We start from the raw sequence: 56,630 nt of genomic DNA, 5'->3' as shown, positions 1-56,630 counted from the left end.
TCGCTCGGTACCGACGCGGTCCCGGCAGCCGGCGTCACCCCAGCAGCCGGGCGTCTGGAGCAGCCAGCCGCCGGGATCGTCCGCCCCGGCGTCGAGCCGGTTGCCGGCCGTCCGCTCCCACACATGCCCTTCGAGGCCGGGCGAGACCTCACGCAACGTGCGCTCCACGGCGTCGAGATGAGGAGTCGCCGCGTCGGCGGCGGTGGCGGGCGAGGCGGGCAGCACGGTCAGGGCGAGAGCGGTGATGAGGGCGGCCCGAGCCGGACGGGATAAGCGAGACGAAATGATCATCTACCGAAATTACCAGGTGAGAAGCCATGTCTCCGGCCACGGCGACACCTCATCGGGAAGGCGTGGACCGGTACGGCACCTGATGTGCCGACCATGCGCACGGTCATCAACGCATCCGACGAACCTCGCCGCCCGGGGGAGCCGTCGTACGCGAAATCGCCGGCCACGGTTCCCTGACAACCGCTCAGCGCCACCTGCACCCGGACACCACGAGACCACGGCCGCCGGTGCGGCACTCTCACGCACACCTCGGCGCGCCGCGCGCCCCTGCCCCAGAAATGGTCAGGGCCGGTTTCGGATGCCTCCGAAACCGGCCCTGACCTGCGACTGTCTCCAGTCGGGACGACAGGATTTGAACCTGCGACCCCTTGACCCCCAGTCAAGTGCGCTACCAAGCTGCGCCACGTCCCGATGCGCTGACTCGCGGTGAACCGCGTGATCGCGCGAAGAGAACTTTACCGCACGTGCGGGGGTGCGCCGAAAGGGGCTCGGGGTCGGGCAGGGGGAGAATCGGCGGCATGACGAATGCGGGTGGCACCGAGGGGCGGGATCGGGACGCGGAGGGGCGGGCCCGCAGTGCGCGGCCGCGGGACGGGCTCGGGCGGCCGTTGCCGTACGGCGTGGAGGGGGTGCCGCGGCAGCCGGAGGGTGTCGTCAGGGCGCCGCGCGAGACGGTCGCCGAGGCTCAGGCGCTGCTCGACGCGGGCAGGCCGTTCCACGCGCACGAGGTGTTCGAGGACGCCTGGAAGTCGGGGCCCGAGGACGAGCGGGCACTGTGGCGGGGGCTGGCCCAGCTGGCCGTGGGGCTCACCCACGCGGCCCGGGGCAACGCGGTCGGCGGGGCCCGGCTGCTGCGGCGCGGCGCGGGCGCGGTCGAGGAGTGGGAGCGCGGCAGGGGCGAGGACCGGCCGTACGGGATGGATCTCGCCGGGGTCGTCCGGTGGGCGCGGGAACTGGCCGGGCGGGTGGAGGCGACGGGTGGCCCCGTGGACGCCCTGGTGGAGGCGCCCCGGCTCGGCCCCTGAGCGCCGCGCGCTGGCGGCCCGCGCGGGACGGTGGGCGCGTTGTCGGTGGCGTGCGGCAGACTCGGTGGCGTGCGAGAGATTCATGTCATCGGTATCGGCGCGGGCGACCCAGGGCAGCTGACCCTCCAGGCGGTGGGGGCGCTGCGCGACACGGACGTGTTCTTCCTGCTCGACAAGGGCGAGGAGAAGAGCGATCTCACCCGGCTGCGCCTGGACATGCTGGGCGCGCACCTGCCCGAGGGGTCCTACCGGGTGGTCGAGGCCCGGGACCCGGAGCGGGACCGCGAGGCGGGCGGGTCCGCGTACCCGTCGGCCGTCGGGGACTGGCGCGGCGCCCGCGCCGGTGTCTACGAGCGGATGATCGCCGAGGAGCTGGGCGACGACGAGACCGGCGCGTTCCTGGTGTGGGGGGACCCCGCGCTGTACGACAGCACGATCGGGATCCTGGACGAGGTGCTGGCGCGGGGCGCGGTCGCGTTCGAGTACGACGTGGTGCCCGGTGTCAACAGCGTCTCCGCGCTGGTCGCCCGACACCGCACCGGCCTGAACCGGGTCGCCCGGCCCGTGCAGATCACCACCGGGCGGCGGCTCGCCGAGGGCTTCCCGGAAGGGGTGGACGACGTGGTGGTGATGCTCGACGCCCAGCAGGCGTTCCGGCGCTACGCGGACGAGGACATCGACATCTACTGGGGCGCCTACATCGGCACCCCGGACGAGATCCTCCTCTCCGGGCCCCTCGCCGAGACGGCCCCCGAGATCGAGCGGGTGCGGGCCCAGGCCCGGGAACGCAAGGGGTGGATCATGGACACGTATCTGCTGCGACGGAACCCCGGGGCGCGGTGACCCGGTTCGGACACCCGGTTCGGACATCTTGGGCGCGGTGACAGGTCCGGGCGGTCACCCCGTCGGACTTCGACGCGGTGCGCCCGCGGCGGTCCCCCTTCGTCGGCGCCGTGAACGGGCCGCGCGCGAGGACGTCTTCGGAGTGCGGGGCGGCGGAGAGCCGCGTCCCGAGCGGCGGCCTCTCGGTACGGTCAACGGCTGGGCGGCCGGGGATGGTTCCCGTGCCGGATGTGACCTTTCGCCCGGCCGATCGCCCTGTCGCGGCGCACCGCGGACCCTCCATACTCCAGATACCTGATCGATCCACGGCCCGAGGAGCACGGTGAACACAGCGGCGGCGGCAGGCACTTGGAAGCTCGGGGACCTGGAGGTGAGCCGGGTCGGCTACGGCGCGATGCGGCTGACGGGCAACGGAATGATGGGGAACTCCGACGGCGCGCCGATCGACCGCGCCGCGGCCGTCGCCCTGCTGCACCGCGCGTTCGAGCTGGGGGTCGACCACATCGACACGGCCGCCTTCTACTTCTCGCCGCTGCGCTCCGCGAACGAGCTGATCAACCGCGCCCTCGCCGGCCGGCACGGGGATGTGGTCGTGGCGACCAAGGTCGGACCGGGACGGGACGCCGGTGGTGCGTGGCTCCCCATGGCGCGTCCCGACCAGTTGCGCGGCCAGGTCGAGGAGAATCTTCGCCAGCTCGGCCGGGACCACCTGGACGTGGTGAACCTGCGCCGCAACGGCCCCGGCATGGACTCGATCGCCGAACACTTCGGCGCCCTGGCCGAGTTGCGCCGGGCGGGCCTGATCCGGCACCTCGGGCTCTCGAACGTCCGCCCGGAGCATGTGACCGAGGCCCTGGCGATCGCGCCCGTGGTCTGTGTGCAGAACTCCTACGGACTCGACTGGCGCCGCGCCGACGAGACCGGACTGGTGGACCTCTGCGGGGAGATGGGAATCGCCTTCGTGCCCTACTTCGCCATCTCCGGTCTGCGGCGCGAGGCGCCCGCGCAGCAGCGGCACGACGCGCGCGTCCGTTCCGTCGCCCGCGCGCACGGGGCGACGGATGCCCAGGTCCGGCTCGCCTGGACCCTCCATCGCGGGCCGCACGTGCTCGCCATCCCCGGCACCACCGACCCGGCCCACCTCGCGGAGAACGTCGGGGCTGCGGCCCTGCGGCTGAGCGGGGAGGAACTGGCCCTGCTCGACGCGCCGGCTGCTCGTACGTCCAGCGGAACGGGCGAGATGTGAGTGATGTCACCCGGGTGCCGCCCAACCGGCGCGATACCGAAGGGGACATGAAGCGCTACCCTGCGATCGGCGACGTGGCCGAAGGGACCAGGGGATCCGGTCGGCCGCGAGCAGGGCACAGCGCAACAGCGTTCGGGGGGATCGTGAGCAACGAAATCTACTTCAACAGCAATCACAGAGACCTGTGCGTCGAGCAGGGCACGGGGGCGGGTTTCCAGTTCGAGTTCTCGTGCGCACGCTGCTACGACACCTGGCGCTCGCCTTTCGAACCCTTCCGCGCCGGCCAGGTCGCGGGCTGGGTCTCCAAGGGTGTCAACGCGGTCTGGTCGATGATCGGCGGCACTGCCACGCGCGGGGTGTCCGACGCCGCCGACGGACTCGCCGGCGCCAGCTACGGCAATCAGAGGGACGCCGCCTTCAGCCGTGCCATCGGCAACGCCGAGCACCACTTCAACCGCTGCCCGCGGTGTACCGGCTATGTCTGCGCCCGCTGCTGGAACGCCGGTCAGGGCTTGTGCCTGAACTGCTCCCCCGACACCGCCGCCGAGGCCCAGGCGGCTCAGCAGCGCGGTCTGAACGACATGGTCAGCCAGCGTGCCTACGACGCGGGCCAGCAGCGTGGCAACGCCTACGACATCTCCACACCCCGTCAGCTGGTCTGCCCCCAGTGCCGCGCGGAGACCCGCGGCGGTGCCTTCTGCCCCGGCTGCGGCCATCACCTCGCGCAGAGTCCCGCCTGCGCCTCGTGCCGTACCGAGTTGCCCTCCGGCGCGGCGTTCTGCCCCTCCTGCGGTACGCGCACCTGACCCTGTCCACCCGTGGGAGCGGTGACCGCGCCGGATCGTCCGTCGCACTCCGACTCGTCGACGTCTTCGTCCGATCCGGACGCGGCCCGCTGCCCGGGGGACGGGGGACGGAACCCCAGCCCACCAGGAGCTGTGCTCCCGCCCACCACGCCGACCGCGACGGCCGCAACGGCCGCCCCAGGATGGGCCAGCGGGCGTGCCGCCGGCAGGTGAGGCGGAGACGACCGACGCCGCGCACGAGCACCGGTCCCGCGTCCAGGCACCCCGGGACGTCAGCCCGTGTACCGCGTCCGCAGCTCCCGCTTGAGCACCTTCATGCTCGGGCCGAGCGGCAGTTCCTCGGCGAACTCCACGCGCCGCGGGTACTTGTGGCGGCCCAGGTGCTCCTTGGACCACTCGATGACGCCGGCGGCGTCGGGAGCGCCGGTCCGCGCCGGGACGACGATCGCGCAGACCTCCTCGCCGTGCAGCTCGTCGGGCAGGCCGATGACGGCGACCTGGGCGATGCCGGGGTGCCGTACCAGGACCTCCTCGACCTCGCGCGGGTAGACGTTGTAGCCGCCGCGGATGATGACGTCCTTCTTGCGGTCCACGATCGTGAGGAAGCCCTGCTCGTCCTTGGTGCCGAGGTCGCCGGTGCGGAACCAGCCGTCGACCAGGGCCTCGGCGGTGGCCTCCGGGCGGCCGAGGTAGCCGGAGAAGACGTTGTGGCCGCGGATGACGACCTCGCCCAGCTCGCCGGACGGCAGCAGTTCGATCCGGCCCTCCACCTCGGCGCGCGCGATCTCCACGTCGACGCCCCACAGCGGGTGGCCGATGGTGCCGGCCCTGGTGCCGAAGTCCGGCTGGTTGACGGTGGCCGTCGGCGAGGTCTCCGACAGCCCGTACCCCTCGTAGATCCGCGCGCCGAACGCGGCCTCGAACCGTTCGAGGACGGCGACGGGCAGCGAGGCGCCGCCGGAGATGCACACCCGCAGCTCGGGCAGTACGTCGGCGTCCGCCGCGGCCGCCGCGAGCGCGACGAACATGGTGGGCACGCCGTGGAAGGTGTTGATGCCCTCCTTGACCATCAGCTCTATCGCGCGGGCCGCGTCGAACCTGGGCAGCAGCACGAGCGTGGCGCCCGCCCGCCAGGTGGAGTTGAGCGAGACGGTCTGCCCGAACGCGTGGAAGAGGGGCAGCGCGCCGAGGGCGATGTCGTCGGGCCGGACGTCGTTGGCGTCGAAGGCGCAGACGGTCGCGTTCATCACCAGGTTGAAGTGGCTGAGCACGGCGCCCTTGGGGACGCCGGTGGTACCGCTGGTGTAGAGGATCACGGCCGGGTCGTCGGCGGCCCGGGTGGCGTACGTCGTCGGCGGCTCGGCCGCGGCGGCGAGCGCGTCGAACTCCGCGCCCAGGGTGACCGCCCGGACGCCGAGGGCGTCGGCCGCGGCCCGGCCGGCGACGGCCTGCGCCGGGTGGACCAGGAGCAGTGTGGCGCCGCTGTCCCTGAGGACGTGCTCGATCTCGCCCGCGGACAGCAGCAGATGGACGGGGACGACGACACCGCCGGCCGCGGCGACGGCGTAGTAGGCGAGCGGGAACTCCACGGTGTTCGGGGCCATGAGGGCGACCCGGTCGCCCGGCCGTACCCCGAGGCCGGTGAGCGCGCCCGCCTGGGCCAGCGCCGCCTGCCACGCGTCGCCGAAGCTCAGCCGCCGCTCCCCTTCCACGAGTGCGGTGCGGGCGGGACGGCGCCTGGCGTTCTCGGCCAGGATGGCGGCGACGGACAGGGTTGCCATGGAGTGCGGCTCCGTTTCCTTGCTGCGGTTCGGCGCGCCGAACCGGTCGTACGGTCGTTCCCGCGGCGGGAATCCCCCGTCGTCACAAGAGGGATTCCCGCGCCGGATGGTTGCTAGTGCCTCTCGACCAGCACCGCGCTGCCCTGGCCCACGCCCACGCACATGGTGGCGAGGCCGCGCTCGGCGCCGGTGCGGCGCATGCGGTGCAGCAGGGTGGTCAGGATGCGGGCGCCCGAGGAGCCGAGGGGGTGGCCCAGCGCGAGGGCGCCGCCGGTCGGGTTGACCAGGTCGGGGTCGATGCCGAGCTGGTCGACGCAGGCGAGGGCCTGGGCGGCGAACGCCTCGTTGAACTCGGCCTCCTGGAGGTCACCGATCTCCCAGCCGGCCCGTGCGAGCACCTTGCGGGTGGCGGGCACCGGTCCGATGCCCATGACGTCGGGGTGGACACCCGCGGAGGCACCGGCGACATAGCGGCCGAGCGACTCCAGCCCCAGTTCGCCGAGGGCCTCCTCACTGACCAGGAGCAGTCCGGCGGCGCCGTCGTTCATCGGCGAGGTGTTGCCCGCGGTGACCGTACCGCCCGCGCGGTAGACGGGCTTGAGGCGGGCCAGCTTCTCCAGGGAGGTGTCCTCGCGGATGCACTCGTCCTGCTCGACCACGATGCCGTCGGGGCGTTCGACGGGCAGGATCTCGTCCGCGAACAGGCCGTTCTTGCGTGCGGCGGCGGCGAGTCGGTGGCTGCGCAGCGCGAACTCGTCCTGCCGCTCACGGGAGATGCCGTACCGGGTGGCGACCTCCTCGGCGGTCTCGCCCATGGCGAGCACGCCGTGCAGGTCCTTCATGGCGGGGTTGGTCAGGCGCCAGCCGAGCCGGGTGTCGAAGGTCTCCATCCGGTGCGGCAGTGCCTCGTCGGGGCGGGGCAGCACGAAGGGGGCGCGGCTCATGGACTCGGAGCCGCCGGCGATCACGATGTCGGCCTCGCCCGCGGCGACGGCGCGGGCGGCCGTGGTGACGGCTTCGAGGCCGGAGGCGCACAGGCGGTTGACGGTGGCGCCGGGCACGGACTCGGGCAGGCCCGCGAGCAGGGCCGCCATCCGGGCGACGTTGCGGTTGTCCTCGCCGGCCTGGTTGGCGGCGCCCCAGTACACGTCGTCGATCCGGGCGGGGTCGAGCGTGGGCACCTCGGCGACCAGCCGGCGGATCACGGCCGCCGCGAGATCGTCGGGCCGGACGGACGAGAGGGCGCCGCGCAGCTTGCCGATGGGGGTACGGCGGGCTGCCGCGAAGTGGACGGGACGCACGGCTTCGACTCCTGACCTACGACGGTGTGGATCAGCGGACCGGAACAACTCTTAATTAGCACTGCTAGTTTTGGACTATAGACCCAGGAGCGGCTCCCTGGGAAGATCCCCCCGAACCGTACCGAGGCCGTTGGAGGAGAGATGCCCCACGTTCGCGCGCACGTCGTCGACGGCACCCACGGCGAGATCGCCGTCCGGGAATGGCGGCATCCCGCGCCCCGCTTCCTCGCCCTGCTGGTGCACGGGTACGGCGAGCACGCGGGCCGGTACGACGGGCTCGCCGCCGTCCTCACCGGACTCGGGGCCGCCGTGTACGCGCCCGACCACATGGGACACGGCCGGTCGGCCGGCGAGCGGGTGCTGATCGAGGACTTCGAGGACGTGGTCGCCGATGTGCGCTCCGTGGCCGATCTCGCCCGCGCCGCGCACCCGGGGCTGCCGCTGGTCCTGGCCGGACACTCCATGGGCGGGCTGATCGCGGCCCGCTACGCGCAGCTGCACCGTTCGGAACTGGCCGCGCTGATCCTTTCCGGGCCGGTGATCGGCGCCTGGGAGCTGCCGGGGCGGCTGCTGGCGCTGCCGGAGATCCCGGACACCCCGATCAGCCCGAGCGCGCTCTCCCGCGATCCGGCGGTGGGCGCCGCGTACGCCGCCGATCCGCTGGTCTGGCACGGGCCGATGAAGCGGCCCACCCTCCAGGCGTTCGCGCGGACCCTGGACGCCGTCGCGGAGGGCGGCGACGTGGACGGGCTGCCGGTGCTGTGGCTGCACGGGGACGACGACCGGCTGGTGCCGCTGCCCGGCAGCCGCCCCGGCGTCGAACGGCTCGCCGGCGGCGACCTCACCGAGCGGATCTTCCCCGGGGCGCGGCACGAGGTGTTCCACGAGACGGTGAAGGACGAGGCGTTCGCGGAGGTGACGCGGTTCCTGGACCGCGCGCTGGCTCAGCGGGGCCGGGCACCGGCCCGCTGAGCAGGGCTGTTTGCGTCCCCCGACGCGGGGCACCCGCCCTTGCGGACGAGATCGTACGACGCTCAGGCAAGTCGTACGACGCTGACGAAAGGGGACGTAAGCACCATGACCGTGGTGAAGAGCACGCTGTCCGAGAAGGCTCTCGGGGTCACCGCGCCCGCGCTCCAGGACACCCTGGTGGATCTGCTCGGTCTGTCGCTGATCGGGAAGCAGGCGCACTGGAACATCGTCGGTCCCCGGTTCCGCTCGATCCACCTCCAGCTGGACGAGGTCGTGGCGACGGCTCGTGCCCACTCCGACACGGTCGCCGAACGCGCCGCCGCCCTGGGCGTGTCGCCGGACGGCCGGCCCGAGACGATCGCGGCGACCCTCGCGCTGCCCGGGACCAAGGACGGCTGGCTGCGGGACACCGAGGTGGTCGAGCTGATGGTCTCGGCCCTGGAGGCGGCCGTCGGACGGCTGCGCGAGCGGATCACGGCCACCGAGGAGGCCGATCCGGTGACGCAGGACCTGCTGATCTCCATCACCGCCGATCTGGAGAAGGAACGCTGGATGTTCGCGGCGGAGAACCAGGCGCACTGAGCACCGGCCGCGCGGCGACGCGCGGCGGCCCGTCGACTCGCAGGGAAAGGGGAGCCCCATGGCCGACGCCCTGGAGACCGAGGCGCTGTGGGCGGATTTCCACCGCGTGGTGAACATGACCTCGGCGGAGCTCGCGGCCTGGCTCAGGGTCCGCGACGCCGAGGAGCGCACGGAGCCGCCGCCCGGCGAGCCGGGCGGCGCGACCGGCCGGCAGGTCCTCGCGATCCTCCACAAGCGCCGCGCCGATCTCACCGACGACGACGTCCGCGTGATGTACGAGGTCGTCGACACCGTCGGCGACCTGGTGGACACGGCGGACGAGCCGGAACCGGAGCGGGCACCGGAGGACGACACCCCGCGGCGGCACCGGCTGATGACGCTGGGCCACGATCCGCTCAAGCCGTAGCGGCCGCGAGGGAGTGACGCGATGGACCGGGACGAACGCGTCGTACGGGAGCTGGTGTCCGGGTACGGGCGCACCTACGCCGAGGAGGCGGGGATCCGACTGGCGGACACCCCGCAGCCGCTGTACCGGCTGCTGGTGCTGTCGCTGCTGCTGAGCGCCCGGATCCGGGCCTCGGTTGCGGTGGCCGCCGCCCGCGCCCTGCACGAGGACCGGCTGGACAGTCCGCGCCGGATGGCCGGCGCGGACCGGCAGCGGCGGGTCGACGCGCTGGGCCGGGGCGGCTACCGGCGCTACGACGAACGGACCGCGACCCAGCTCGGCGACGGCGCCCGGCTGTTGAGCGAGCGCTGGGGCGGGGACCTGCGCCGGCTGCGCGAGGAGGCGCACGGCGACACCGGGGAGCTTAAACGGCTGCTCCAGCAGGAACCGGGGATCGGTCCGGCCGGCGCCGACATCTTCCTGCGCGAGGCGCAGCGCGTCTGGCCGGAAGTCGGCCCCCGTCTGGACGGCAAGGCGCTGGACGGCGCGGGCCGGCTCGGCCTGCCGAGGGACCCGGAGAAGCTGACGGAGCTGGCCGGGGACACCGAACCCGCCGTGCTGGCCGCCGCGTTGGTGCGGGCGGCGCTCGACCGGCACGTGGCCGAGGACTGCCTCCAGCGCACCGCGTGATCGTGTCAGACTGCTCTGCGTTCGTTCCGAGCGAAGGGCAGCACATGACGGGGACCGAGCCGATCACGCCGTACATCGACACCGCACGACCGCATCCGGCACGGGTGTACGACTGGTTCCTCGGCGGTAAGGACAACTACCCCGTCGACGAGGAACTGGGCCGCAGGATCGCGGCCATCGACGACGGTGCCCCGCGCGGGGCACGCGCCAACCGGGCGTTCATGCGCCGGGCCACCCGGGTGCTGGCCGAGGACGGCATCCGCCAGTTCCTGGACATCGGCACCGGCATACCCACCGAGCCCAATCTGCACCAGATCGCCCAGTCGGTGGCGCCGGACGCGCGGGTGGTCTACGCCGACAACGATCCGATCGTGCTGGCCCACGCGGGGGCGCTGCTGCGCGGCACCCCGGAGGGGGTGACGGAGTACATCCAGGCCGACGCCCGCGAGCCCCGGTCGATCCTCGAACGGGCCGCCGGGATACTGGACCTCGACCGCCCGGTCGCCCTCTCGCTGATCGCCCTGCTGCACTTCGTCGCCGACGAGGACGGCCCCCAGGAGATGGTCGCGACGCTCATGGAGGCGCTGGCGCCGGGCAGTTGCCTGGTGCTGTCGATGATGACGGGCGACTTCGAACCCGAGAACGTACGGAAGGGCATCGCCGCCTACGCCGCGGGCGGGGTGACCCTGGTCGCCCGCTCCCGGGACGAGGTGGGCGCCTTCTTCGAGGGACTCGAACTGCTGGAGCCGGGGGTCGTACCGGTGGCCGAGTGGCGTCCCGACGAGCCCCCGGACGGCGACCGGCCCATCTCGCTGTACGGCGCGGTGGCCCGCAAACCGGTGAGCTGATCCGCCGGCCCGCGGCCCCGGCTACAGTCCGAGGACCCGGGAGATCGTTCGCAGCACACCGTTCTCGTCGTTGGACGGAGCCAGGTGGCGGGCGCGCGCCATGACGTCCGGGTGGGCGTTGGACATGGCGAAGGACCACCGCGCCGCGTCCATCATCTCCAGGTCGTTGAGGTAGTCGCCGAAGACCATGGTCTGTGCCGGGGTGATGCCCAGGGTCCGCTGGAGGGCGCGCAGCGCGGTGCCCTTGTTGGCGGTGCGGGCCATCACGTCGACCCAGTGTTCGCCGGAGACCACGACCTGGTGGGTGCCGGCGAACGGGGCGAGCGCGGGAGCGGCGGAGCGTTCGGCGGAGTGGAAGTCGAAGACCGCGACCTTGATGAAGTCGTCGTCCACCGCGGTGACGTCGTCGACGACGCGGTGTTCGACGTAGTAGCGGCGCACCTCCGCGAGGAAGGCCTCGTCGCTCCGCTCCACGTAGGCCGCCCGCTTGCCGCAGACCACGGCGCCCGCGTCGCCGCCCGCCGCGTTGAGCCGTCGTACCGCCCCGGCGATCCGCGCGGCGACCGTGGGCTCCAGCGGGTCGGAGCTGAGTTCGACGCCGTCGCGGACCACGTAGGTGCCGTTCTCCGCGATGAAGACCATGCCCTCGGCGACGTCCGCGAACTGCCGGGCCAGCGTGGCGTACTGGCGGCCGCTCGCGGGGCTGAACAGCACCCCGCGCCCGCGCAGTTCGGCGAGCATCGGCCACAGGCCGGCCGGGATCCGCTTGTCGCTGTCGAGCAGGGTGCCGTCCATGTCGGTGACGATCAGCCGGATGTCCGCGGGGCCCGCCGGCAGGCCGGGCGCGTCGAGGAGGGGCGTGGGTATGGCGGGCATGTCCTGCTTCCGGCCGGGGTCAGGGTACCCGTCCAGTGTCCCTCATGAGGGAGAACGTCCCCGGGCCGCCCCGAACCGCCGACGGTGCGTGGTTCCCGGGACAGCGCGATCACCCGGCGGCACAATGTCGGCGGGCACCCGCACGGAAGAGGGGCGATGGACGTGACCGACGGTGACGCCGTGACCACCGGAGCGCAGCCGGACACGCGCAGGGCGTACGACGGTTCCCGGACGTGGGCACCGGCCTGCCGACCGCGGCGAACACCCACGAGATCGCCCGGCGCCTCGTCCCCGGGTCCCGGGCCGGGTACGTCGGCGACGACCCGATCGTGCCGGTGCGCGCCCGCTCGCCGCTCACCGGTTCCCCCGAGGGCGTCACGGACCACGTGGACGCCGATGTGCACGGCCCCGGCACCGTCCTGCGGCGCGCCGCCGACCCGCTCGGCCCGGAGCGGCCGGTCGAGCCGGTGACGCCGGGCACCCTCCGCCTCGTCCTGGACACCGGTGCGGGCCGCGGCGCGGTGGAGCCGGGCCCGGTGCCCCGCTCGCGGTGGTGCGCCGGGGCCGGGTGCCGCGCCGGTCCCGCGGTCCGGCGCGGCCGCCGTGCGGCGCTGACGGCCACGGGGCGAGCGGCGGCGGGACACCGGCCCGCTCGCCCGCCCTCCCACCGGGCGCACCCGAAGACGAACCCCCACCCGAACCGAACGCCCCCACCGGGCCCCGCCCGCCAAGGAGACGTATGACCACTCTCGCCGACCCCGTGCCCGGCGGCCGTCCCGCCGATCTGCGTCGGGTCGCCGCCCTCACCGCCACGCTGGCCGCGCAGGAGGTGCGCGGCGTCGTCCTCGCGTACGTGGACACGGCGGGCGTCACCCGGGTGAAGACCGTCCCCACGGCCCGGCTGGAGGCCGCCGTCTCCTGGGGCGTCGGCATGTCCCCGGTGTTCGACACCTTCCTGGCCGACGACTCGATCGTCAGCACCGAGGTGCTCGGCTCCCCCGACGGCGACCTCAGGCTCTACCCCGACCTGGACCATCTGGTGGCCCTGGCCGGGCAGCCCGGCTGGGCGTGGGCGCCGGTGGACCGGATCACGCAGGAGGGCGAGCGGCACCCCGGCTGTGCCCGCACCTTCCTGCGCCGCACGGTCACCGAGGCGGCCGAGCGGCACGGGCTGGCCTTCAAGACCGCGTTCGAGATCGAGTGGGCCCTCGGGCTCGGCTCGGCGCCCGCCGGGGAGTTCGTGCCGGCGGTGTCCGGACCGGCGTACGGCGCGATCCGCCAGGTGGAACTGAGCGACTACCTCGCCGACCTGCTGGGCGCGCTCGAAGCCCAGGACGTGGACGTCGACCAGGTCCATCCCGAGTACGCGGCGGGGCAGTTCGAGCTGTCGGCGGGCGCCCTCGATCCGGTCGCGGCGGCCGACCGCAGCATGCTGGTGCGCCAGACGATCCGGGCGGTCGCCCAGCGGCACGGGCTGCGGGTGTCGTTCTCCCCGGCGGTCCTCGCCGGGAGCGTCGGCAACGGCGGCCATGTGCACCTGTCCTGCTGGCGCGACGGCGTCAACCTGCACGCGGGCGGCGAGCGCCGGTACGGCCTGACACCCGACGCGGAGTCCTTCGCGGCCGGGATCCTCGCGCACCTGCCCGCGCTGACCGCGATCACCGCGCCCAGCCCCGCCAGCTATCTGCGGCTGCGGCCCTCCCAGTGGGCCGGCGTCTTCACCGCGTGGGGCCGCGAGACCCGGGAGGCGGCGCTGCGGCTGGTCACCGGCAGCGCGGGCCGGCAGCGGCTGGAGGCCAACCTGGAGGTGAAACCCGTCGACCTGGCCGCCAACCCGTACCTGGTGCTCGGCTGCCTGATCGCCGCGGGCCTCGACGGACTGGCGGCCGGGCGCCCGCTGCCCGAGGAGATCACCGGCGACCCGGCACGCTACGACGCGGACGAGGAGGCGAAGCTCGGCGTACGGCGTCTGCCGGCCACGCTGCCGGAGGCGGTCGCGGAGTTCCGCGCGGACGAGGTGCTGCGGGCCGCGCTCGGGCCGGTCCTCGCGGACGCGGTGAGCGCCGTACGGCTCGGTGAGGCGGCCGCCGCCGAGGGACTGGACGACGCGCGGGTCGCGGCGGCCTACCGCTGGGCGTACTGACCATGGCGGCCGCGGGACCGGTCCACGAGGCGCTGGCCGCACTGGAACTGGTGGACCACCACTGCCATGGCGCGGTGACCGCGGACCTCTCCTTCGAGGAGTTCGAGTCGCTGCTCACCGAGGGCGAGGCCTGGCCCGGCGTCTCGCCGTTCGACAGCCCGGTGGGCATCGCCGTACGACGGCACTGCGCGCCCCTGCTGGACCTGCCGCGGCACGCTCCGCCGGACGCGTACGTGGCCCGGCGTGCGGAGCTGGGGTGGCGGGAGGTGAACCGGCGGTTCCTGACGGCGGCCGGGGTCGGCACGTTCTGCGTGGACACCGGCCACACCCCCCGGCCGCTCACCTCTCCGGCCGAGCTGGCCGAGGCGTCCGGCGCCGCCGCGTACGAGGTGGTGCGCCTTGAGCGGATCGCCGAGGAGGCGGCCGCGCGGGGTGTGGAGGCGGGCGAGTACGCGGCCGTGTTCCGCGCGGCGGCCGAGGAGGCGGTGCGGCGGCCGGGAGTGGTCGCGGTGAAGTCGGTGGCCGCCTACCGCACCGGGTTCGCCCTCGATCCTGAGCGGCCCTCGGACGCCGAGGTGAGCGTGGCGGCACAGCGCTGGCTCACCGCGGGCGGCCGGCTGGCGGACCCGGTCCTGGTACGGCACCTGCTGTGGACCGCGGTCGGCCTGGGCCTGCCGCTCCAGCTGCACACCGGTTTCGGGGACGCGGACCTGCGGCTGCACCGGGCCGATCCGGCGCTGCTCACCGACTGGCTGCACCGCGTCGCCGGCACCGTCCCCGTTCTGCTGCTGCACTGCTGGCCCTATCACCGCCAGGCCGCCCATCTGGCCGCGGTGTTCGAGCGGGTGTACCTGGACGTGGGGCTGGCCCTGCATCACACCGGCCCCACGCGGGCAAGGGTGGTGCTGGAGGAGGCCCTGGAGATCACCCCGTTCCGCAAACTGCTGTACAGCTCCGACGCCTACGGTGTGGCGGAGTTCCACCATCTGGGTGCCCTGTGCTTTCGTCAGGGCCTCGCCGAGCTGCTGCGACATCGTGTGGAGGCCGATGAGCTGTCCCTGTCCGACGCCCTGCGGATCGCGTCCTGGACGGGCCGCGACAACGCCCGCCGGCTCTATGGACCGCCCGTATCCGAACCGGCCCGCGACCTCCGCGGCCGCCCCACCCGGAAAGTATGATCAAGCAATGTCTGACATGACCGATACCACGCCCGGCTGGCTGACCTCGGACGAGCTGGAGATGGCCAGGGCCCGGATGCCGATCCTGTACGTCGAGGCCGTGCCCGTACGGGTCGACGACAGCGGCGAAGTCACCAGCATCGGACTGCTGTTGCGCATCGGCCCGGACGGTACGGTCAGCCGGAACCTGGTCTCCGGGCGGGTGCTGCACCACGAGCGGGTCCGCGACGCGCTGCTGCGCCACCTGGAGAAGGACCTCGGTCCGGTGGCGCTGCCCCGGGTCCCGGCCTCGCTCCAGCCCTTCACCGTGGCCGAGTACTTCCCGACGGTGGGCGTCACCCCGTACCACGACCCGCGCCAGCACGCGGTGTCCCTCGCCTACGTGGTCCCGGTCACCGGCGACTGCCGGCCCCGCCAGGACGCCCTGGACCTGGTCTGGTTCAGCCCCCAGGAGGCGGCGTCGGAGGCCCTCCAGAGCGAGATGCCGGGCGGCCACGGCGCGTTGCTGAAGCAGGCGCTGGCCCACGTGGGCCTGGTGTTCTGACCCCGGTCCGGTGCCGGGACGGGCCAACCGCGCCCGGCACCGGATCCCGTCCGCCCCCGCCCCTGCCAGGTTTCTGCAAGGCCGCGGCAAGGCTTTCGTCCGGTGGCCCCGGGCAGAGCCGGAGCAACGGCCCGCAGGGGCACTCGCGAGAGGCATCGGGGGTACATCGTGTCGGCATTGGGTTCACAGGCTGATCCGTCGGCCACCGGCAGGGAGTGGCGGACGCTGGTCGGCCGCAGGACGGTCCTGACCGTCGCGCACACGATCACCTATGCGAAACGCCTGGTCGACATCCTGTCGCTGGTGGACGACGACTTCCGGGTCCAGGTGGCGTTCACGGTGCCGCCACACGTCTTCGGCGACGAGGTGCCGCGCTTCCTGGAGCGGCTCGGCTGCGCGGTGCTGCCCTGGGAGGAGGCGGTCCGCCTGCCCTTCGACGTGGCGGTGGCGGCGGGTCCGAAGGAGGTCGAGCGGCTGTCGGCGCCGCTGATCACGCTGCCGCACGGCGCCGCGTACCTCAAGCTCGTCCCGTCGGCCACCGAGCCCGGGGTGGCCGGACTGCGCCGGCCCGACGTCGCGCCCGGCGGCAGGTTACCGGCGGCGCTGGTCATGCCGCACCACGCCGACCTGGCGGAACTGGCCCGCCACTGCCCGGAGGCGGTGCCGCTCGCCCATGTCGTCGGGGATCCGGTGTACGACCGGATGTCCGCCAGCCTGCCGTTGCGCCGGCGCTACCGCGAGGCCCTCGGGCTGCGCGGGTCGCAGAAGCTGGTGGTCGTCGCGTCCACCTGGGGGGCGCGCTCGTCGTTCGGCCGGTTCGAGGCGCTGCTGCCCCGGCTGCTGTCCGAACTGCCCGGCGACGAGTACCGCTGCGTCGTGCTGGCCCACCCGAACGTGTGGTCGGGGCACGGTGCCTGGCAGGTCAGGTCCTGGCTGAAGCGCTGCGCCCGGCTGGGGATCTCGCTGCTGCCGCCGGAGGCGGAGTGGCGCAGTGTGCTGATCGCCGCGGACTGGATCATCGGCGACCACGGCTCGGTCACCCTGTACGGGACGCTCACCCCGGCGCCGATCCTGCTCGCCTCGTCACCCGCGCAGGACATCAACCCCGCCTCCCCGGCCGCCACGCTCGCCCTGACGGCGCCCGCGCTGTCGCCGGTGCACCCGCTGGTCGGCCAACTCCATTACGCCGCCGGGGAGTACCGGCGGGAGGAGTACGCGGCGATCAGCGCGCGCATCACCTCCGAACCGGGGCGGTTCCACCGCAATATGCGGCGGCTGCTGTACCGGACCCTCGGGCTCGGACAGCCCGCCCACGCGCCGGTCGCGGCCCCGCTCCCGGCGCCCGCGCCGCTGAGCGCCTGGCCGGCGGCGGGGCAGGAGGTGCCGGCGTGAGCGGCCTGGTGGTCGTACGGCTGCTGTCCCCGGGCGGGGAGGCGTCCGGGGCCGCTCACCGGGTGGGGCCGGTGCTGCGGGTGCGCATGGGGACGACGGGCTCCGGCACGGAGGTGATCGCCGAGGCCGGTCCGGTCCGCTCCGGTGCGGGGGCGCTGCCGGAGGGCGACGAGCACTACGCCGTGAACGCCGAGGCGGCCGCCGAGAACCGCCGGCTGGCCTGTGCCGATGTGCTGTACGGGGTACGGCCGCTCCCCCCGGCTGCGGCGGCGCGCCGGCTGGCCCGGGTGGCGGCGCGCCATCCGGCGTGCGCGCTCGCCGCGGTGCCGCTGTCCGGCGGCGGCTGGCTGGCCCTGGCCGGTCCGGCCGTCCGCGAGCCCGGCGGCGGGCGCCGCGGCGGGCCGCGGGTCGTGGCGGAGGGGGTCGGTCCCGAGCCGCTGCTCGCGTCCTGTCTGCACGCCTGGCTGGTCGGGGGCCACTCGCTCGCCGAGTTGGCGTACGTACGGCCCCTGCGGCAGCTCGCCGCGGGCGGTCCCACGGCGGTGGGGGCGGATGCTCACTCCAGGCGGCGGGCGTCGGCGGGACTCGTGACCTCGTAGAGGGCGCGCGCCTCGGCCAGGTACCCGCCGGCCTCCGCTTCGGCGCCCCGCTCCTGTGCGCCGCGCCCCAGCATCTCCAGGGTGCGGGCCTGCCAGTGCAGGGCGCCCGAGGCGCGGAACGCCTCCAGCGCCTCGGTCAGCTCGCCCGTGCCCAGCGCGTGATCGCCGCCCTGGGCATGGGCACGGCCGAGGAAGGCCAGGGCCCGGGTCGCGTCGTGCGGGTCGGCCACCTCGATCAGGACCCGCCTGGCCCGCTCGAAGAGCGGGATCGCCGTCACCGGGTCGTCCCGGCGCAGGGCGGTCTCGCCGAGCAGGATGCCGGCGAGCGCGACGCCCCGGCGGTAGCCGCACTCCTGCCAGGCCCGCACGGCGAGGTCCAGTTGGCGCACGGCCTCGTCCAGCCGGCCGGCGGCCATGCGGCAGCTGCCGAGTCCGAGTCGGGCCTGCCCCTCGTCCCGCACGTCACCCGCGGCGCGGGCGGCCTCCAGGGACCGGGTGTACCAGTCGGCGGCTTCCTCGACGCGGCCCGCGGCGGAGAGGCCGATGGCGCCGGAGTTGAGCATCTGGCGTTCGGCCTCGGCGTGCCCGTCGGCACGCGCGGCCGCCAGGCCGATGGTGTGGGCCTCGACCCACAGGTCGTAGTAGCGCAGCCGGAGGAACAACGGCCACATGGCGTCCACCAGTTGCCAGGCGGTGGCGTGCCAGCCCCGACCGGCGGCCGTGCGCAGCAGCGCCATGAGGTGGTGGCGGTGGGCGTCGAGCCAGTCCAGCGCCCCCTTCTCGGTCTCGAACGGCGCGGGCAGCGGGGAGGGGTGGGAGTAGGTCCTCGGGAGGGTGAACTGGGCGGGGGTGATGAGCTGTTCGGCGGCCGTGGTCGTCCGCAGGCACCAGTCGGCGACGCGTCGCAGCGCCTCGGCCCGGTCGTCCTCGCCGTCGTGGGCCTCGGCGCAGGAGCGGGCGTGGACCCGGACGAGATCGTGGAAGCGGAAGGTGTCGGGGCCGATGTCCTCGACCAGGTTGGCCTCGATCAGTTCGTCGAGCCGGCGTTCCGCCCACTGCTCGCTCTCCGCGCACCCGGCGGCCGCGGTGCGGGTGTCGAAGGTGGGCACCGGGAGCGCCCCCAGTACGCGGTAGAGACGGGCGGCCCGCGGGTCCAGCACCGCGTACGACGCGTCCAGGGCCTTGCTCACCGTGATCTCCCCCTCCACTTCCAGTGCGGCCAGCCGGTCGGCGTCCGGCGCCAGGGAATCCGCCAGGGCCGCGATGGGCTGCCGGGGGCGGGCGGCGAGGCGGGCCGCCGCCAGGCACACCGCCAGGGGCACCCCGGCGCACAGTTCCACGACCTGCTCCACGGCGGTGCGTTCACCCGCGACGCGTGCCGCGCCGACGCCGCGGGTGAGCAGTTCCAGGCCGGCGGCGGGTCCGAGGGCGTCCAGCCGGAAGAACGCGGCTCCGTCCAGGCGCAGTCCGGTCAGCCGCTGCCGGCTGGTCACGACCACGAGGGTGCCGGAGCCGCCGGGCAGCAACGGCCGGATCTGTGCCGCGGTGAAGGCGCTGTCCAGCATGACGGCGACGCGCAGACCCGCCGTCACCGACCGCCAGAGCGATGCCTGTTCGGCCAGCCCGGCGGGCGGGTTGGCGACCCCGAGGGCGCGCAGGAACTGTCCGAGGACCTCGGCCGGGTCCGCGGGGCCCTCCGCCGCGTGGCCGTACAGGTCGGCGTACAACTGGCCGTCGGGGAAGGCGGCTTCTCGGGTGCGCAGCCAGCGGGAGACCAGGGCGGTCTTGCCGATCCCGGCCGGGCCGTTGACCACGACCAGCGAGGGACCGGCTCCCGGTTCACCGTCGCCGGTCAGCAGGCCGTCGAGCGCGACCAGTTCATCCGTCCTGTCAGTGAAGTGGTGTGGCACCGGCAGAAGTTGCCGGGGCACAGGCAAGGACTCCTTCGCCGGCATGTGGACATGGACGTCACGGGCCTGGACCACCGGCCCCGAGAAGGTGCCGCTGGAGATGCTGTTGCCGACTCCGCCGTCCCGACCGCCGTCTCCTGCCGCTCCCATCCGTTTCTCCCCCGCCCGTTGTCATATTCACCCCTCACCGGGCTCTACCCCCGAGACCGCGTGCCGTATGCGGCCGGGAGACATTCCCGGCCATCCGGCGGCAAGGTGACACTCTTGAAGGCGGCGCGTGCGCCCCGCACAGTGGAGGTGCCGGTAGGACGGGACGGGACGGGACGGGGGGATGTCGCGCATGGATCCGGTGTCGATGGGGCTGCTGACGGCTCTGGCGGGAGGGGCCGGCGGCGAGCTGGGCCGCCAGGCGTGGACCGCGCTCGGGGAGTTGGTGCGACGCCCGTTCCGGCGCGGCGACGCGGTGGCGCCGGAGGGATCGGCGCCCGGGGGATCGGGAGAGGCGGAGCTGGCCAGGCTGGCCGCCGACCCTGGCGACGCGGCGGCGGCGCGGGCGCTGAGCGCCGCACTGTCCCGACGAGCCGCCGCCGACGCGGAGTTCGAGCAGCGGCTGCGAGGCTGGGACGAGGCGGCCCGGCGGGTCGGCCTCACGAGCGGGGACGTCCACAACTCCATCTCGGGCGGCACGTTCTCGGCGCCGGTGATCCAGGGGCGCGACTTCACGGGCACGCACTTCGGGACGCCCTCGGCCGACGGCTGATCGCCGCCGGCAGTACACCGCGCTGACCAGGGATTCCGTCACACCTCACAGATCGCCCGCAGTTTCGGTAAGACGCGGACAACAGCTGTACAAGAAGCGACAAAAACAATGGCAAAGGGGGCTGGGAGGGGGTCCCGCACGCGTGCGAGGGTGCGGGGCATGAGCACAGAGCACGTCCTCGATCACCGGCCCGAAAGCCCCGTACGCGCGCGCCTGCGCGAGAGCGCGAGCAAGGTGCCGGAGGTCACCGTCTACTTCTGGATCGTCAAGGTCCTCACCACCGGGATGGGCGAGACCGCTTCCGACCTCCTCGCCAAGGTGCTGGGACCGATCCCCGCGGTCGGCCTCGGCGGTCTCGCGTTCGTCGCCGCGCTCGTGCTCCAGTTCGCCGTCCGCCGGTACGTGGCGTGGATCTACTGGACGGCCATCGTCATGGTCAGCGTGTTCGGCACCATGGCCGCGGACGTGCTCCACGTGGGTCTCGGCGTGCCGTACACCCTCTCCACCCCGCTCTTCCTCATCGCCCTCGCGGCCGTCTTCGCGCTCTGGTACGTCAGTGAGCGCACCCTGTCGATCCACACCGTGCGCACCCGCCGCCGCGAGGGCTTCTACTGGGCGGCCGTGCTCGCCACCTTCGCCCTGGGCACCGCGGCGGGCGACCTCACCGCGAGCATCGGCCTCGGATACCTGGGCTCGGTCGTCCTGTTCGCGGTGGCCATCGCGGTCCCGGCCCTCGCCCACCGCGGCGGCGTCCTCGGCGCGGTGGCCGCGTTCTGGGCTGCGTACGTCATCACGCGCCCGCTCGGCGCCTCCCTCGCGGACTGGATGGCCGTTCCGACCGGGCGGGGCGGCCTCGACTGGGGGCTGGGTCCGGTGACCCTGTCCTGGACCGTGGCGATCGTCGCGTTCGTGGCCTTCCTCGCGGTGTCGCGGCGGGACAGCCGGGTTGCCGTCTGACGGAGTCCTCCGCCGCTGACGGGAAGGCCCCGCGGGACGTGTCCCGCGGGGCCTTCCCGCTGTGCCGAGCGGTGCGGATCAGCGCGCGGCTCCCGCGCGGAAGCGCCGGTACAGGGCCGCTCCGCCGGCCAGCGAGGCGGCGCCCGCGAACGCGGCCGTGAGGGTGCCGTCGGCGCCCGTGTGGGCGAGGGCGCCCGTCGGCCGGTGCGCGGCCGCGGGCGGCTCGGGGGCCGTGCGCGCGGGCGGCACCTGCGGCTGCGGGTGGACCGGCGGCGCGGTGTGCACCGGCGGGGTGGCCCGCGGCGGCGTCACCGGCTGCGTGGCCTGGGTGCTCGACGTGTTCTCGGAGTGGTTGCCGAAGACGGGGTTGAGGAGCCCCACCACGTTGACGCTGTCGCCGCTGATGTTCACCGGCAGATCGATCGGCAGCTGCACGCCGTTGCCGGACACCGCCCCCGGCGAGCCCTGCTCGGCCGAGGCCGCCGTGGCCCCGCCCCCGTTGACCGCGCCGCCGGTGGTACCGCCGCCGCCCGTGTTGGCGCAGCTGTTGCCCATCGCGGGGTTGAGGAGCCCCACCACGTTCACCGTGTCCCCGCACACGTTCACCGGAACGTGCACCGGGAGCTGGATCCCGTTGCCGGAGATCAGCCCCGGTGAGCCGACCGCGGCGCCGTCCGCCGTGGAGTCGGCGTACACCGGCCCCGCCACAGCGATCGCACCCGAGGCGGCCACGAGGGCGATCACACCGTTTCGGGTAACCCGTTTCATAGGTTCCCTGCCTTCCAGACTTGAGCGCGGGCACTCGCCCGCACGGAGGTGAACGCCCGGAAAAACAGGTGAGTTATGGCTTGTCAATCATTCGGCCGGTATATGCCACGATCGCTGCTCCTCACGGCGGTCAACTATGCATGTCCGGTCGTACGAAGAACGTCGCCGCGGATCGCCCGCCGGCTCTCCGGCAGGCCCCGCCCGGCGGGCCGGCGCGACGCCGGGGCACGAAGATCTGACGCTCTTTCACACCCCATCGGGACGTCCGGCCCGATAGGATCGGCATGTGATCGAACTGGCGGAAATGATCAGGGAGTTGGGCCAGGAGCTGAACGCCGCCCTGGCCGAGGGTCCGTCCGGAATCGTGCGGTTCGAGCTCGGGACCGTCGAGGTCGAGGCGGACGTCGTGGTGAGCCGCAAGGGCGGGGTCGGCGCGAAGGTGCGGTTCTGGGTGGTGGAGGCCGGTGCCGAGGGGCAGTCGGAGTCCTCGCGCACCCATCGGATCCGCCTCGCCCTGCACCCGAGACTCGTCGCGCCGGACGGCACACACGTGAAGGTGCTCATCTCGGGGGAGGAAGAAGAGGGAGAACGCTGACCGGGGCGCCGAGGCGGTACGGCCGCCGCGCTGTCCCGACACGCTGACGTGGCGGGACGGCCGGCCGTACGCTGGTCGGCACCGTCAGTGGGAGAGAACCGGCGGCAGGTGACGATCGGAGGTCACGGGGGTGGAAGGACGGAACCCCGCGCGGGTTCGCAACGAATTGGTGGCCAAGGTCGTCGACGCGCTCCAGGAATCGGCCACCCTGCGGCACCCGGCCAGTGCCGACCTGCTGGTGACCATGCTGAGCCAGGAACTGGGCGCGCCCGTGGAGCCGTTGCGGAACAGAACGCTGCGCCCGTACCTGCTCCAGCTGGTGGAGACGTGCACACGGATCCCCGACGGACTGCCCTGCCTGGTGCGCTGCCTCGGCTATGTGGAGGAGCGGTCCGTCACCGTGCTGGCGTTGCTCCGCCTGGTGGACGAGTGGGAGGCGGTCGACTTCTTCGACGGCGCCGACCTGCACCCGCTGCGCCCCGACCTGATGGAACTGCGCTCCTCGGCGACGCTCGCGGCGATGGCGCGCCGGGCGAGCCGCTCCCGCACCCAGGAGCTGCCCGCCTGGTGCGACACGGGCTGGGCGGTGTTCTTACGCCTGGCCGGCGGCAACTCGGCGGCACGGGAACTGCCCGTGAGCATGGCGTTCCTGTCGCTGGCCGCGGACCAGCTGGTCGAGGACGGACTGCGGGAGGCCGCCGAGCGGCTGCGGCGCTGGAACCGCAGACAGGCCCGCGCCTGGGGCTTCGAGGACCAGATGGCCGAGTGGCAGCACGACAGCATCACCGATCAGCCGGTCTCACTCATGCCTGCTTATCTGATGATCCAATTCGAGCCGGACGGGGTCGACCCCGACCGGTACTACCTCTCCCACTGGCGCCAGTCGGACGCGGAGAGCTGGCACCCCGTGCCCGGCGAGACGCTGCACCTGCACCGCGACGACCTGCCGGCCGAGGTGGACACGCTCATCGAGCAGACCGAGGAACGCTGGTCGGACCTGCGGCAACCCGTCGTACTCGAATTCATCCTTCCGTGGGAGCTGTTGGGGGAACCGGTCGAGTGGTGGCACAAGGAGGCGGACTCCGCCTCGCCCACTCCCCTGGTGATGGACTACACGGTCCTCATCCGCAGTTTCGAACGGCTGCGCAAGGCCGCATGGCACCGGCCCTGGCACAACAAGTGGCGCCAGCTCAAGGAGCGTCCGGCGGAGACGCACTCGTACTGGAACCGCCCCGGCCACTCGCACTTCCACCTGGAGCGGGAGCTGAAGGAGGACGAGCGGGCCGTCTGCCTGGTCCTCAGCGAGCCGCCCGGCACGGACTCCGCCATCAGCCGCCAGGAGTATCTGGCGGGGCTGCGGGCGGGAGTTCCGGCCATGATCTGGCACCGCGGCGACTGCTCGGATCCCGCCTTCAAGGAGGCGGTGGCCGAGATCGTGCAGGACCGGGGGCTGGCCGGGCTGCTGGAGCGGACCGGACGTTGGCGCAAGGAGGCACTGGCCATGGGGCCGGAGGGGTGGGACAACCATGTGGGGCGCCATCTGGCGATCCTGCTCGACGATCCGGAGCGCAAGCCCGAGCCACCGGGGCCCGCGCACGCGCCGGTGAAGCCGTGAGCCGGCCGGCCGGGTCCGCGTGTCCACCGACCGTCCGCGCGTCGTGAGTGGGGGTGCCCGACATGCACCAGCGTGATTCCACCGGCGCGCGTCCGTCCCCCGTCCGCCGCCCTGCTCCCGCCATGCCGCGGCGTACACCGTCCGCGTGCTCCCGTGCGTCCTTGCTTCGGGGGTGCCCACGCTGCCAGGCTTGGAGCGTGGATGTCACGCATGCCTGGAGTCTGCGGGACTCCACAGCACTCTCACCGTCACTACGGCGCCTTGAGAGCACCCATGCACGATGACGACGAACAGCGGCCGGCCAAGGCCGCGCGGGCCCGCCGGGAGGCCGCCCGTGTGCTGAGCCGGCTCGGCCGGGAGGGCGGGACGCATCCGGTGGAGGCGGTGCTCGTCGTCGACGCGCATCCCACGATGCGGGTGTGGGACGGGGCCGTCCAGGGTGATCTGGTCGAGGAACTGGAGCGGGCGGGGCGGTTCACCCGGACGTGGGTGGTGCGGCTGCTGGGCACCGACGAGCCGGACCCGGCGCAGGTGCGCGCCGAGGAGCCGCTGGGCGCGCCGGGCGTGGGCGTGCGCCGGGTGGTACTGGTGCTGACCGACGGCATCGCGACCGGCTGGCGCCTGGGCACCGTGCATCCGCTGCTGCGCGAATGGGGACGCGCGCAACCGGTCGCCGTGGCCCATCTGCTGCCCCCGCACCTGTGGTTCCGCACCGGCCTCGACGTGTCCCGGGTACGCGTGCGCTCCCCGCGCCCGTGGGCGGCCAACAGCGCCTGGAGCTGGGCCGAGCGCGAGACCCCGGCCGGTTCGGGGGAGGACGGGGGACAGGACACGGAGGCGGAGGCGTCCGCCCCCGTCGCCGTACCGGTGCTGGCGCTGTCCGAGCGGTGGGCGGCCGTGCTGCTCCGGCTGGTCTCCGGCGCCGAATCCGAGTGGCTGGATCTGGCCGCCGTGCAGGCACGGGAGTGGAAGAGCAGGCCCGACGCGGCACGTGCCCTGCCCTGGGCGCAGGACGTGCCCGATCCGCACAGCCCGGTGCCCGCCGCCGAACGCGTCTCCGATTTCCGGGCCGCTGCCAGCCCGACGGCGTTCACCCTGGCGACCCGGCTGGCCGCCGCGCCGCTGAGCCTGCCCGTCATCCGGTCGCTCGTCGCCGCCACGCCGGACGCGGGCCCGGTGCACGTCTCCGAGCTGCTGATGAGCGGTCTGGTACGGCCTGTACCGGCGCGCGGTGACGGCCCGACGGACGTGGTGTTCGACTTCGCGCCCGATGTACGCGAGGAACTGCTGGCGCTGGGGCGCCGCAGCGCGACCGCCCGGGTGCTGTACGACGTCCGGGGGTTATTGGCCCGTGCCGAGGCGACCCGTTCCCTGCTGCCCGCCCCCGACGAACCGCTGGACACGCTGGCCATGCCCGGCGTCAACAGCCGCAACATCGTCTTCCTCCGGGTGGAGCTGACCGCGCTGCGCGCCCTGTCGGGGCGGTACGACCAGCGTGCCGCGATGCTGGCCAAGGTGCTGAGCTGGCACGATCGGCGCTACGCAGTCAGCCTGGAGAAGTTCACCCTGGACAAGACGCGCCGCACATCCACGGGATCCGCGCCGTCCGCCCCGGCCGCCGACGCGGGCGGGCCCGCCGCCGGGCCGCGATCCCGGACCGTTTCCGAAGGAGCCTCATCGATGCCGACACCGCCTCAGGAGACCGCGGAGGGAGAGCGCACCGCGCAGCCGCGCGTCTGGGGGAACCTACCGCCGCGCAACCCCAACTTCACCGGGCGCGACGCGTTGCTCGAACTGCTCGACCAGCGGCTTCGGGAGGGCACCACCACGGTGCTGCCGGAGGCGATCCACGGCATGGGCGGCGTCGGCAAGACCCAGCTCGCGATCGAGTACGCCTACCGGCACCAGTCCGAGTACGACATCGTGTGGTGGATCCCCTCGGAACGGCCCGGACAGATCGGCCAGGCGCTGGTGGAACTGGCCCAGCGGCTGGGCCTGGTGACGACCACCGAGGCCAACATCGCGGGCCCGGCCGTCCGGGAGGCGCTGCGGGAGGGCCGGCCCTACGCGCGCTGGCTGCTCATCTTCGACAACGCCGACAACCCCGAACAGGTGCGCCATTACTTCCCGCAGGGCGGGCACGGCACCATTCTCGTCACCTCCCGCAACCGGCGCTGGGGGCAGGTGGGCGGCTCCCTCGAGGTGGACGTGTTCACCCGCGAGGAGAGCAAGGAGCTGCTGCGCCGCTCGGGCCCGCCGCTGCGCGAGGAGGAGGCCGACGCGCTGGCCGAGGCGCTGGGCGATCTGCCGCTGGCCCTCGAACAGGCCGCGGCCTGGCGGGCGGAGACCGGGATGCCGGCGTCCGAGTACCTGCGGCTGTTCGAGAACAAGCGCATGGAGCTGCTGGAGGTGGCCCCGCCGCCGGACTACCAGCTCCCCGTCGCCGCCGCCTGGAACGTCTCCCTGGACCACCTGGAGACCCGCAGCCCCGCCGCCCTGCGCCTGCTCCAGCTGTGCTCCTACTTCGCGCCCGACCCGATCTCCCGCTCGATCTTCTCCGGCCTCGGAAACAGCAGCATCTTCCCCGAGCTGGACGCCGCGCTGAACGACCCGATGCGGCTCGCCCGCGCCATAAGGGAGGTCAACCGGTACTCGCTGGCGCGGATCGACCACCGTACGAACTCCATCGAGATGCACCGCCTGGTGCAGCTGGTCCTCAACAACCGTATGTCGCCGGAGGAACAGACACGGATGCGGCACGGGGCGCACACCCTGCTGGCGGCCGCGGACCCCAAGACGCCGTCCGAGCCCTCCAGCTGGCCCCGGTACGCGGAGCTCTACAGCCATGCCATCGCCGCTGACGCGATCAGGTCCGACCAGCCCTGGGTACGGCAGCTGGTCAGCAACATCGCCAGGTACCTGTACTGGTGGGGCGATCACGAGGTGGCGCTCGACTTCTCCGAGCAGGCGTGGAAGTCGTGGCTGGACATCTTCGGCGAGGAGGACCAGCAGACCCTGCTGATGGGGCAGTGGCTCTGCTTCATGTACTGGGTGGTGGGCCGCTTCGACGACTCGGCACGGCTGGTGAACCACCTGAGGGAGGTGTACGAGCGCACCGCGCCGGCGGACGGCGAGGACACCCGGGAGGACGCGATCGACACGCTCCAGCTGGAGGCGGCCGTGCGGCGCGTGGAGGGCAGGTTCGCGGCCGGCGCCGAGCTGGACCGGATCGCGTACGACCGGGCGCACCGGGCCTTCGGCGAGGACGACCCGACCACACTCAGCGTCTCGCACAACCTCTGCGTCAGCCTGCGCCTGATGGGTGACTTCAGCGGCGCGCTGGAACTGGACCGACAGGTGCTGAGCCTGAAACTGCGGCTGTACGGCCGGGAGGACCGGCGGACCCTGCACTCCGAGCACCACGTCGCCATCGACACCCGCGAGATCGGTGACTACGTCAGGGCGCTCGCCCTTCAGGAGTCCGTGCTCAACGCCTACGAGAACGTGTTCGGCCAGAACAACCCGGCCACGGTCGAGGCGAAGCGCCAGCTCAGCGAAGCGTCCCGCAAAGCGGGGGACCACGCCCGGTCACTGGAGCTGGCCGCCGAGGCACACGCCCACTTCACCCGCCGCTACGGCGAGACCCATCCCCAGTCGCTCGCCTCGGCCCTGGCCCTGTCGATCGCGCTGCGGCAGAACGGCGATCTCCAGGCGGCGCGGACGAGGGGCCTCACCGCGTGCGAGGGCTACCGGCAGATCTACGACCCGCACCACCCGCACGTCCTGTCCGCGGATGTCGACCTCGCCGTCACCCTGCGGCTGCTCGGCCAGCCCGAGGAGGCACGGCGTCTGGACGAGGCCGCGCTGCGTTCACTCACCGACCGGCTCGGCGCGGCGCATCCCCTGTCCCTGGTCTGCGCCATCAACCTGGCCAGTGACCTGGCCGCCCTCGGCCACCACGAGGAGGCACGGCGTCGCGGCGAGGAGACGCTCGCCCTGTGCCGGGTCTCCTTCGGCGAGGACCACCCGACCACGCTCGCCTGCGCCGCCAACCTGTCCCTGGACCTCCTCGCGACCGGCGCGGCGGCCGAGTGCGGGCCGCTGCGCGAGGACACCCTGATCCGCATGGAGCGCGTCCTTGACGCCCCGCGCCTCCAGGCGGACTCGGGGACGCGGCACCCGGCGACGGTGCAGTTCCGGGAGCGTGAGCGGGCCAACTGCGACATCGATCCGCTGCCGCTGTGACGGGGAGTGGGGGCGCCGCCGCGCCGCGGGCCCCCACGTCACCCTCTTCCGGGGCCGCCGGCTCCCCGCCTCATGCTCCCAGCCAGGCCGCCAGCCGTACCGGATCCGCGCGGCGGCCCGTCGCCACCGCTATGGCGTCCTGCACGGCGCGGGCACGCTCGGGGTGCTGGAGGAGGAGGTCCGCGGCGGCTCGCCGGGCCGGCTCGGCCGCGAGGGAGCGGCCGAGCCCCGGCCAGGCGGAGACGGGTGCCTCCTTGTCCGACAGCCGGGCGATGAACGCGTCGCGGGCTTCGGTGTGTTCACCGAGGATCAGCCGCACCTCGGCGGTCTCGGCGCCGTCGACGGCTCCGGGGCGTTGCCAGGGTCCGTCGGGTTCGCTCAGGTGGTACCGGGCCAGGACCGCGGTGCTGTCCGAGAAGCCCGCCTCGGCATCGGGGACGAGGAGGGGTTCGGCGGCAAGGGCCGCCGGTGGCCGGGGGGCGCCCTGCCGCCAGGCGCGGACGGATTCCTCGACGGCCTCGGCCGGTGGGCGCAAGTGGTGCGCCCGCCAACGAGCATGGTGGTCCGCCGCGGCCTCCTGGGCCAGGCGCAGCGGCGTCGCGGGGACCTCGTCGGTCAGCCACGCGGCACAGCGCTCGGTGAGCCGCTCGACCACGTACCGCCCGAGCGGGGTGAGCCGTTCGTGCCCGTGCACGGCGGTGAGCGTGGCCCACACCTGGCCGCGCCAGAGCGCGAACTCGAAGTGCGCGAGGGAGACGTAGGCCGGGTCGGCGGTGTGCCGGTGGGCGCGCCAGAAGCGGGTCACGCCGAGGAAGGCGTAGATGCCCTGGAGCAGTCCGCCGAGCGGGCGGGGGTCGTCACGCCAGGGGGCGTAGAACAGGGTTTCGGGCTCCTCGGGGTCCGCGGGCGGCCCGGTCAGCGGCTCCAGGTGCATCAGCCCGCCCAGCTTGGTGTGCTGGAACTCGTGCACGAGGGTCGCGGCGAGCTGGGCGACATCGTCCGGCCGGGACGCGGTGACGCCGCCGAAGGCGTCACCGGCCGTGCTGCTATGCGGCCGAAACCTTTCTCTCGCCGGGGTCGGCGCCACCGATATGAGACCCCGGCGCATCGCCTCGGCCGTCCCCGGTTCGTCTCGGAGCAGCACGTCCCAGGCCGCGGCGAGCGACGACTCCCAGTACGCCGCCTCCGCCGGGGGCAGTGGGCTGGGCCCGCTCGGCCGGGGGAACGTGCGATAGGGGTCCAGCTCCTCCAGCACCAGGGGCTTCGCCCGGCTCCCGGTCCCCAGCGTCATCCGGCGCACCGGTGTCCAGTCGCGGTCGCGCCGGTCCGGTCCGGCGGGGACCGCCACCTCGCCCCCGGCGCCGGTGATCCGGACCCGGCCGTCGCGCCCCGTGACCCGGGCGGCGCCCCACGGCTCGCGGTCGGTGAGGGCCGCGCATCCCAGGGTGGGCAGCTGCACCCGGCCGCGGCGCACCGGAACGGCGATGTCGAAGTCCATTCCGGCCCGCGCCGCCGCCGCTGCCGCGAGCGCGGCCAGATGCCCCAGGACGACCCAGTGCGGCGCGTCCTCGTAGACCCGCCCCCGGACGCGGCGCACCGCGAGCGACACCCACATGCCGGTGTTCGGGGACATCAGCAGTTCCTCGCACGCCTCGGGTGCGTGGCACTGGGCGCGTTCCAGCAGGTCCCAGCCCTGGGCGAAGAAGTCCACGCCGTCCGGGCCGACGCCGTCCCCGAGGACTCCGCCCCGCAGCGCCCGCAGCAACAGGAGCCGGCGGCTGCGCTCCGCGCGCAGCAGTTCCGCCATGACCGCGCCATCGCCCTCGCCGTGCGCGAGATCCCTGAGACCGGCTGCCGAGAGCCGGTGGTACGACGGCTGTTCCCCCGTCGTCGTGGCGTCAGCGGCCACGTGTCCCCCACAGCACCCTGCTGATCACCTCGTCGCTCAGTCGAGGCGGGAGCCGCCGGGGCCGCCGTAGGACACCGCGATGGCCTGCGGGCCGTCGATGTGGTGCAGCAGCTTCTCCAGGGACTCCATGAACAGCGTGCCGTCCAGGGAGCGCAGCGCTTCGAGCGAGACGCCCGAGAGATCGACGAGACCGGACTCCACGGCAGGCATCGGATGCTCCATGGCTGCCAAGTCCCCTCCCGTGTCTATCAGTTACGCACTATCGATGTATCAACCAGCATGACCCAGCACCGCACGCCCCGCAACCCTGCGGCCTTCCGGCGCCGCGAGATCGAGTCAGCCGCAGAACCGGGCGAGCCGGGCAGCCGCGCCGTCCACCCGGTCCACTTCGGGCGAGGGCCCTTCCAACAGCCTTACTGCTTCCAGGAGTTGATCGAGAGTGCCCGGATAGCGCAGACAGGTGCGCACGATGCCGTAGACGTCCGTCCGCAGCCGGGGATCGCGGGGGCTGTTGGCCGCCACCCGGTCGCTGATGCTGTCCAGCAGGAGGCCCATGCCGCTCTCGCTGCGCAGCACCGGTACGGCGGTCAACGCGTCGACCAGGTCGGCGAGTTCACGCAGCGGGACATCGGACGGCAGCCCCGCGAGACCGACGGCCGGGCGGCGCCCCTCGACGCCGTCGGCGAGGCCGAGCGCGGCGCGTGCCGGCAGGCCGGCGTACCGCTGGAGCCGCTGCGAGTCGGCCGCGGGCAACGCCTCGTACCACCGCTCCACCCGTCGCGCCGCGAGCCTGCCCAGGCCGTCGGCCCGGTGGTGGGCGCTCACCACGCCGATCACCGCGCCGCCGCACCACACGGGCGCGCCCGACATGCCCTCCCAGGGGGAGCGGTGCGGCTCCGGGTCGGCGGGCGGCGACTGGACCGCGAGTTCCAGGGTGCCCTCGCGGAGGTTGGACAGGACCGAGACCGTGCCGGTGACGTGGCAGGAGTCCCGGTAGCGGCCGGGCGCGGCCGCGGCCTCGCGGAGTTTGAACCGCGGGAATCCCATCGCACTGAACGGCAGCACCACGTCCGCGTCGGGTACGGCGGCATAGCGCGGCGGGTCGACGCCGGCCCGCCCCGCCGGTACGTCCTCGATCTCCAGCAGCGCGACATCGGCGGCCTCGGCCGAGAGCAGGACCCGGGCGGGGGCACTCCACTCCCCCGGCCGGTCGGCGTCGAACCGTACCCGCGCGGATGCCGTCCCCGCGACGACGTGGGCGGCGGTCAGCACGTACTCGTCCCCGACCCGGTACCCGGACCCCCGCCGCCCCGGCGTCCCCGCCACCAGCACCTCGGCGACCCGCGCCGCGTCCAGTCCCTCTGCCCCCGGTCCCCTCACGTCCTTCCTCTACCCCTCGGGCCCCGGGGGTACGCGGCGCCCGGCCCCCGACGGTCCCCCGGGCGCCGGTTCCGGCCCGTCGGGGCGGCGGACGCGTCTCCCCCGCCCTCCCCGGGAACGACCGAGAGCCGGCTTCGGAAACATCCGAAACCGGCCCTGATCTACGACTCCGCAGAGTCGGGACGACAGGATTTGAACCTGCGACCCCTTGACCCCCAGTCAAGTGCGCTACCAAGCTGCGCCACGTCCCGTTGCCGTTTGACCTGCGGTTTCCCCGGTCGCAACGTGCAGGGAAACAATACCGCACTCGACTCGGTGATCGCGCACGACATCCTGGGGTTGACCTCAAGTTTGGTTGAGGTCGCACGCTGTCGTACATGACGATCACAGCGGACGACCACCGCACCCACGGGTACACCGACCTGCCCCGGCTGATGAGCCTCATGAGCGGGGACGAGAAGCACGGCCCGGCGGCCACCTCCACGCTCGACGTGCTGTGGGTGCTCTACGACCGGGTCCTGCGCGTCACGCCGGAGCGGACCCAGGACCCGGGCCGGGACCGCTTCCTGCTGAGCAAGGGGCACGGGCCGATGGCGTACTACGCGGTGCTGGCCGCCAAGGGGTTCCTGCCGGTCGACTGGCTGCCCGGGTTCGGCGGGTACGACTCGCCGCTCGGGCACCACCCGGACCGGCTACTGGTGCCCGGCGCGGAGATCGGCAGCGGATCGCTCGGGCACGGGCTGCCCATCGGCGCCGGGACCGCGCTGGGGCTGCGGGCCCAGGGCCTCACCGATCCGGCGGTCTGGGTGCTGATCGGGGACGCCGAGCTGGACGAGGGCAGCAACCACGAGGCCATCGCCTTCGCGGGGCCCGCGGGGCTGGACCGGCTGCACACCGTCGTGGTGGACAACTCCTCCGCCAGCCACGCCCGCCCCGGCGGGATCGCCGCCCGGTTCGAGGCCGCGGGCTGGTCGGCGGCGACCGTCGACGGGCGGGACCACACGGCCCTCTACGAGGCGTTCACTGCGCCCCATCCGGGACGGCCGCACGTGGTCGTGGCCCGGGTCGAGCCGAAGAACGCCTGAAGCGCGGCCGACGAGCCCCCGAGGAACCCGCGCTCAGGCTTCCCCTGACACCCCGGTCTTCCCCTGACACCGCGGCCTTTCCCTCGCGCCGCGGCCCCTCCCCCACCCTCCGGCTCCTCCCTCACGTCTTCCCTCACGCCTCACGCTCCGAAAGGGCGGCATCTCCATGGACACCATGCGTGACCGTTTCGCTCCCGTCGTCTCCCGGCTCCTGGACGAGGACCCGCGGGTCGCGGTGGTCCTCGCCGAGATCGGCAAGGACGCCTTCCACGAGGCCGTCGCCCGGCACCCCGAGCGCGTGGTCAACGTCGGCATCCGCGAGCAGCTGCTGGTGGGGGCCGCGGCCGGGATGGCGCTGACCGGGCTGCGGCCCGTCGTCCACACGTTCGCCAGTTTTCTGGTGGAGCGGCCGTTCGAGCAGGTCAAGCTGGACTTCGGGCATCAGGGCACGGGGGCGGTGCTGGTGAGCGCCGCCGCCTCCTTCGACTGGCCGGCCGGCGGGTTCACCCACATGGCGCCGGGCGACGTGGCCCTGCTGGACACCCTCGACGGCTGGACCGTGCACGTGCCGGGCCACCCCGACGAGGCCGAGAACCTGCTGCGCCACGCGGTCGCGGCGGGCGACGACCGGGTGTACGTACGGCTGTCGGTGCAGTCCAACCGGCGGGCGCTGCCGGTGGACGGCGAGCGGTTCGTGACCGTACGGGAGGGGCGGGCCGGCGTGGTGATCGCGGTGGGCCCGCTGCTGGACGCGGTGCTGGACGCGACGGAGGGCATGGACGTGACCGTGCTGTACGCGACGACCGTACGGCCGTTCGACGTGGCCGGGCTGCGCCGGGCGGCCGGCGCCGCGGGGACGGACGTGGTGGTGGTCGAGCCGTACCTCGCGGGCACGTCGACCGCCGCGGTGAACGACGCCCTCTCGGACCTCCCGCACCGGGTCCTCGGCCTGGGTGTCGGCCGGCGGGAGCTGCGCCGTTACGGCACCGTCGAGGAACACACCGCGGCGCACGGCCTGGACGCGCGGAGCCTGCGGGAGCGGATCGGGGGGTTCCTGGGGGCGCGCGCCGGGGTGTGAAGCGGCGCGCGATACGAAGTCGGCTCGGGGCCGGGGACGCGTCCGCTCGTACCGGGCCGCGTATCGCGGGGACGACGAGGAGCAGGCCGCCCACGGCGAGGCTGGTCACCGCGGCGGCCGCTCGCCGGGGCCGGGCTGTCCCTCCGGGGCGTCAGGCTCACCACCCGGCCGGCCCATCACGCTCCCTCCCCGGGCCACCGGGATTTTCACCGGGTGGGCGGCAGGCCCAGTTCCGGGTGGGATTCGAGGAGTCGGGGTGGGGCGGCCTGGCGCCAGGAGTCGGCGAGGATGTCCCGGAGTTCGGCCTCGTCCTCCAGGGTCGCGAGCCGTGCCCTGATCCAGGCGAACTGCGCCTCGTGCCCCGCGATCCAGAACTTCTCCGGCTCGGCCAGCACCAGTTCGTCCCGCTCCTCCTTCGGGCAGCGCACGGCGACGGACGTCTCGTCCTCGGGCAGGGTCGCGAACATCTTCCCGGCCACCCGGAAGGTGGGCATGTTCCAGGCGGTCTTCTCCGTGGTGTCGGGGAAGGACAGCGCGATACGGCGTACGGCTTCGGCATCCGGCATGCCACGCACCGTAGCGCCGACCACTGACAGTCCCCCGTGGTCAGCCCCGCGCCGCCCCGCCCAGCGCCGCCAGCACCGGCCTGATCAGCGGATGTCCCTCCGCGCCCCGGCGCACCGCGGCGAAGACGCGGCGGGTGGGGGCCACGCCGTCGACCGGCCGGACGACCACGTCGCTGAGGTCCATGCCGCGCAGGGCGGAACGCGGGACGAGGGCGACACCCGCGTCGGCGGAGGCGAGGGCGACGACGGCGCGGAAGTCGTCGGAGGAGTGTTCGAGGCGGGGCTGGAACCCGGCGCTCTCGCAGGCGAGCACGACGACGTCGTGGCAGGGGTTGCCCGGGTAGGGCCCGATCCAGGAGTCCTTGGCAAGCTCGGCGAGGGGTACCTCGGCCGAGTCGGCGAGCCGGTGGCCGACCGGGACCACGGCGTCGAACGGCTCGGCGTACAGCGGGACATGGGTGAGCCGGGGGTCGTCGGCGGACGGCGCGCCCCGGTACTCGACGGCCACCGCCACGTCCACCTGCCGGTCGAGGACCATCGGCAGGCTGGCGTCGCCCTCCGCGTCCCGCACCCGGATGCGGATGCCGGGCGCGGTGGTGGCGAGGCGAGCCAGCGCGGGTGCCACGACCTGGGCGATGCCGGTCGCGAAGGCCGCCACGGTGACCGTGCCGGCCTCGCCCGAGCCGTACGCCGCGAGTTCCGCCTCGGCGCGCTCCAGCTGGGCGAGGACCACGTTGGTGTGGCCGAGCAGGATCTCCCCGGCCGGGGTGAGCCGTACCCCCTTGGCGCCCCGCTCGACCAGCCGGTGGCCGGTCTCCTGCTCCAGGGCGGTCAGCTGCTGGGAGACGGCGGAGGGGGTGAGGTAGAGGGCGGCGGCCGCCGCGGTGACCGTGCGGTGGTCGGCCACCGCACGGAGGATGTGGAGCCGCCGTGCCTCGATCATGCCCCCGATTATCCCAGGTGATATCCCCTGGTCAGGCCGCCAGCTCCGCGCGCGCCGCGATGAACGCGTCCACCGCGCGGTTGACGTCCTCGGCGGAGTGCGCGGCGGACAGCTGGACGCGGATGCGGGCCTGGCCCTGCGGGACGACCGGGTAGGAGAACCCGATCACGTACACGCCCCGTTCCAGGAGCAGTTCGGCCATGCGGCCCGCCTTCGCCGCGTCGCCGATCATCACGGGCGCGATGGCGTGGTCGCCGGGGAGGACGTCGAAGCCCTCCGCGGTCATCCGGGAGCGGAACAGCTCGGTGTTCTCGGCCAGCCGCACCCGCAGGTCGTCGGCGGACTCCAGCAGGTCGAGGACCTTGAGGGAGGCGGCGGCGATCACCGGGGCGAGGGTGTTGGAGAAGAGGTACGGGCGCGAGCGCTGGCGCAGCAGGGCGACGATCTCGGCGCGGGCGGCGACGTAACCGCCGGAGGCGCCGCCGAGGGCCTTGCCGAGGGTGCCGGTGATGATGTCCACGCGGTCCATCACGCCGTGCAGCTCGGGGGTGCCGCGGCCGCTCGGTCCGACGAAGCCGACGGCGTGCGAGTCGTCGACCATGACCATCGCGTCGTAGCGGTCGGCGAGGTCGCAGATCTCGCTCAGCGGGGCGACGTAGCCGTCCATGGAGAACACGCCGTCGGTGACGATCAGCCGTCGGCGGGCGCCGGACGCCTCCTTGAGCTTCGCCTCCAGGTCGGCGAGGTCGCGGTTGGCGTAGCGGTGGCGGCGGGCCTTGGAGAGCCGGATGCCGTCGATGATGGAGGCGTGGTTGAGGGCGTCGGAGATCACCGCGTCCTCCTCGCCGAGCAGGGTCTCGAAGACACCGCCGTTGGCGTCGAAGCAGGAGGAGTAGAGGATCGTGTCCTCCTGGCCGAGGAACGCGGACAGGCGCGCCTCCAGTTCCTTGTGCACCTCCTGGGTGCCGCAGATGAAGCGGACGGAGGCCATGCCGTAGCCCCAGCGGTCCAGGGCCTCGTGGGCGGCGGCGATCACCTCGGGGTGGTCGGCGAGGCCGAGATAGTTGTTGGCGCAGAAGTTGAGGACCTCGCCGGGGCGGCCGCCGGCGGTGACGCTGACGGTCGCGGACTGCGGGCTGCCGATGACCCGTTCGGGCTTGTGCAGGCCGGCGGCGCGGATCTCGTCGAGGGTGGTGCGCAGATCGTCGCGGACGGTCTCGAACATGACAGAAGCTCCTAGGTGATGCGGATGGCGTACGCCGAGCGGGTGACCTACGCGGTCCAGTCGAGGATGATCTTGCCGCCCTTGCCGCTCGCGGCGTCCGCGAAGGCCGCCTCGAAGTCGCGGTGGTCGTAGCGGCCGGTGATCACGGGAGCGAGGTCGAGCCCGCCCTCCAGCAGCACCGACATCGCGTACCAGGTCTCGAACATCTCCCGGCCGTAGATGCCCTTGATGGTGATCATCGAGGTGACGATCCGGGCCCAGTCGACGGCGAACTCCTGGGAGGGCAGGCCGAGCATGGCGATCCGGCCGCCGTGCGTCATGTTGGCGATCATGTCGCGCATCGCCTCGGGCCTGCCGGACATCTCCAGGCCGATGTCGAAGCCCTCGCGCAGCCCCAGCTCACGCTGTCCGTCGGCGATCGTGGTCTCGGCGACGTTCAGCGCGAGGCTCACGCCGATCTTGCGGGCCAGCTGGAGGCGCTCCTCGCTGACGTCGGTGACGACGACGTTGCGGGCGCCCGCGTGCCGGGCGACGGCGGCGGCCATCAGGCCGATCGGGCCGGCGCCGGTGATCAGGACGTCCTCGCCGACCAGCGGGAAGGACAGCGCGGTGTGCACGGCGTTGCCGAACGGGTCGAAGATCGCCGCGACGTCGAGGTCGACCGGGACGCGGTGCACCCAGACGTTGGTCGCGGGCAGAGCGACGTACTCGGCGAACGCGCCGTCGCGGCCGACGCCCAGACCGACGGTGGCCCGGCACAGATGGCGGCGCCCGGCCAGGCAATTGCGGCACTTGCCGCACACCAGGTGGCCCTCGCCGCTGACCCGGTCGCCGACCTGGACGTCGGTGACGCCCCGGCCGACCTCCACGACCTCCCCGACGAACTCGTGCCCGAGCACCAGCGGGGTGCTGATCGCCTGCTGCGCCCAGCCGTCCCAGGCCCGGATGTGCAGGTCGGTGCCGCAGATACCGGTCCGCAGGACCTTGATCAGTACGTCGTCGGCCCCGATGGTGGGCTCCGGGACGTCGGTCAGCCAGAGTCCGGGCTCCGCCTTGTCCTTGACCAGCGCCTTCACTCGTGCGGCTCCTGTGGGTGAGGTCCCGTACGCGGGCATGCCGAAGGGCCGCGCCCGCACCGGGTCAGAGAGGTGGAATCACTCTGCAATCTGCCCCATGGGCGCGCCGTAATCCATCGAGCTTTTCTTAACCACCGCCTCAGCTTTCCTTCACGCCCCTCTTTTCACACGAGCCTCTCGTCAGATGGGCAGCCCGTCCCGTGCGCTGCGTTCGATCCGCACGACGAGATCGGCGGCCAGCGCCTTGATGGTCTCCAGTCCCTCCCTGCCCCAGGCACGCGGCCCGGTGTCGGCGGCGCACACGGTGCCGAGCGCCATGCCGGTGCCGTCGAGAAGGGGGGCGCCCAGGTAGGAGCGGATGCCGTACTCGTCCACGACCGGGTTGCCCGCGAACCGGGGGTAGTCGCGGACGTCCTCCAGGACCAGGGCCTTGCGGCGGACCACCACATGGGGGCAGAACCCGTGGTCGCGGGGCAGGGTCCGGCCCCACTCCGTCCTGCCGCCGTCCTCCCGCGGGACCGGGTCGACGGCCGGGACGCGCAGGCCGGCGAAGAACTGTTCGTCCTCGCCGATGAAGTTGACCATGGCGTAGGGCGCGCCGACGAGGCGGGCGAGGTGGTCCGCGAAGGCGTCGAGCGCGGGGTCGGGGCGCGCCCCGAGGCCGAGCGTCCGCAGCCGCCGGACGCGGGCGGGGGCCTCCTTGTCCTCGGGGGTGAGCAGCAGACCACGGACCGGCCGGGGCGGCTCGTAGCTCATGGCCGGGCTCCGTAGCTGTGCGGGTGCCTCATCTGGGGAACTCCGTGGTGCGGTCGGTCGGGTTCACCGGTGCGCGGCGCCGCGGCTCGGCGTGCGCTCCGGGGTGTGGGCGAGCAGGTGGCGGACGAGGGCCAGCAGGGTCCCCACCCCGGAGCTGGAGATCCGGGCGTCGCAGCGCACGACCGGCACCTCGGGGTCGAGGTCGATGGCGGCGCGCACCTCCTCGGTGTCGTAGCGGTGGCCCCCGTCGAACTCGTTGACGGCGACGATGAAGCCGAGTCCGCGTTCCTCGAAGAAGTCCACGGCGGCGAAGCAGTCCTGGAGCCGGCGGGTGTCGGCGAGGATCACCGCGCCGAGCGCGCCCTCGGACAGCTCGTCCCACATGAACCAGAACCGCTCCTGCCCAGGGGTGCCGAACAGGTACAGCACATGGTCCGGATCGAGGGAGATCCGGCCGAAGTCCATGGCGACCGTGGTCTCCATCTTGTTCTCGATGCCTTCGAGGCTGTCGGTCGCGGCGCTGACCGTGGTGAGCAGTTCCTCCGTGCTCAGCGGGGCGATCTCGCTGACCGCGCCCACGAAGGTGGTCTTGCCCACTCCGAACCCGCCCGCCACGAGGATCTTGAGCGCGGTGGGGAACGGGTCAGAGCTGTCGTCGTAGTCCATCGAGCACTGCCTCCAGCAGGGACCGGTCGGTGGGAGTGTGGTGGAACGCGGGGGGCTTGGTGGTCAGCGCTTCGCAGTCGACCAGGTCCGCGAGCAGGACCTTGGTGACCACGGCGGGCAGTTTCAGGTGGGCGGCGACCTCGGCGACCGAGACGGGCGCCCGGCACAGTTCCAGCGCCTGCGCGTGCTCGGGGCCGAGGTAGCCGAGCGGGGTGACGCCGGTGGCCATCACCTGAGAGATCAGGTCGAGTGCGACGCTGGGTTCGGTGCGGCCGTTGCTGACCGTGAACGGGCGTACCAGCCGTCCGGCCGCGTCGTCCAGCCAGGGCCCGTCGCCGGCCGCGGCCACGCTCAATGCCCCGGCGCCGTGGGTCCGACGGCGTGTTGCCTGGGGGCGGTGACCAGATAGGGGCGCACGCTCTTGACCAGCATCGCCATCTCGTAGCCGAGCACGGCCGCGTCGGCCTCGCGGGCCGCCATCACGGCGAGACAGGTGCCGGAGCCCGCGGTGGTGACGAACAGCAGGGTCGAGGCGAGTTCCACGACGACCTGCCGTACGTCGCCGCCGTCCCCGAACCGGACGCCGGCGCTGCGGCCGAGCGAGTACAGACCGGAGGCGAGGGCGGCCATGTGGTCGGCGCTGTCCGGGTCGAGGCCGTGCACGGCTTTCACCAGCCCGTCGCAGGAGAGCAGCACCGCGCTGCTGGTGTGCGGTACGCGCTGCACGAGGCCGCTGAGCAGCCAGTCGAGGTCGGATGCGTGAGCGGTCGGCGCATCGCTCGCCATGGTGGATCGACTCCTTGGGGTACGAAGGTCTGGGGGGCCGCTGGGGGTTGGGGGGATGTAGGGGCTCGTACGAGGCCCAGCACGGGTCCTGCGCGGGCCCGGTGCGAGGGGTCAGCCGGCCGGTGCGCCTCCCTCGGCGGGGCCGGTGGGCAGGGGTGGTGGGTCGGGGTGGAGGTGCTTCGAGCCGCCCTGGATCTGGGGCCCTTGGGGTGGATCCTGATCGGGGTGGAGGACGCGCAGGCGCGCGGGCTCGGCGGGCACGCGGGCGGCGGGCCGCGCGTGTCCGGCGCGCATGTGCTCGCCGTGCGTCGCCGGCTCGGCCGCCTCGGCGAGGCCGATGCCGCGCTGGAAGGCCGCCATCAGCCCGGGGTCGTGGCCGCCGAGGGTGTCGCCGTCCTGCCGGGGCGCGGGGCCGCCGCGGAGCTGGGGGACGAGGTTCTCCTGGGCGCGGCGGCGCGGCAGCCGGGGTTTGGCCATGGTGCCGCGCACCGCGTCCGCGCGCGGGGCGGGCATGACGCCGTCGTGCTCCTCGACCACCGCGCGGTGCCGGGCCCGGATGCCGGGTGCCGCCTCGGCGGGGGTGGGACGCTCGCGGTGGGTGCCGCGGACGGGGAGCGGAGGCGGTTCGCCGTGGGTGTGGACTTCCGTGCGGGTGGCGGGTGTCGTGGCCGGCGGCATGGGCGCGGGGACGGGTGGCGCCGGCCGCGTGGGCGCCGGGGGTTCCGCCCGGAGCTGCGCCGGACGCGGGGCGGCGGCCTGCGGCGGCAGCTCCGCCTGCGGCGTTCCCAACAGCGCCTCGGGTACGACGAGTACGGCCTGGACCCCGCCGTAGATGTTGCTCTGGAGCCGGACGCCGATGCCGTGCCGGCGGGCGAGCTGGGAGACGACGTAGAGGCCGATACGGCCGTCTGCCAGCAGGCTGGCGACGTTGACCTGGTCGGGGTCGGCCAGCAGGGCGTTCATCCGGTTCTGTTCGCCGACGGGCATGCCCAGCCCGCGGTCCTCCACCTCGACGGCGAGCCCGGAGGTGACGAGGCCCGCGCGCAGCAGCACCTGGGTGCCGGGGGCGGAGAACACCGTGGCGTTCTCGATGAGTTCGGCGAGGAGGTGGATGACGTCGGCGACGGCGTGGCCGCGCAGTTCGCCGTCGACCGGGGGCACCAGTTTGACCCGGGAGTACTGCTCGACCTCGGCGATGGCGGAGCGCAGCACCTCGGTCATGCTCACCGGGTTGCTCCACTGGCGCCGGGAGACGGCGCCGCCGAGCACGGCGAGGTTCTCGGCGTGCCGCCGGATGCGGGTGGCCAGGTGGTCCACGTGGAAGAGGCCCTTGAGCAGGTCGGGGTCCTCGATCTCGTGTTCCAGGTCGTCCAGGATGGAGATCTCGCGGTGCACCAGGGACTGGAGCCGGCGCGCGAGGTTGACGAAGACCTCCAGCTTCTGCTCGCTGCCCGCGTGGCTGGAGAGCTGGGCGGCCCGCACGACGGCGGTGACGGCGCCGTCGTGCGCGCGGGCCAGGTCGGCGGCGAGCAGTTCGAAGTCGTCGGCGTCCGTGGGTGAGCGGCGGTGGGACGGGCGCTGCGGCGGGGCCTCCCCCTGGCGCAGGGCGTCCACGAGTTCATGCAGGTCGGCCGCGCCGCGGGCGGCGCCGCGACGCAGGGCGCCGATCCGCTCGGAGACACCGCGGGCGGCGCGGTCGGCGGCCACGGCCGCGATCAGGACGGCGGCCACGGCCACGGTGACCGCGCCGCCGAGCGCGGCCCACAGGACGGGGCCGGTACGGGCGCCGGTGGAGCGGATGGTGAACAGGACGGCGGCGGTGGCGCCGAGGGCGACCGCGAGCGGGGGCAGCACGGCGAGCCGCATCAGCTGGGGCCGTATGTGGGTCTCGGGCAGTGCGGGAGCGGGTCGGGCGACCGGCCGCCCGTGCCGCCCGCCCTCCCGGCGGTCGGCACGGGCGGCCGGTGCGCGAAGGTGAGACATCTGCGTCCTCGTACTGGTCCGTCGGGCCTGGGGTCGGACACTCACGGTAGTCGCCTCCGCCTCATGTGCGAGGGGCAGTTGCCAAACTCCCCCGCCCGGCGTCCCGCTCTGGTATGAGGCTCCGTACGAAAGACCGATAACCCGGCCACGTGTGCTCCGATCGGGTCGAAAAATATCGATAAGGGCCGATCAAAAGCTGTCAGAAGGAGTGAACGGGCCGGGAGGGGCGACCCGCCGGCCCGCATCCCGGATCACGCCCGCTCCACGGCGTCCAGGCCTCGTCGCGCCGCTCGGGACCACGCACTCGCACATCCGGTGAATGTCACTGAACGTGTTCCCCTTGGCCTTCGATGCGCTCGCATCGGGTGCTCTGGCGGAGGGTGAGCGGCACCCGGTCGCCGGGGGCGCCGCCGGCCGTCCGCCGTCCACCGTCCGCCGGCCGCCGACGCGGCCCCGGCCGTCCCGGCCGGACGCGGCGGGGAGGCGAAACAGGGCGACCGGGGCGAGCCCCGTCGTCGTCGTGAGGGGGGCTCTTCCCGGTGGGCCCTCGCGGGTCTCCGTACCCGCGGGAGGCCGGCTCGCCGTGCGGCGGCCGGCCGCGGAGACCGGCACCACGCGGATGGCGCTCCACGGCCATGTCCGCGGGAGAGGGGAATCGCTCGTCCCGCCGCGGTCCACCGGGCGCGGGCGCCACCGACCTGCCCTGGAGCGTGCGGGGTGCCGGCCGCGGCCGGTCCGATGTCCGCGCCGACGCCGTCGCCGGCCTTCGCCGGGCGCGTGCCTCAGCCGCGCTTCGGCGGCTCCGCGACCAGCGCGCCCACCGAGCGCCAGGTGCGGCGGACCTCGCCGGACACGCCCCGCCACCAGGCCTCGGCCGGGAGCTTGCCGGCGGGCTCGAAGGGCTCACCGGGGCGGGGCAGGGCGACCGCCTGACCGGCCTCCTCGGCGACCTCCTTGGTCCACTCCCCCGGCTCGGCCCACGGGTGCGGGGCGAGGTTGAAGGTGCCCCAGTGGATCGGGAGCAGCACGCCGTGCGGGGCGCCGCCCTGGAGGTCCAGGTGGGCGCGCAGGCCCTCGTCGGGCCGCATGTGGATGTCCGGCCAGAACTCGCTGTACGCCCCGATCTGCACCATCGTGGCGTCGAACGGGCCATGGGCGGCACCGATGTCCTGGAAGCCGTCGAAGTAGCCGGTGTCGCCGCTGTGGTAGATCCGGTACTCCTCGCCGGCGACGGCCCAGGAGGCCCACAGGGTGTGCTGGGTGTTGCGCAGGCCGCGGCCGCAGAAGTGGCGGGCCGGGGTGGCGGTGAGGGTGATGCCGCCGACCCGGGTCGACTCGTGCCAGTCCAGCTCGCGCAGCCGGTCCGGGCTGACGCCCCAGTGTTCGAGGTGGGCGCCGACGCCGAGCGGAACGGCGAAGACGGTGCCGGTGCCGGCCAGCGCCTTGATGGTGGGCAGGTCGAGATGGTCGTAGTGGTCGTGGGAGATCACCACCACGTCGACGTCCCCGAGCGCGGCGAGCGGCAGCGGGACGGGGTGCAGCCGCTTGGGTCCGGCGAAGGGGAACGGGGAGCAGCGCCGGCCCCACACCGGGTCGAACAGCACCCGGTGGCCGTCGATCTCGGCGAGCACGCTGGAGTGCCCCATCCAGGTCAGCCGCAGGCCCGTGGCGGGCGGCCGGGCGAGGTCGGCGAAGGTCGTGGGATGCACCGGGATCGTCCCCCCGGGAGCACGCAGCGGCCGGGTCTCCTTGTCGAGGAAGACCTTCGCGAAGTCCACCATGGAGCCGGAGGGCCGGGTGCGCGCGGCGCCGCCGGGGTTCTGGAAGACGCCGTCCTTGAAGTGCGGGGAGCGGCGGATTCGTGCCATGCGCTCACCGCCCGGGTCCACGCCGAAGGCCGCCGGGCGCGGCACGCGGGGCCCTGAGGTCGAGGAACGCTGACCGGTCACGGTACCTCCCGGTTGAGTGATGGGCCCCCCATTATGGTCGGCTCGTCCGACAACCCGGGAACCACCCGGCACTACTGAACGCCCATTCAGTACGTTGACGGTCGCGGACACCCGCCCGATACTGACTCGGCATTCGGTGGACCGACTCCGAGGAAGTGCCGATGAGCGCCCCCTTGATCTCTCTCACCTGGACCGACCACGTCACCGGCCGGCAGGGCTTCCTGGTCGTGGACCGGCTGGTGCGGGGCGTGGCCAGCGGCGGGCTGCGGATGCGTCCCGGCTGCACGCTCGACGAGGTGACGGGCCTGGCCCGGGGCATGACCATGAAGGAGGCCCTGCACTACGACCCCGAGGGGCGCTACGTCCCCCTCGGGGGTGCGAAGGGCGGCATCGACTGCGATCCGCGCGACCCGGCGGCGTACGGGCTGCTGGTGCGCTATCTGCGGGCGGTGCGGCCGTACGTCGAGAGCTGCTGGACGACCGGTGAGGACCTGGGCCTCGGCCAGGACCTGGTGGACGAGGCGGCGGCCGAGGCGGGCCTGGTCTCCACCGTGCAGGCGGTGTATCCGCTCCTGGACGACGAGGCGGCGGCCCGGCGGCGGCTCGCGGACGCCTTCGCGGTCGAGGTGGACGGCATCGGCCTGGACCGACTGGCCGGGGGCTGCGGGGTGGCCGAGTCGGTGCTGACCGCGCTGGACCGCGCGGGGGTCCCGTACCGGGGCACGCGGGTCGCCGTGCAGGGCCTCGGCACCATGGGCGGGGCGACGGCCCGCTTCCTGGCGCGGGCGGGCCTGAGCGTGGTCGCGGTCGCCGACGTCGAGGGGACGATCGCCAATCCGGACGGCCTCGACGTCGAGGCGCTGCTCGCCGCGCGGGACGGCCACGGCACGGTCGACCGCTCGGTACTGCGCCCCGCCGATCACCGGCTGCCCGGTGACGCCTGGCTGGCGGTGGACGCGGAGGTGCTGGTGCCCGCGGCCGTGTCGTACGTCGTCGACCCCTCGAACCAGGCGCGGATCAGGGCCCGTTGGATCGTGGAGGCCGCCAACATGCCGGTGCTGCCGCAGGCGGAGGCACTGCTCGCCACGCGCGGGGTGACCGTGCTGCCGGACGTGGTGGTCAACTCGGCGACGAACGCCTGGTGGTGGTGGACCCTGTTCGGCGACGTCGATGCCGACGCGGACAGGGCGTTCGCCCACATCCGCCGCTCCATGCGCGCCCTGCTCACCCTGACCCTCGACCGGGCGCGGGCCGACGGTACGACACCCCGCGCCGCGGCCCACGCGGTGGTGGCCGACCGGCTGCCCGTGCTGGCGGAGCGGTTCGGGTCGTACCGGCGGGACGGGTTCGACGAACTAGGGTGACCGGGTGGCGAGAGTGCGGTTGAGTGTGGCCGAGCGGCAGGAGGAGCTGCTGCGGGCCGCCGTCGAGCAGATCGAGGCGCGAGGCGTGGCGGCGGTGCGGATCGCCGACGTGGCGGCCGCGCTCGGGGTGAGCAACGCGCTGGTGCTGTACCACTTCTCGACCAAGGAGAAGCTGGTCGCCGCCGCGTTCGCGCACGCCGCACAGGACGATCTCGCGCATCTGCGCGGGCTGCTCGGCCGGCGGACGACCGCGCTGCGCCGGCTGCGGGCCGCGGTGCGCTGGTACGCGCCGACCGGGCAGGCCAAGGGCTGGCGGCTGTGGATCGAGGGCTGGGCCGTCGCCCTGCGCGAACCCGCTCTGCGCGAGGTCACCAGCGAGCTGGACCGCCAGTGGAAGGCGGCCCTCGCCGAGGTCATCGCCGAGGGCGTCACCGCCGGCGAGTTCACCTGCCCCGACCCCCGTGCCACGGCCCTGCGGCTGACCGCGCTCCTCGACGGTCTCGCCGTGCAGCTGACCTCGTACCCGGGCGCGGTGTCGCGGGCGCGCGCGCAGGAGTGGGTGGAGGAGGCGCTCGCCCGGGAACTGGGCTTGGACCGGGGCAAGTCGAGGGGACGGGGCTGAACGAGGCGACCGGGGCCGTCCCCGAGCGGCGTCTCACCCCGTGGCCGCCCCCAACCGCGCCAGCGCCGCCGTCACCATCGCCGCGATCCCGGTCCGCAGCGTCAGCCGCACGCTGGGCAGGTACCGGGGCGAGTGGTTCGCCGGCAGCGCGCGGAGCTTGGCCGCGGGGTCGGGGCCGGGGGCCGCGGCCCACTGGGCCGGGCCGGTGGAGCCGAGCATCCAGTAGCAGCCCCGGATCTCCCCGTGGCCGTGGAGATGCGCGCCCGCGCCGGTCAGCAGCGGGAAGTCCTCGGTGGCCAGGGCCGGGGGCCAGGACGTGACGCGGGCGGTGCCGAACGCGGACCGGTGGGCGGTGCGCACGCCGGCGGTGACTTCCGGGTCGGTCACGGTGACGCCGGAGCGGGAGACGGTGGTGACGGTGGTCCTGGGCGGCAGCGCGGCCGCCGCCGCCTCGGCGTGGGCCAGCCGTGAGACCTCCGCGGCGGCGCGGTCGAGGGCCGGCTCGGAGAAGCCGCGCAGGGACAGCAGCAGCTCGGCTCGGTCGGGGAGCACGTTGCCGGGGTGTCCGGCGTCCCCGGCCCGCAGCGCGGTGGCGGTGACGGCAGGGAGCCCGCTCTCGCCGGCCGCGACCTCGGGCAGCCGCATGACCAGCCCGGCCGCCGCCCGCAGCGGGTCCGCGGCGAGGTGCGCGGTGGCGGCGTGGCCCCCGCCGCCCTCGAAAACCACCGACAGGGTGCGGCCGGCGGCCAGGACCGGGCCCTCGGCGTGCGCCACCATGCCCGCCGGGAAGGGCGCGGTGTGCTGGGCGAGCACCTCGTCGGGCGGGGTGACGCGGTCGTAGAGGCCGTCCTCCAGCATGGCCCGCGCGCCGCCGAGGGTCTCCTCCGCGGGCTGGCCGACCAAGAGCAGGGTGCCCCGCCACCGGTCCCGCCGGGCCGCGAGCCAGCGTCCGGCGGCCGCCACGCAGGCGAGGTGGGCGTCATGGCCGCAGGCGTGCATCACGGGGACCGGGCGGCCGTCGGGGCCGGTGGCGGTGACGGTGCTGGCGTAGGGCGCCGCGGTGGCCTCGGCGACCGGCAGGGCGTCGAGTTCGGCGCGCAGCAGGACTGCGGGGCCCTCGCCGTTGCGCAGTTCGGCCGCGACGCCGTGGCCGCCGAGGCCGCGCAGCACCCGGTAGCCGTCGGCGTCCAGCCGGTCCGCGAACCGGGCGGCGGTGCGCGCCTCGGCGCCGGAGAGTTCGGGGTTGCGGTGCAGGTCGAGATAGAACTCGGCGGCCGGCGCCAGCAGGTCGTCCAGGCCCGGGGGTTCGGCGGTGGTGCGGGTGGGTTCGGTGCTCATGTCAGTGGCTCCTCGGGCGGGTGTCAGCGAGGTGACAGCGAACGGCAAGGGGGGTGCGCGCGGACGCGCGTAGAACTGTGGGGTGCCGGAAGGACGTGACGCTTCCGCGGACGCGGGGTGTCGCGGCCCGCACCGCCCGACCGGCCGTCCCGTACCGTCCCCGCACCGGAAGGAGTCGTCATGTCCGACAACGCCCTCGCCTCCCTCGCCCAGGAGATCCTGGACCTCGAGTCGGAGACCTTCGAGATCACCGACTACTCGGACGCCAGTGAGGTCATGCTCGGTTCGTCGACGAGCTGCTCCTCCACGAGCACCTGCTCCAGCACCACCAGCACCACCTCCTGCACCGCCTGACGTCCGCCGTCGGTGGAGAGGTCCCCGGCCCCGCCGGGGACCTCTCGCGTTCCGGGCTCCGTCAGGGGAAGGGGTGCGGCACCAGCCGCAGGTCCTCCTCCCGCAGTGGGGCGGGCACCAGACCCGCCCGGTACGGCGCGGTCCGCAGCCTCGGCAGGTGCGGCGCCCGCTGGCGCAACCAGCCGAAGTCGATCGGCAGCAGCCCCGGGGCGAGCGTGGCGACCGTGCGCAGCCCCATCCCCCGCTGCTCCGGCGTGGTCTGGTCGACGGCGACGACGTCGCAGTCCGCGTCGGCCAGCAGATCGCGCAGCAGCGTGACGTCGTCCAGCAGATCGGTGGTGCGCGGCCGACGTGCCTCCCAGTCGGCGAACAGCTCGCCGAGCGGGGCCACCCGGGGCGGGGCCAGGTAACCGCGGGCGTGCTCGCGCATGACGGGCAGCCCGAACAGGGCGGCGTGGTCGGGCAGTCGTACGACCTTGTCGAAGTCCGCTGCCATGGCCGTGAGTTCGGCGGGGCGTTCGGCGACCTGGCGGGGCAGGTGCGGGATGTAGGTGAGGATCTCGGAGAGCGCCGATTCCACGGCCGTCTCCGGGTCGAAGGAGGCGCCGGCCGCGAACGCCAGGGTGCCGGGTCCCTCGTCCCGGCGGACGGCGAGGCCGGTGACGACCGGTACCGGCAGGTCCACCCGGTTGTCGAAGACATGGACGTCGTAGCCCTGGAGTTCGGCGCGGGCCGCCATCGCCCGCACCCGTGCGCCGCCGACCGAGTCCAGGTCGATCTCCGGCAGCGGCAGGTTGCCGTACCAGCCGAGCAGGAAGGCGTCCCGCTCCAGGAGTTCGAGCAGCCCGAAGAAGACCGCTTCCTCCAGACTGGCGCCGGTGGCACAGCCGTTGGAGCACTCGAAGACGAAGTTGTCCTCACGGGTGCCCGCGCTGTAGTAGACGAGCCGGGCGGGTACCAGTACGGGCCGTTCGTCGCGCAGCGACCAGCCGGTGACCCAGGGGATCGGCCGGGCCGGGTCGAAGGGTTCGACCATCGGGTCCTCGGCGTAGGTGCGCGGCGGATAGAGCCCGCAGGCGCGGGGGTCCAGGGCGCGGTCGCCGAGTTCGTCGCAGGAGGCGGTGACGACGGGGGCCCGGTGGCGGCGGTGAGTGCCGGCGTAGCGCTCCAGTCCCTCCAGGAAGGCCAGTTCCCGGCTGCGGGCGTAGGAGTTCGCCTGGCCGCTCCAGGTGACGTCGGTGAGTCCGGCGTAGCCCCGCATGAAGACGCTGCCCGCGACCGGCGCGGTGGTGGGCGAGGTCACGTCGGTCCAGGTGCCGCCGCCGAGCACCCCGCACACCGGGTTCGCGAGCCCCTTGACCGGCAGAGGGAAGTCGCCGGGGCGGCCCGACCGGTAGTGGCCGGGAGCGGATTTGGGCCGGGAGGTCATGGGCCCCGCGGTGCGCTGGGCCGCCGCCTCGGCCACGGCCTCGCCGGTCGCGGGGCGGCAGTGCGGGCACATCGGGTCGGGCAGCAGCGGGAAGGTGCGGACCTGGAGGGTCTCCAGGTCGAGTTCGGTGACCCGGGGCAACCCGGCGTCGGGGCCCGGGGGTTCGTGGCGGGCGCCGCCGATGGCGATGAGGCGGTGCAGGGACCAGACGGCGTCCACCAGATGGTCGGGCAGGGCGGGCCAGCGGCCGGCGGCCGTGGTCTCGGTGCCGGTCTCCAGCGCGTCGCGTTCGGTGCGGGTGCGCAGCCGCTGGCGGCGCATCGCGAGGCAGGTGCCGCAGGCCCGGCCGGCGCCGCCCCAGGGTCCCAGCAGCACGGCCTGGGCGGTGAGGTGGATTTCTGCCGTGTGCGGGGGCACCGGCGCGGCCGGGGCGGTCCGCTCGCCGAGGACGTTGGTGTCGCCGACGCGGGAGACGGCGGGGGCGGGCGCTCCCGCCGCGGCGGCGCGGACGGCCAGGCGGTCCTGGAGGGCCGCGCGGGCGGCCTCCAGGGGCGCGGCCGCCGGGGCGGGGGCGGTGACGGTGGTCATGTCCGGTTGCTCCAGCGGAAGATCCGGGTGGCGATCAGGCCGAAGATCAGGGCGAAGACGACGAGTCCTACGCAGTCCAGGCCGATGTCCCCGAGGTCGCCGCGGCCGCCCATGGCGTCGGTGAGGCCGTCGTTGAGGTAGTGCAGCGGCAGCACCTTGGCGACCGTGCGCAGCCAGCCCGGCATCAGGTCGTCGGGGAAGAACGAGCCGGACAGGAAGGCCATCGGCACCATCACCAGGTTGGCGATGGCCGCGACCGACTCCGGGGTGTTCGCGAGGCTGCCGACGACCAGTCCCATGGCGAGGAACGCGGTGACGCCGAGCACCAGCAGCGGGATGCCCGCCCACCAGGGGCCGTTCAGCTCCAGCCCGAAGAACGGCAGCAGCGCCACGGCGGTGAACAGCACCGTCTGCGCGGCGGCGACTCCGAGGGCCAGGGTCCAGCGGGAGGCGATCAGCGAGCGCAGCGGGGTCGGGGTGCGCCAGATGAGGCGCAGCAGGTCGTCGCGGCGCCACTGCATCAGGGCGAAGCCCACGGAGAACACGCAGGCGTTGCCGACACCCCACGAGAGGACGCCGGGTGCCGTGTAGTTGATGGAGGCCAACCCGCCGTTGACGTGCTGGCCCTGGAAGATGAGGCCGAACAGGACGAGGAAGGCGAGCGGGAAGGCGAAGGTGAAGAAGAGGGTCGTACGGTCGCGCACGCTCGCGACGTAACCGGCCCTGGTCAGTGCGGCGTAGGCGGTCAACTGCGGTGCTCCGTTCCATGGCCGGTGAGGCTGAGGTAGGCGTCTTCGAGGGTGGCGGTGCGCACGGTGACCGACTCGATGTCGACCAGGTCGCCGAGTGCGGTCAGGACGTGGTTGACGGCCGCGGTCTCCAGGACGAGTTCGTCGCCCTCCACGGTGGCCCGGTCCACGCCGGGCAGGGCGAGCGCCGCCTCGGGTGTCAACTCATCCGCGGGCAGCAGCAGTCGGGCGGGGGCGGCGAGGGAGCGGATGAGTCCCCGGGGTGTGTCGAGGGCTATGACCCGGCCGCCGGCCACGATCGCCACCCGGTCGCACAGCGCCTCGGCCTCGTCCAGGTGGTGGGTGGTGCACACGATGGTGCGTCCTTCGGAGCGCAACGAGCGCAGCAGCGCCCACAGTTCGCGCCGCGCCTCGGGGTCGAGGGCCGCGGTGGGCTCGTCCAGGAAGATCAGCTCCGGCTCGTGCAGCAGCGCGGTGGCGATGGCGAGGCGCTGCCGCTGCCCGCCGGAGAGATGGTCGACGCGCGCGTTCTCCTTCTCGGTGAGCCCGACCCGTTCCAGCGCGACGCGCACCGCGTCCGGGTCCATGCCGTAGAGCGCGGCGACGGTGCGCAGATGCTCGCCCGCGGTCAGCCGCGCGAAGAAGGCCGACGCCTGGGTCTGGACGCCGATCCGGGCGAGCAGCGCGGTGTCCCGGGGCCAGGGGCTCCGGCCGAGCAGGCTGACGGTGCCGCCGTCCGCCTCGCGCATGCCCTCGACGATCTCCACCAGGGTGGTCTTGCCCGCGCCGTTGGGGCCGAGGATGCCGAAGAACTCACCGCGCCGCACGGTGAGGGAGACGCCGTCGAGCGCGGTGACCTCCCCGTACCGCTTGATCACGCCGTCGAGGACGACGACCGGCTCGGCGGTGGCGGCGGGGCCGGGTGCGGTCCCGGTCTGTGCGTGGGGTTCGTTCATCTCGCCTTTCCTTGCGGGGTCCAACGGGGTTAGGGATGCGGCGGCTCGGCCGGCATCCGCGGACGGGGAGGTGGGGGCGGCGGACCGCGCGAGGTCCGGTGCCCGGCCTGCGGCGGGGCCCGCGGTACGGCTCTCGGTACGGCCCGTCGCGCGGCGCCCGCGCAGGCGCCGCCCCAGCGTGCCCAGCCCCCACAGCAGCAGGAGGGCGGCGAGCAGGGCGGTCGGCAGCCACCAGGCGAGGAGTGCCAGCCGGTCCGGCAGCAGACGGCGCAGCACCGCCCCGGCGAGGGCGAGCAACGCGGCCGTCTGTACGGCGGTGAGCAGGGCGAAGCCGCCGTACAGCAGGCGCAGCCGGGGCGGGTAGGCGCCGAGGCCGGGGCCGCGGCGCAGCAGGGCGCGGGCGGCGAGGGCGGTGAAGGCGCGGCTGCCCTCGGCGAGGCCGGAGACCCCGAGGGCGTGGCCGAGGGCGCGGTAGCCGTCGAGCGGTGCCAGCGGCAGCAGGTTGGCGAGGCCGGTGACGACTCCGAGCAGCAGCAGCGCGCCGAACGCGGGCCGGGCCTGCGCGCCGGCCGGGAGCAGCAGCCAGACGACGTGGAACGGCACCAGGAAGAGGAGGTTGGCGAGGACGCCCGCGCAGGCGGTGGCGACCTTGCGGGCCCGGCTGCCGAGGAACTGGACGTCGTCCACCTGGCAGTAGAGGTAGGTGGCGCCGAGGATCCAGCGCAGCCCGATCTCGCTCACCCGGCCGCCCCAGGTGCGCGCGAACAGTCCGTGGGCCAGCTCGTGCAGGGCGAGGCTGCACCACAGGACGCAGCCGACGGCGAACAGCAGCACGGGTTGCCCGGCGGTGTGCACCGTCTGCCGCCACAGGGTCCCGGCGTCGGCGGCGACCGCGGCGAGCACGCCGACGGCCAGGACGGTGAGCACGGCCAGCAGGGCGGGCCTGCGGTCCAGGGCGGTGAGCCGGTGCAGCCGGTCCATGAGGGCGGGCGCGTCGGCGACCATCCGGGTGTGTCCGGCGAGGAAGCCGCTCGGGCGTTCGGCGGGAGTGGGGACGGGCGTGGGCGCGGTGGGTGCGGGGCCGCCTTCGAGGAGGCCCCGGCCGCCCAGCAGCCGCAGCATCTGCCCCCACTGCGCCTCGCCGAGCCGGGTGCCGAACTCGCCCGAGTAGGCCCGCCCGATCTCCGCCAGGGACCGGGTGCCGTCGAGACGGGTGATGATGAAGTGCTCCTTGGCGCCGACCTCCAGGCGCCGCCCGGTGCGCGGGTCCTTCAGCAGGTGGATGCGGGTCGGGCCGCGCAGCAGGCTGGGGCCGAGCACGATGTCGGGGCGCACACGCGGCCGGGCGGCGAGGAAGGCGTCGGTGGTCATCTGCTGTCCTCCGGGGCGCCGTCGCGCAGGGCGCGGGCGAGGACGTAGGAGAGGAACGCCTCGTCGCGGACGGTGATGCCCAGCCGGTTGTTGGTCATGTGCGCATAGGGCGACAGGAGCATCGGCAGGGCGTGCGCCGGGTCGGTGGCGTGGATGTCGCGGGTGCCGTCGAAGGAGCGGAAGACCAGGTCGCCCTGTTCCGCCAGCCGGGCCGCGCGGTCGCGGAGTTCGGCGCAGTGGCCGGCCCAGCCGCGCAGGAAGGCCGGGAGCCGTTCCGGTTCCCCGCGGGCCACCGCCTCGCGGATGTGCCGGAAGCGCTCGGGCAGCCGGTCGCCCATGGCGGCGTACGCCCGTTCGTAGCCCTTGTCGGCCGTGTAGTTGGTGGTGCTGAACGCGTTGTTCCAGAAGCCGTGGTAGCGGTCGAGGAAGGTCAGCAGGGCCTCGTCGTCGGCGAGGAAGGTGCCGGAGACGACCATCATCAGCTGGGCTGACAGGCCGAGGAGCACCGTGCGCAGATGGAGGTTCATGGTGCGGGTGGCCTCGATGACGAGGTCGCTGGAGTGCTGGAAGTGCCATTCGGCGAGCGCGATGCCGGCGGGGCCGCCGTACTTGCCGTACTCGGGCTCGTAGGGGCGGTCCTCGAAGCTGTTGTTGGGGCGCAGCTTCATCCGCCCGTCCGGGCCGAGGAACCGGGCGCGCTCCTCCTCGCCGTACTCCAGGGTGAACAGGGTCTCGTACAGCTCGGCGAAGAAGCCCGCCCTGACCTCGTAGAGGGCGGGGCGTTCGCGCAGGAACGCGTCGAGGGCGGCGTGGGTGCGCTCCCGGACGGCGGCGGCGTCGGCTGCGCGGGCCGGCTTCAGCCGCAACCGCAGATGAGGGCCCTCCAGCCAGTAGTTGATGAAGAAGTAGCCGGTGATCAGCCCCTCTTCGGTCAGCTGGCGCACCAGGGGTTCGACGCACTTCAGGAGCAGCGGGCGGGGGCTGGCGGCGTAGAAGACGTGCACCGCGAGCCAGCTGCCGGGCGCGTCCTCGGTGGTGGTGTCCACGGCGGGGGTGGGTGCGGTCATCGGGCTTCGTCCTTCTCGGGCGGGCCGGCCGGGGCGGGCAGCATCTCTACGGCGAGTTCGGCGACATGGCGGCCGCGGGGCGAGGTGACGTGGAGCTCGTCCTCGCCGGGCAGCGTCTCCTCGAAGACGGTCCGGGCGTGTCTGCCGGCGAGGAGTCCTTCGAGCCCGGTGAGGGACAGCGGACTGGCGAAGTCGACGTACTGGGGCTTGGCGCTGCCGAACCAGCCGCCGGCCTCGTCGCCGTCGCGCTCCTCGTGGACGGTGGCGAACACCCGCTCGGGCAGCCCGTGCCGAACGCGCCAGCGGTGCCATCCGAGGTACCAGTCGGCGTCACCGGCGCCCGGGGCGCGCAGCGGGAGGCGTCCGTCGGCGACGGTCCAGGAGCGGCGCTGGAGGACGAGGCGGTGGTGGCGGACGCGGGGGCGCCGGGTGACGCCGTCGCGCTCGGGCCCCGCGGGCACACCGCGCCAGACGTCCGGCTTGGGGCGGGCGGTCGGGGAGAACAGCAGCAGGGTGCGCGGGATCTCGGGCAGCACCATGGGCACCAGGTAGCCGAGGTAGAGGGGGACGACCTCCCGGCCCAGCCGGCGCGAGCGCAGCAGCAGCCGGTCGGTGGCCTCGTCGTGCACGGCGTACAGGTCGTCCAGGTGGAGGCGGGCCTCCTCGGGCGCCGTGCTCGTCTCGCCGGGGCAGACGATCTCGTGGTCGGTCAGCCGGCCGTGCAGATTCAGGTTGGTGGTCGCGGCGCCGGCCGTGACCTCGGCGAACACGGCGCCCGGCGGCAGCAGTCCGCGCAGCTCGGCGCGGATGGCCGCGGTGAGTCCGGGGCCCTCGGGGCCGTCGAAGCAGTGGGTGAAGCGGGTGAAGGGGAAGCAGAGGCCGCCGAAGGAGTCGTTGAGGACGACCAAGGGGTCACCGTCGCGGCGGGCCAGCTGGAGGAAGTGGCTGTGCGGCTGGAACGCCGGGGCGGCGCCGCCGAGAGCTTCGGCGACCTCGTCGACGAGGGCGTCGTCCAGGACGAACTCGTCGCGATCCGGGCAGAGTTGTGCCCAGTGTTCGCGCATGCGGGTGGTGAACGCGGCGCGGGCTCGGTCCAGGGCCGTGATCTCGGGCAGGCCGAGCCAGTTCTCCTCCGGGGCGTGGCCGCCGTCCGGCAGGAAGTCGTCCTTGGCGGCCGTGAACTGGAGGTACTGGCGGAAGATGTCCTCGTGGAAGTCGTGCACCAGGCGCAGCAGATCGTCGCAGCGCCCGCCGCGGCCGAAGCGGGCGAGGAAGAAGCCTTTGAGGGTGAGCCGTTGGGGCAGCGCCACGTCGAAGGCGGGCAGCAGCCTCCCGAGCGAACGCAGCGGTTCCTCGGCGAGCCGCCGCCACTCGGCGAGATCGGCGGTGGTGGTGCCGGCGGAGACGTCCTCGTAGACGAGGGTCTGCGGGAGGGAGGGGCGTTCGGCGCCCATTTCCTCCTGGAGCGCGAGGAGTTCGGACCTGAGTGCGCCGAGCAGGGTACGGCGGGTGGGGACGTCCGCCGCCGGGAAGCGGGCCAGGATGCCGGCGGGGCCGTCCAGGCGGGCGGCGAGCGCCTCGGCCCAGGGCCGGTCCAGGGCGCGCAGCGACCGCTGGAAGGCGCGCACCGGGTCGCCGCCGTGCACATCCGTGGCGAAGCTCGAAAGCTGGAGCATGCCGAGGTCGCGCAGCGCGGCGAGGTAGCGCTCGGCCTCCTCCTCGCCGGCCCCGGTGGTGGTGGCCAGCCAGTGCGCCAGCTCGCCGTGTCGGACCGGTCCCTCGCGGTCGCGCAGCAGGGCCAGCATGCCGTCGAGGGTGCCCTGTCGGCGCAGGAAGAACAGTCGGTCCTGCGCGGCGTCGAAGCTGACGGCGGCGCTGTCGTCGCCCGCCGTGACGGCCCGCTGGACATAGCGGACGCGGCCCTCGTCCAGCTTCCAGCCGGAGGCCGGGGTGACCGGGAGGTCGGCGCGCCGGGCGGGGTCGGCGGCGACGAGTTCGGCGAGGCGGGCGAGCGCGACGACGTTCAGCCGGGGGTGGCCCGTCCAGTCGTCGCCGATCCGCGTGAGCGCCGTGCCCTCGCCCGCTGCCCCGTCCTCGAAGCGCCCGACGGCGACGCCGGTGAGCGTGCTGAACGGGCTGGTCTTGCAGGCCGTGCGGTAGACGTACGAGAGCAGGGAGCGCTCCATCTTGCGGGCGCGCTTGCCCGGTACCGGCGCCGGGTCGGCGGCGAACGCGTCCAGCCGCTCCTCCAGCGTGGGCGAGGCCAGCAGCAGGCCCCGGCGCAGCCGGTCGTCCAGGGCCAGCTCGCGCAGCGCGGCGCGGGTGCGGCCGAACCCGGCGGCGAGCACGGACTCGCCCTCGGCCCGCAGCTCCTCCCAGCGGACCCGGGCCTCCAGCCACTCGGCGAGATCGGCACCGGCGTTGCCGCCGAGGCCCTCGGCGAGCGCGCGGGCGGCCGAGAGGTCGCCGGGCAGACGGTTGTTGAACACCTGGCGGCGCAGCGTGAGCAGCCGGCGGCGCAGCACCGCGTCGTCGGTGCCGCCGACCGCGTCGGAGAGCGGATCGCTGAGCCGGGCGCCGAGCGCGGCGAGCCGGTCCTGTTCGGCGGCGGTCCGGACGGCCCAGTCGGCGGCCTCGGGGACGCGCAGGGCGACGGCGGTGTCCACGGGGAGACCGGACACGCGCAGCATGAAGCGGTGGCGCAGGGTCGCGGACCCCGCGGGGACGTTCCCCGCCGCCTCGGCCGCGGCCGGGGTGCCGGTGGGTGAGTCCGAGGTGTCCGGCCGCGGGCCGTCCTCCGCGGGGACGTCCTCGGCCGGGGTGGTGGCGGTCGGGCTCACGCCCTCCCCCTTTCCTGTGGGGTGTGCGCCCGCCCCGGTCCGGGGCAGGGTGCTCGGGTCATGGGGCCACGATGTCGAAGCGGTAACCGGCCGGGCGGGGAGCCTCGTCGCCGATCATCATCACGAGCAGCGGGATCTCGCCCCGTTCGGCGAGGCCGAGTTCGTCCGCGAAGGAGACGCAGTCGAAGCCGAGCGCGA

Annotated in this window: 50 protein-coding genes, 2 tRNA genes and 1 pseudogene (2 of these 53 only partly in view); 25 read left to right on the top strand and 28 right to left on the bottom strand. The window is 73.8% G+C overall.

Going from position 1 to position 56,630, the window contains the following annotated elements; genetic code table 11:
• Both VT52_RS24260 and VT52_RS24255 read right to left on the bottom strand, forming a co-directional pair.
• Positions 1-291, bottom strand: the 5' portion of a protein-coding gene (locus VT52_RS24260; RefSeq protein ID WP_046420913.1) for a phospholipase D-like domain-containing protein. The gene continues 1,323 nt to the left of window position 1, outside the view; the window shows 291 of its 1,614 coding nt (coding positions 1-291); it begins with the start codon at positions 289-291; its stop codon lies off the left edge, out of view.
• Positions 292-628: 337 nt separating this feature from the next.
• A tRNA-Pro gene (locus VT52_RS24255) sits at positions 629-702 on the bottom strand.
• Between the two features lie 107 nt (positions 703-809).
• Here VT52_RS24255 and VT52_RS24250 point away from each other — a divergent pair.
• The 4 genes from VT52_RS24250 (at position 810) to VT52_RS24235 (ending at position 4,211) form a co-directional block, all read left to right on the top strand.
• On the top strand, positions 810-1,316 hold the full coding sequence (locus tag VT52_RS24250; protein ID WP_046420911.1) for a DUF309 domain-containing protein: 507 nt from the start codon (positions 810-812) through the stop codon (positions 1,314-1,316).
• Positions 1,317-1,385: 69 nt separating this feature from the next.
• Entirely contained in the window at positions 1,386-2,159 is a 774-nt protein-coding gene (gene cobF, locus VT52_RS24245) for a precorrin-6A synthase (deacetylating) (RefSeq protein ID WP_046420945.1), read from the top strand.
• Positions 2,160-2,481: 322 nt separating this feature from the next.
• Complete coding sequence (locus VT52_RS24240; RefSeq protein WP_046420909.1) at positions 2,482-3,405, top strand: aldo/keto reductase; 924 nt, start codon at positions 2,482-2,484, stop codon at positions 3,403-3,405.
• Between the two features lie 143 nt (positions 3,406-3,548).
• The gene (locus VT52_RS24235) at positions 3,549-4,211 is read left to right on the top strand and encodes a double zinc ribbon domain-containing protein (RefSeq protein WP_046420908.1); all 663 of its coding nucleotides are present in this window, start codon (positions 3,549-3,551) and stop codon (positions 4,209-4,211) included.
• A 272-nt stretch (positions 4,212-4,483) separates the two neighbouring features.
• On the opposite strand, the gene VT52_RS24230 is transcribed toward VT52_RS24235, so the two are convergent.
• Both VT52_RS24230 and VT52_RS24225 read right to left on the bottom strand, forming a co-directional pair.
• The gene (locus VT52_RS24230; RefSeq protein WP_046420906.1) at positions 4,484-5,992 is read right to left on the bottom strand and encodes a long-chain-fatty-acid--CoA ligase; all 1,509 of its coding nucleotides are present in this window, start codon (positions 5,990-5,992) and stop codon (positions 4,484-4,486) included.
• A 113-nt stretch (positions 5,993-6,105) separates the two neighbouring features.
• Positions 6,106-7,293 (bottom strand): thiolase family protein, encoded by a 1,188-nt coding sequence (locus tag VT52_RS24225; RefSeq protein ID WP_046420903.1) that lies wholly within the window; start codon positions 7,291-7,293, stop codon positions 6,106-6,108.
• Between the two features lie 141 nt (positions 7,294-7,434).
• On the opposite strand from VT52_RS24225, the gene VT52_RS24220 reads away from it, so the two are divergent.
• The 5 genes from VT52_RS24220 to VT52_RS24200 all read left to right on the top strand — a co-directional run bounded on the left by VT52_RS24220 (position 7,435) and on the right by VT52_RS24200 (position 10,770).
• On the top strand, positions 7,435-8,265 hold the full coding sequence (locus tag VT52_RS24220) for an alpha/beta hydrolase (protein ID WP_046420901.1): 831 nt from the start codon (positions 7,435-7,437) through the stop codon (positions 8,263-8,265).
• Between the two features lie 105 nt (positions 8,266-8,370).
• Positions 8,371-8,847: a Dps family protein gene (locus VT52_RS24215; RefSeq protein ID WP_046420898.1), complete on the top strand. Its 477-nt coding sequence runs from the start codon at positions 8,371-8,373 to the stop codon at positions 8,845-8,847.
• Between the two features lie 58 nt (positions 8,848-8,905).
• Positions 8,906-9,253: a DUF3140 domain-containing protein gene (locus tag VT52_RS24210; RefSeq protein WP_046420896.1), complete on the top strand. Its 348-nt coding sequence runs from the start codon at positions 8,906-8,908 to the stop codon at positions 9,251-9,253.
• Between the two features lie 21 nt (positions 9,254-9,274).
• Complete coding sequence (locus VT52_RS24205) at positions 9,275-9,922, top strand: endonuclease (protein ID WP_046420893.1); 648 nt, start codon at positions 9,275-9,277, stop codon at positions 9,920-9,922.
• 44 nt (positions 9,923-9,966) lie between these two features.
• Complete coding sequence (locus VT52_RS24200) at positions 9,967-10,770, top strand: SAM-dependent methyltransferase (RefSeq protein WP_046420891.1); 804 nt, start codon at positions 9,967-9,969, stop codon at positions 10,768-10,770.
• Positions 10,771-10,791: 21 nt separating this feature from the next.
• Here the strand turns inward: VT52_RS24200 and VT52_RS24195 are convergent, their stop codons facing one another.
• Positions 10,792-11,646, bottom strand: coding sequence for a Cof-type HAD-IIB family hydrolase (locus tag VT52_RS24195; protein WP_046420889.1), 855 nt, complete (start codon positions 11,644-11,646; stop codon positions 10,792-10,794).
• 215 nt (positions 11,647-11,861) lie between these two features.
• Here VT52_RS24195 and VT52_RS24190 point away from each other — a divergent pair.
• The 6 genes and pseudogenes from VT52_RS24190 to VT52_RS24165 form a co-directional block, all read left to right on the top strand.
• Positions 11,862-12,389 (top strand): annotated as a pseudogene (locus tag VT52_RS24190) (SAM-dependent methyltransferase); the annotation flags it as partial.
• Positions 12,386-13,789 (top strand): glutamine synthetase family protein, encoded by a 1,404-nt coding sequence (locus VT52_RS24185; RefSeq protein WP_046420886.1) that lies wholly within the window; start codon positions 12,386-12,388, stop codon positions 13,787-13,789. The pseudogene VT52_RS24190 and the gene VT52_RS24185, both read left to right, overlap by 4 nt.
• Positions 13,790-13,791: 2 nt before the next feature.
• Positions 13,792-14,967, top strand: a complete 1,176-nt coding sequence (locus VT52_RS24180) for an amidohydrolase family protein (RefSeq protein WP_046420884.1) — start codon at positions 13,792-13,794, stop codon at positions 14,965-14,967.
• Positions 14,968-14,983: 16 nt separating this feature from the next.
• A complete protein-coding gene (locus VT52_RS24175) occupies positions 14,984-15,511 on the top strand; it encodes an NUDIX hydrolase family protein (RefSeq protein ID WP_046420883.1) in 528 nt (175 codons plus the stop codon).
• Between the two features lie 168 nt (positions 15,512-15,679).
• A complete protein-coding gene (locus tag VT52_RS24170; RefSeq protein ID WP_206306595.1) occupies positions 15,680-16,903 on the top strand; it encodes a hypothetical protein in 1,224 nt (407 codons plus the stop codon).
• A complete protein-coding gene (locus VT52_RS24165) occupies positions 16,900-17,502 on the top strand; it encodes a hypothetical protein (RefSeq protein WP_053055496.1) in 603 nt (200 codons plus the stop codon). Before VT52_RS24170 ends, VT52_RS24165 begins: the two co-directional genes overlap by 4 nt.
• Here the strand turns inward: VT52_RS24165 and VT52_RS24160 are convergent.
• On the bottom strand, positions 17,460-19,562 hold the full coding sequence (locus tag VT52_RS24160; protein WP_107481425.1) for a tetratricopeptide repeat protein: 2,103 nt from the start codon (positions 19,560-19,562) through the stop codon (positions 17,460-17,462). The genes VT52_RS24165 and VT52_RS24160 overlap by 43 nt on opposite strands.
• A gap of 190 nt (positions 19,563-19,752) precedes the next feature.
• Here VT52_RS24160 and VT52_RS24155 point away from each other — a divergent pair, with 190 nt between their 5' ends.
• Together VT52_RS24155 and VT52_RS24150 are read left to right on the top strand one after the other, a co-directional pair.
• Complete coding sequence (locus VT52_RS24155; RefSeq protein ID WP_046420881.1) at positions 19,753-20,172, top strand: hypothetical protein; 420 nt, start codon at positions 19,753-19,755, stop codon at positions 20,170-20,172.
• 159 nt (positions 20,173-20,331) lie between these two features.
• Complete coding sequence (locus VT52_RS24150; RefSeq protein WP_046420878.1) at positions 20,332-21,129, top strand: COG4705 family protein; 798 nt, start codon at positions 20,332-20,334, stop codon at positions 21,127-21,129.
• 78 nt (positions 21,130-21,207) lie between these two features.
• Here the strand turns inward: VT52_RS24150 and VT52_RS24145 are convergent, their stop codons facing one another.
• Positions 21,208-21,897 (bottom strand): chaplin, encoded by a 690-nt coding sequence (locus VT52_RS24145; RefSeq protein WP_107481424.1) that lies wholly within the window; start codon positions 21,895-21,897, stop codon positions 21,208-21,210.
• 286 nt (positions 21,898-22,183) lie between these two features.
• On the opposite strand from VT52_RS24145, the gene VT52_RS24140 reads away from it, so the two are divergent.
• The 3 genes from VT52_RS24140 (at position 22,184) to fxsT (ending at position 28,352) form a co-directional block, all read left to right on the top strand.
• On the top strand, positions 22,184-22,492 hold the full coding sequence (locus tag VT52_RS24140; protein ID WP_046420875.1) for a trypco2 family protein: 309 nt from the start codon (positions 22,184-22,186) through the stop codon (positions 22,490-22,492).
• A 130-nt stretch (positions 22,493-22,622) separates the two neighbouring features.
• Complete coding sequence (locus VT52_RS24135; RefSeq protein ID WP_143070908.1) at positions 22,623-24,107, top strand: VMAP-C domain-containing protein; 1,485 nt, start codon at positions 22,623-22,625, stop codon at positions 24,105-24,107.
• Between the two features lie 273 nt (positions 24,108-24,380).
• Positions 24,381-28,352 carry an FxSxx-COOH system tetratricopeptide repeat protein gene (gene fxsT / locus VT52_RS24130; RefSeq protein WP_053055495.1) on the top strand — a complete coding sequence of 1,324 codons (3,972 nt, stop codon included), beginning with the start codon at positions 24,381-24,383 and terminating at the stop codon, positions 28,350-28,352.
• 70 nt (positions 28,353-28,422) lie between these two features.
• On the opposite strand, the gene VT52_RS24125 is transcribed toward fxsT, so the two are convergent.
• From VT52_RS24125 to VT52_RS24110, 4 genes are all read right to left on the bottom strand, one after another.
• Positions 28,423-30,261 (bottom strand): HEXXH motif domain-containing protein, encoded by a 1,839-nt coding sequence (locus tag VT52_RS24125; RefSeq protein ID WP_046420871.1) that lies wholly within the window; start codon positions 30,259-30,261, stop codon positions 28,423-28,425.
• 36 nt (positions 30,262-30,297) lie between these two features.
• Positions 30,298-30,471: a hypothetical protein gene (locus tag VT52_RS38115; protein ID WP_167377734.1), complete on the bottom strand. Its 174-nt coding sequence runs from the start codon at positions 30,469-30,471 to the stop codon at positions 30,298-30,300.
• Positions 30,472-30,597: 126 nt separating this feature from the next.
• Complete coding sequence (locus tag VT52_RS24115; protein WP_071387636.1) at positions 30,598-31,641, bottom strand: effector-associated domain 2-containing protein; 1,044 nt, start codon at positions 31,639-31,641, stop codon at positions 30,598-30,600.
• Between the two features lie 177 nt (positions 31,642-31,818).
• Positions 31,819-31,892, bottom strand: a tRNA-Pro gene (locus VT52_RS24110).
• 126 nt (positions 31,893-32,018) lie between these two features.
• Here VT52_RS24110 and VT52_RS24105 point away from each other — a divergent pair.
• Both VT52_RS24105 and VT52_RS24100 read left to right on the top strand, forming a co-directional pair.
• Positions 32,019-32,726: a thiamine pyrophosphate-dependent enzyme gene (locus VT52_RS24105; protein WP_046422949.1), complete on the top strand. Its 708-nt coding sequence runs from the start codon at positions 32,019-32,021 to the stop codon at positions 32,724-32,726.
• 166 nt (positions 32,727-32,892) lie between these two features.
• Positions 32,893-33,804 (top strand): transketolase family protein, encoded by a 912-nt coding sequence (locus VT52_RS24100; protein ID WP_046422947.1) that lies wholly within the window; start codon positions 32,893-32,895, stop codon positions 33,802-33,804.
• Between the two features lie 206 nt (positions 33,805-34,010).
• On the opposite strand, the gene VT52_RS24095 is transcribed toward VT52_RS24100, so the two are convergent.
• From VT52_RS24095 to VT52_RS24050, 10 genes are all read right to left on the bottom strand, one after another.
• The gene (locus VT52_RS24095) at positions 34,011-34,370 is read right to left on the bottom strand and encodes an MmcQ/YjbR family DNA-binding protein (RefSeq protein WP_046422946.1); all 360 of its coding nucleotides are present in this window, start codon (positions 34,368-34,370) and stop codon (positions 34,011-34,013) included.
• Positions 34,371-34,410: 40 nt separating this feature from the next.
• Positions 34,411-35,313 (bottom strand): LysR family transcriptional regulator, encoded by a 903-nt coding sequence (locus VT52_RS24090; protein WP_046422945.1) that lies wholly within the window; start codon positions 35,311-35,313, stop codon positions 34,411-34,413.
• Positions 35,314-35,344: 31 nt separating this feature from the next.
• Entirely contained in the window at positions 35,345-36,538 is a 1,194-nt protein-coding gene (locus VT52_RS24085) for a glycine C-acetyltransferase (protein WP_046422944.1), read from the bottom strand.
• Positions 36,539-36,585: 47 nt separating this feature from the next.
• The gene (tdh, locus tag VT52_RS24080) at positions 36,586-37,614 is read right to left on the bottom strand and encodes an L-threonine 3-dehydrogenase (RefSeq protein WP_046422943.1); all 1,029 of its coding nucleotides are present in this window, start codon (positions 37,612-37,614) and stop codon (positions 36,586-36,588) included.
• 180 nt (positions 37,615-37,794) lie between these two features.
• Positions 37,795-38,370: a GAF domain-containing protein gene (locus tag VT52_RS24075; RefSeq protein ID WP_046422941.1), complete on the bottom strand. Its 576-nt coding sequence runs from the start codon at positions 38,368-38,370 to the stop codon at positions 37,795-37,797.
• 63 nt (positions 38,371-38,433) lie between these two features.
• The gene (locus tag VT52_RS24070) at positions 38,434-39,036 is read right to left on the bottom strand and encodes a GTP-binding protein (protein WP_046422938.1); all 603 of its coding nucleotides are present in this window, start codon (positions 39,034-39,036) and stop codon (positions 38,434-38,436) included.
• Positions 39,014-39,385 carry a DUF742 domain-containing protein gene (locus VT52_RS24065; RefSeq protein WP_046422937.1) on the bottom strand — a complete coding sequence of 124 codons (372 nt, stop codon included), beginning with the start codon at positions 39,383-39,385 and terminating at the stop codon, positions 39,014-39,016. The genes VT52_RS24070 and VT52_RS24065 overlap by 23 nt, the downstream gene beginning before the upstream one ends.
• A 2-nt stretch (positions 39,386-39,387) precedes the next feature.
• Positions 39,388-39,822 (bottom strand): roadblock/LC7 domain-containing protein, encoded by a 435-nt coding sequence (locus VT52_RS24060; RefSeq protein WP_046422935.1) that lies wholly within the window; start codon positions 39,820-39,822, stop codon positions 39,388-39,390.
• Between the two features lie 111 nt (positions 39,823-39,933).
• Entirely contained in the window at positions 39,934-41,805 is a 1,872-nt protein-coding gene (locus VT52_RS24055) for a sensor histidine kinase (protein WP_240509859.1), read from the bottom strand.
• Between the two features lie 782 nt (positions 41,806-42,587).
• Positions 42,588-43,673 carry an MBL fold metallo-hydrolase gene (locus tag VT52_RS24050; RefSeq protein WP_079175235.1) on the bottom strand — a complete coding sequence of 362 codons (1,086 nt, stop codon included), beginning with the start codon at positions 43,671-43,673 and terminating at the stop codon, positions 42,588-42,590.
• A 242-nt stretch (positions 43,674-43,915) separates the two neighbouring features.
• Here VT52_RS24050 and VT52_RS24045 point away from each other — a divergent pair, with 242 nt between their 5' ends.
• Positions 43,916-45,118, top strand: coding sequence for a glutamate dehydrogenase (locus tag VT52_RS24045; protein WP_046422931.1), 1,203 nt, complete (start codon positions 43,916-43,918; stop codon positions 45,116-45,118).
• Positions 45,119-45,122: 4 nt separating this feature from the next.
• Positions 45,123-45,740, top strand: a complete 618-nt coding sequence (locus VT52_RS24040) for a TetR/AcrR family transcriptional regulator (protein ID WP_206306594.1) — start codon at positions 45,123-45,125, stop codon at positions 45,738-45,740.
• A 33-nt stretch (positions 45,741-45,773) separates the two neighbouring features.
• Here VT52_RS24040 and VT52_RS24035 read toward each other — a convergent pair whose 3' ends face one another.
• A complete protein-coding gene (locus VT52_RS24035; RefSeq protein WP_046422927.1) occupies positions 45,774-47,078 on the bottom strand; it encodes an amidohydrolase in 1,305 nt (434 codons plus the stop codon).
• A gap of 180 nt (positions 47,079-47,258) precedes the next feature.
• Between VT52_RS24035 and VT52_RS24030 the strand changes: the two genes are divergently transcribed.
• Positions 47,259-47,432, top strand: coding sequence for a thiazolylpeptide-type bacteriocin (locus VT52_RS24030; RefSeq protein ID WP_037657426.1), 174 nt, complete (start codon positions 47,259-47,261; stop codon positions 47,430-47,432).
• A 61-nt stretch (positions 47,433-47,493) separates the two neighbouring features.
• On the opposite strand, the gene VT52_RS24025 is transcribed toward VT52_RS24030, so the two are convergent.
• The 6 genes from VT52_RS24025 to VT52_RS24000 form a co-directional block, all read right to left on the bottom strand.
• Positions 47,494-49,449 (bottom strand): TOMM precursor leader peptide-binding protein, encoded by a 1,956-nt coding sequence (locus VT52_RS24025; protein ID WP_053055557.1) that lies wholly within the window; start codon positions 49,447-49,449, stop codon positions 47,494-47,496.
• Entirely contained in the window at positions 49,446-50,198 is a 753-nt protein-coding gene (locus tag VT52_RS24020; RefSeq protein ID WP_046422925.1) for an ABC transporter permease, read from the bottom strand. Before VT52_RS24020 ends, VT52_RS24025 begins: the two co-directional genes overlap by 4 nt.
• The gene (locus VT52_RS24015) at positions 50,195-51,154 is read right to left on the bottom strand and encodes an ABC transporter ATP-binding protein (protein ID WP_079175234.1); all 960 of its coding nucleotides are present in this window, start codon (positions 51,152-51,154) and stop codon (positions 50,195-50,197) included. Before VT52_RS24015 ends, VT52_RS24020 begins: the two co-directional genes overlap by 4 nt.
• Before the next feature lie 1,367 nt (positions 51,155-52,521).
• The gene (locus VT52_RS24010) at positions 52,522-53,592 is read right to left on the bottom strand and encodes a lantibiotic dehydratase C-terminal domain-containing protein (protein WP_046422923.1); all 1,071 of its coding nucleotides are present in this window, start codon (positions 53,590-53,592) and stop codon (positions 52,522-52,524) included.
• Entirely contained in the window at positions 53,589-56,282 is a 2,694-nt protein-coding gene (locus tag VT52_RS24005; RefSeq protein ID WP_079175233.1) for a lantibiotic dehydratase, read from the bottom strand. The genes VT52_RS24010 and VT52_RS24005 overlap by 4 nt, the downstream gene beginning before the upstream one ends.
• 208 nt (positions 56,283-56,490) lie before the next feature.
• Positions 56,491-56,630: the final stretch of a nitroreductase family protein gene (locus VT52_RS24000; protein WP_046422922.1), read on the bottom strand. The gene runs 1,462 nt beyond the window's last position; the window shows 140 of its 1,602 coding nt (coding positions 1,463-1,602); the start codon falls outside the window, past its right edge; it ends in the stop codon at positions 56,491-56,493.

The sequence above is a fragment of the Streptomyces malaysiense genome (assembly GCF_000980885.2).
GTDB lineage: Bacteria > Actinomycetota > Actinomycetes > Streptomycetales > Streptomycetaceae > Streptomyces > Streptomyces malaysiense.
Note: the sequence above shows the minus strand (reverse complement) of the source record. Positions and strands in the feature narration are given on the sequence as shown.

What these genes read in the sequence shown, in the direction of transcription:
- VT52_RS24250 (WP_046420911.1), top strand. Translation starts at nt 810, where the DNA reads ATGACGAATGCGGGTGGCACCGAGGGGCGGGATCGGGACGCGGAGGGG.
- VT52_RS24230 (WP_046420906.1), bottom strand. Translation starts at nt 5,992, where the DNA reads ATGGCAACCCTGTCCGTCGCCGCCATCCTGGCCGAGAACGCCAGGCGC.
- VT52_RS24220 (WP_046420901.1), top strand. Translation starts at nt 7,435, where the DNA reads ATGCCCCACGTTCGCGCGCACGTCGTCGACGGCACCCACGGCGAGATC.
- VT52_RS24215 (WP_046420898.1), top strand. Translation starts at nt 8,371, where the DNA reads ATGACCGTGGTGAAGAGCACGCTGTCCGAGAAGGCTCTCGGGGTCACC.
- VT52_RS24210 (WP_046420896.1), top strand. Translation starts at nt 8,906, where the DNA reads ATGGCCGACGCCCTGGAGACCGAGGCGCTGTGGGCGGATTTCCACCGC.
- VT52_RS24205 (WP_046420893.1), top strand. Translation starts at nt 9,275, where the DNA reads ATGGACCGGGACGAACGCGTCGTACGGGAGCTGGTGTCCGGGTACGGG.
- VT52_RS24200 (WP_046420891.1), top strand. Translation starts at nt 9,967, where the DNA reads ATGACGGGGACCGAGCCGATCACGCCGTACATCGACACCGCACGACCG.
- VT52_RS24195 (WP_046420889.1), bottom strand. Translation starts at nt 11,646, where the DNA reads ATGCCCGCCATACCCACGCCCCTCCTCGACGCGCCCGGCCTGCCGGCG.
- VT52_RS24185 (WP_046420886.1), top strand. Translation starts at nt 12,386, where the DNA reads ATGACCACTCTCGCCGACCCCGTGCCCGGCGGCCGTCCCGCCGATCTG.
- VT52_RS24180 (WP_046420884.1), top strand. Translation starts at nt 13,792, where the DNA reads ATGGCGGCCGCGGGACCGGTCCACGAGGCGCTGGCCGCACTGGAACTG.
- VT52_RS24175 (WP_046420883.1), top strand. Translation starts at nt 14,984, where the DNA reads ATGACCGATACCACGCCCGGCTGGCTGACCTCGGACGAGCTGGAGATG.
- VT52_RS24160 (WP_107481425.1), bottom strand. Translation starts at nt 19,562, where the DNA reads ATGGGAGCGGCAGGAGACGGCGGTCGGGACGGCGGAGTCGGCAACAGC.
- VT52_RS24155 (WP_046420881.1), top strand. Translation starts at nt 19,753, where the DNA reads ATGGATCCGGTGTCGATGGGGCTGCTGACGGCTCTGGCGGGAGGGGCC.
- VT52_RS24150 (WP_046420878.1), top strand. Translation starts at nt 20,332, where the DNA reads ATGAGCACAGAGCACGTCCTCGATCACCGGCCCGAAAGCCCCGTACGC.
- VT52_RS24145 (WP_107481424.1), bottom strand. Translation starts at nt 21,897, where the DNA reads ATGAAACGGGTTACCCGAAACGGTGTGATCGCCCTCGTGGCCGCCTCG.
- fxsT (WP_053055495.1), top strand. Translation starts at nt 24,381, where the DNA reads ATGCACGATGACGACGAACAGCGGCCGGCCAAGGCCGCGCGGGCCCGC.
- VT52_RS38115 (WP_167377734.1), bottom strand. Translation starts at nt 30,471, where the DNA reads ATGCCTGCCGTGGAGTCCGGTCTCGTCGATCTCTCGGGCGTCTCGCTC.
- VT52_RS24105 (WP_046422949.1), top strand. Translation starts at nt 32,019, where the DNA reads ATGACGATCACAGCGGACGACCACCGCACCCACGGGTACACCGACCTG.
- VT52_RS24100 (WP_046422947.1), top strand. Translation starts at nt 32,893, where the DNA reads ATGGACACCATGCGTGACCGTTTCGCTCCCGTCGTCTCCCGGCTCCTG.
- VT52_RS24095 (WP_046422946.1), bottom strand. Translation starts at nt 34,370, where the DNA reads ATGCCGGATGCCGAAGCCGTACGCCGTATCGCGCTGTCCTTCCCCGAC.
- VT52_RS24090 (WP_046422945.1), bottom strand. Translation starts at nt 35,313, where the DNA reads ATGATCGAGGCACGGCGGCTCCACATCCTCCGTGCGGTGGCCGACCAC.
- VT52_RS24085 (WP_046422944.1), bottom strand. Translation starts at nt 36,538, where the DNA reads ATGTTCGAGACCGTCCGCGACGATCTGCGCACCACCCTCGACGAGATC.
- VT52_RS24075 (WP_046422941.1), bottom strand. Translation starts at nt 38,370, where the DNA reads ATGAGCTACGAGCCGCCCCGGCCGGTCCGTGGTCTGCTGCTCACCCCC.
- VT52_RS24070 (WP_046422938.1), bottom strand. Translation starts at nt 39,036, where the DNA reads ATGGACTACGACGACAGCTCTGACCCGTTCCCCACCGCGCTCAAGATC.
- VT52_RS24060 (WP_046422935.1), bottom strand. Translation starts at nt 39,822, where the DNA reads ATGGCGAGCGATGCGCCGACCGCTCACGCATCCGACCTCGACTGGCTG.
- VT52_RS24055 (WP_240509859.1), bottom strand. Translation starts at nt 41,805, where the DNA reads ATGTCTCACCTTCGCGCACCGGCCGCCCGTGCCGACCGCCGGGAGGGC.
- VT52_RS24050 (WP_079175235.1), bottom strand. Translation starts at nt 43,673, where the DNA reads ATGGCACGAATCCGCCGCTCCCCGCACTTCAAGGACGGCGTCTTCCAG.
- VT52_RS24045 (WP_046422931.1), top strand. Translation starts at nt 43,916, where the DNA reads ATGAGCGCCCCCTTGATCTCTCTCACCTGGACCGACCACGTCACCGGC.
- VT52_RS24035 (WP_046422927.1), bottom strand. Translation starts at nt 47,078, where the DNA reads ATGAGCACCGAACCCACCCGCACCACCGCCGAACCCCCGGGCCTGGAC.
- VT52_RS24030 (WP_037657426.1), top strand. Translation starts at nt 47,259, where the DNA reads ATGTCCGACAACGCCCTCGCCTCCCTCGCCCAGGAGATCCTGGACCTC.
- VT52_RS24025 (WP_053055557.1), bottom strand. Translation starts at nt 49,449, where the DNA reads ATGACCACCGTCACCGCCCCCGCCCCGGCGGCCGCGCCCCTGGAGGCC.
- VT52_RS24015 (WP_079175234.1), bottom strand. Translation starts at nt 51,154, where the DNA reads ATGAACGAACCCCACGCACAGACCGGGACCGCACCCGGCCCCGCCGCC.
- VT52_RS24010 (WP_046422923.1), bottom strand. Translation starts at nt 53,592, where the DNA reads ATGACCGCACCCACCCCCGCCGTGGACACCACCACCGAGGACGCGCCC.
- VT52_RS24005 (WP_079175233.1), bottom strand. Translation starts at nt 56,282, where the DNA reads ATGCTGCGCGTGTCCGGTCTCCCCGTGGACACCGCCGTCGCCCTGCGC.